This is a genomic window from Streptomyces sp. NPDC040589 (genome assembly GCF_055594445.1).
Genome location: NZ_JBVIWP010000011.1, coordinates 253,579 through 301,803 on the forward strand (window position 1 = coordinate 253,579; position 48,225 = coordinate 301,803).

Sequence of the window (48,225 nt, forward strand, 5' to 3'; positions counted from 1 at the left end):
CGGTTAGCTCTTCCCTTTGGGGGTCTTTCTTGGCACTTTCCCCCCCCCCCCCCCCCCCCCCCCCCCCCCCCCCCCCCCCCACCACCCCCCCCCCCCCCCCCCCTCCCCCCCCCCCCCCCCCCCCCCCCCCCCCCCACGACCGGCCGTCATCCGTAGCAGAGCCCGTTGCAGGACCACGTCCACAGCGTTCCGCATCCGCTGTCGGAGCGCGCGCACGAGTTCTCCACCCAGGTGCAGGAGCTGCCCCAGCACTTGTCGCTGTAGGTGTTGCACTCGCAGTCCGGCAGCGCGGCGGCCTCGACCGGTCCCAGGGTGGCCAGCAGCGCGTTCGACGCGGCCGGCTCGAAGGCGGCACGGGCGTCGGCGTCGATACGGCGCGTCTCCTCGGTGCCCCGGCGGCCCCGCTCGAACTGGAACGTCGACACCTCCGACGCCGCGGCCCGGGCCCGGTCCACCACCCTGGCCTGAGCGGGCGTCAGGCCGGGGTGGGCGGACCGCCACCGGTCGATGTGCTCGACCCACAGCGCGCTGCGCGCCTCGGCGGGCAGCGCCTGGAACACCGCCCGCCGGTGGGTGACCGGCAGGGCGGCCACGTCGTCGTAGCGGGTCGGCAGCCGGCCGGCGTGCCGCCCGACCCATTCCTGGGCCGCCGCGTCCTTGTCCTGAGCGAAGGCCGGGGTCGTGCCCTTCACCAGCACCGCCGCGGCGACCGCGAGGCCTCCGCCCAGGCGCAGGAACTCGGCGCGCCCCAGCCCGCCCCGGCCCGTCGCGCCCTCGGCACGCGCCTGTCCCAGGGCACGCAGCACCTTCACCGAGGAACGCGGCCCCAGCCGCCGCGCCAGCGGCACGGCGAGCGCGGCACCCGTCCAGGCCCGCACCTTGTCAGGCCCGGCACCCTCGCCACCGCGTACGGCCAGCAGCGTGGGCACCCAGGGCGCGTCCGGGCCCAGCGCCAGCTCGCGCCGGTCGCGTACGTCCTGACGCCCGAGCGGCACCACTTCCAGCTTGCCGTCGCACGCCTCGTACACGATCGACGAGATGGTGCGACAGGCACCGCACGAACTGTCGAAGGCCAGCATCCAGCGCACCCCGGAATCACGCATGAAGAACACTCCCGTCCTTGGTGTCGAGGCATGGCGACGCGGTCGCCGTGGTCAGTCGAAGCAGAGCCCGGTGCACGGATAGATGTAGAGACTTCCGCAGCCCACGCTGGTGTGGCGGCAGCCGTTGTCGATGCACTTGCCGTCCCAGCCGCAGTACACGTCGATCCGGTTGCACTCGCAGTTGGGCGGCGGCACCGCGGCCTCGGACGCCGGGCCCAGCACCGCCAGCATCGCCCGTGCCCCGTCCGGGCCGAAGGCCTCGCGGGCCGCCCGGCCGAGCTCCGCGACCTCGGCGGGCGGCTCGCCCTCGAAGGTCGCCGGGTCGGAGGCGACGGCCAGGGCCCGGTCCAGGACCCGCCGCTGCGCCCCGCTCAGCCGCGGGCGGTCGGCGCCGAAGCGCCGCAGATGCTCGGCCCACAGGCCGCTGCGGGCCTTCGGCGGCAGCGCCTCGTGGATCGCGCGCCGGTGGCTCAGCGGATGCGCCACCACGTCGTCGTAGGTGGTGGGCAGCGCGCCGCGGTGGGCGAGCACCCAGCGGCGGGCCGCCTCGTGCTCGTTCTCGGCGAAGGCGGGAGTGCTGCCGCGCATGATCACACCGGCCGCCACCACCAGACCGGCCCCGGCACGCAGGAACTGCGCCCGCCGGAGGGTCCGCCCGGTCACCGGACGGTCGGCGGTGTGGTGGGCGTCCGCCCGGCGCAGGTCACCGAGGGCGCGCAGGACCCGCAGCGTGGAGCGCGGGCCGAGCCGCCGCAGGAGCGGCGGCGTCATCGCCGCTCCGGTCCAGGCCCGTACCCGGTCGGTGCCCGCCCGCAGCAGGGTCGGCGCCCAGGGGGCGTCCGTGCCGTAGGCCCGCTCGCGCCAGTCCCGTACCCGGGTGTCGTCCAGCGGCAGCACCTCGAGCTTGCCGTCGCAGGCGTGGGAGACGGCGCTGGAGATCTTGCGGCAGGTCGCGCACGACCCGTCGAAGGCGAGCACCCAGCGCGGTTCCGGTTTCTCCATGGCAGCATCCCCTTTGTCCGCCCGGCGGTCGACATCGCTGAGGCAGAGTCTGGGCAGCGGGGCGGATCCGGCGCACCGCCTTTCGAGCGCCTTCGAAAGACCCTCGTGGGGGCGGGCGTCAGACGGCCGAGCCGTGGCGCCCTTCGAGCAGGGCGGCCCCGAGCGGGGTGGTGGTGTGCAGGACGGCGTTGCCCAGCCGGTGGGTGCTGAGCAGGCCCGCGTCCCGCAGTACGGAGGCGTGGTAGCTGGCGGTGGCGGCCGAGACGCCGGTGCCGTGGGCCAGCTCCGTGGTCGTGGCGCCGTTCTCCGAGGCGTGGCGGAGGATCTCCGCCCGGGTCCGCCCCAGGAGCGCGACCAGCGACCGCGACGGTGCCCGGGTGTCGCCCACCGCCCGGTCGGCCGGGTTCAGGGCGCCCTGGTGCGTCATGGGATAGACGACGACCGGAGGCAGCGCGGCATCCTTCAGCACGGTCGGATAGCGCCAGCAGAAGTAGGACGGCAGCACCAGCAGTCCGCGCCCGCGCAGATGCACGTCCCGCTCCACGCGCAGCCCGCCCACCGTCAGCACCGGGGGCCGCCAGTGGAGCTCGGGGTGCAGTGCGTCGAGCAGGCTCCCGGCACCGGCACCGGCGCCCGGCGTCCGGGTGCGCAGGGCGCGTTCGGCCTCGAAGCGGGCGCGGACATGGTCCCAGTAGGGCGCGAGTCCGGCCCTGACGTAGGTCCGCAGGGTCCGCCCCAGATGGTGGACCGCCACCCCGTCGCCGTCCGCCAGGGCCCGGCCCCACGGCGGGAGCCTGCGCCCGTCGGCGGAGAGCTCGAGCAGGTCGTGGCGTAATCGCGTGCGGGGCGTGGACAGCAGGGCGTCGATCCCCGGCTCCAGACCTCCCGCGCCGGCGGCGGGCGTGAGGAAGTCCGGCGAGTAGCCGACCGGCGGGGCCAGGCGCAGCAGTTGGCGTTCCGGTGCGCCGAGGGCCGGGCGGACCCGGGCCCGCCAGCGGCCGAAGACCGCCCAGCCGTCCCGGGTCTGGAGCATGTGCATGCTCTGGAGGGCTTCCCACATCGGGTCGGGTGCCTGGGCGAACCTGATGCGGGTGAGGTCGTCGTCGGTGAAGTGAATGCGCAGGGCCATGCGAGCCATCCCCGTGGACACCGCGGGCATCCCCCGTGGTTGCCCCCCGGCGCCTCGCCACCCATGGTCGGCATCCGTCACGCGTGTCGCGGGGGCCTTCACAACATACCCACGCCGGGTACGGCCCCGTACGCTTCGTTCCAGCCACGGAGCCCTGCCCGCACCTCTTCTCGCCTGCCATGATCTCCCCGTGTCCGCGGTCATGCACGGGACAAAGCCGGGATTGCATAAACGTGCAGCGAAACGTATAGTCATGCCCTCTAAGGAGGAGGTTCCATGGCGGTACGTGCGGCAGTGGCCGGAGCGAGTGGATACGCGGGCGGGGAACTGCTGCGTCTGCTGCTGGCCCACCCCGAGGTGGAGATCGGCGCCCTCACCGGCAACTCCAACGCGGGGCAGAAACTCGGTGCGCTCCAGCCGCACCTGCTGCCCCTGGCCGGGCGAGTGCTCCAGGAGACCACCCCCGAGGTCCTCGCGGGTCACGACGTCGTCTTCCTCGCACTGCCGCACGGGCAGTCCGCCGCCGTCGCCGAGCGGCTGGGCCCGGACGTGCTGGTGGTCGACATGGGCGCGGACTTCCGGCTGACGCACGCCGCCGCCTGGGAGAAGTTCTACGGCTCGCCGCACGCCGGAACCTGGCCCTACGGCCTTCCCGAACTGCCGGGTGCCCGCGCCGCGCTGGAGGGGTCCAAGCGCATCGCGGTGCCCGGCTGCTACCCGACCGCCGTCTCCCTGGCCCTCTTCCCGGCGTACGCCGCCTCACTCGCCGGGAACGAGGCCGTGATCGTCGCCGCCTCCGGCACGTCCGGCGCGGGCAAGGCGCCCAAGCCCCACCTGCTGGGCAGCGAGGTCATGGGGTCGATGACCCCGTACGGCGTCGGCGGCGGGCACCGGCACACGCCCGAGATCACCCAGAACCTCAGCGCGGCCGCCGGCGAGCCGGTCACCGTGTCCTTCACGCCCACCCTGGCGCCCATGCCGCGCGGGATCCTCGCCACGTGCAGCGCCTCCGCGAAGGAGGGCGTCACGGCCGAGTCCGTGCGCGCCGCCTACGAGAAGGCCTACGCCGACGAGCCCTTCGTGCACCTGCTCCCCGAGGGGCAGTGGCCCGCCACGGCGTCCGTCTACGGTTCGAACGCCGTTCAGGTGCAGGTCGCGTACGACGCGGCCGCCGGACGGATCATCGTGATCAGCGCCATCGACAATCTCACCAAGGGCACCGCGGGCGGTGCCGTCCAGAGCATGAACATCGCCCTCGGTCTCGACGAGACCACGGGACTGACGACGATCGGAGTTGCGCCGTGAGTGTGACGGCAGCACAGGGATTCACGGCGGCCGGGATCGCCGCCGGGATCAAGGAGAACGGCAACCCCGACCTGGCCCTCGTGGTCAACACCGGCCCCCGCCGCGCCGCAGCCGGCGTCTTCACCGCCAACCGTGTGAAGGCCGCGCCGGTCCTGTGGTCCGAGCAGGTGCTGAAGAGCGGTCAGGTGTCCGCCGTCGTCCTCAACTCCGGTGGCGCCAACGCCTGTACGGGTCCCAAGGGCTTCCAGGACGCGCACGCCACGGCCGAGAAGGTGGCCGAGGTGCTCGGCCGGGGCGCCATCGAGGTCGCCGTCTGCTCGACCGGCCTCATCGGGCTCCTCCTGCCGATGGACAAGCTGCTCCCGGGCGTCGAGACGGCCGCCGCCCAGCTCTCCGAGCACGGCGGTGAGAAGGCCGCGATCGCCATCAAGACCACCGACACGGTCCACAAGACGTCCGTCGTCACCAGGGACGGCTGGACCGTCGGCGGCATGGCCAAGGGCGCGGGCATGCTCGCCCCCGGCCTCGCCACCATGCTCGTCGTCCTCACCACCGACGCGGACCTGGACAACGAGGTCCTGGACAAGGCCCTGCGGGCGGCCACCCGGACGACCTTCGACCGGGTCGACTCCGACGGCTGCATGTCCACCAACGACACCGTGCTGCTGCTCGCCTCCGGCGCCGCCGAAGTCACCCCCGGGTACGAGGAGTTCGCCGAGGCCGTACGGCAGGTCTGCGACGACCTCGGTCAGCAGCTCATCCGGGACGCCGAGGGCGCCAGCAAGGACATCAAGGTCGAGGTGATCAACGCCGCGACCGAGGACGACGCCGTCGAGGTGGGCCGCTCCATCGCCCGCAACAACCTCCTCAAGTGCGCCATCCACGGCGAGGACCCCAACTGGGGCCGCGTGCTCTCCGCGATCGGCACGACGTCCGCCGCCTTCGAGCCGGACCGGCTCAATGTGGCCATCAACGGTGTCTGGGTCTGCAAGAACGGCGGCGTCGGCGAGGACCGCGACAAGGTCGACATGCGCTACCGCGAGGTGCACATCGTCGCCGACCTGGCCGCCGGCTCCGAGACCGCCACCATCTGGACCAACGACCTCACCGCCGACTACGTCCACGAGAACAGCGCCTACTCGTCATGAGCATCACGCGTAAGCACACCGCCCTGCCCAAGGCACAGATCCTCATCGAGGCGCTGCCGTGGCTGGTCCGGCACAACGGCAAGACGGTCGTCATCAAGTTCGGCGGCAACGCCATGATCGACGAGGACCTGAAGGCCGCCTTCGCCCAGGACGTGGTGTTCCTGCACCACGCCGGCCTCAAGCCCGTCGTCGTGCACGGCGGTGGCCCGCAGATCAGCGCCGCCCTGGACAAGCACGGCATCGTCAGCGAGTTCAAGGCAGGGCTGAGGGTCACCACCGAGGACGCCATGGACGTCGTACGGATGGTGCTGGCCGGGCAGGTCCAGCGGGAGCTGGTCGGGCTGCTCAACGAGCACGGCCCGCTGGCCGTCGGCCTCACCGGCGAGGACGCCCACACCATCTCCGCCACCAGGCACCAGCCCGAGATCGACGGCGAGCTCGTCGACATCGGACGGGTCGGCGAGATCACCGCGATCGACACGGGCGCCATCGAGGCCCTGCTCGCCGACGGCCGTATCCCGGTCGTCTCCTCGATCGCCCGCTCCCAGGACGACGGTGATATGGGGCATGTCTACAACGTCAATGCTGATACGGCGGCTGCGGCACTCGCTGCCGCGCTGGGCGCCGAAACCCTCATGGTCCTCACGGACGTCGAGGGACTCTACGAGGACTGGCCGAACAGCGACGAGGTGATCAGCCGCCTCACCGCCTCCGAGCTGGAGCGGCTGCTGCCGGACCTGTCGTCCGGCATGGTGCCGAAGATGGAGGGCTGTCTGAACGCCGTACGGGGCGGCGTGACCACCGCCCGCGTGATCGACGGCCGGGTCCAGCACTCGATCCTGCTGGAGATCTTCACCGACGAGGGAATCGGCACGATGGTCGTGCCCGACGAGCAAGAGGGGGATGCCGTATGACCGCCCATCAGGAGTACGCCGAGCGGTGGCAAGGCGCGCTCATGAACAACTACGGCACCCCGCTGCTGCCCCTGGCACGCGGCGAGGGCACCCGCGTCTGGGACGCCGACGGCACCTCCTACCTCGACTTCGTCGGCGGCATCGCGACCAATGCCCTCGGCCACGCCCACCCGGCGATCGTCGAGGCCGTGAGCCGCCAGATCGGCTCCCTCGGCCACATCTCCAACTTCTTCATGGCCGAGCCCACCGTCGCCCTCGCCGAGCGGCTGCTCCGGCTCTTCGGCCGGGACGGCAAGGTCTTCTTCTGCAACTCCGGCGCCGAGGCCAACGAGGCCGCCTTCAAGATCGGCCGGCTGACCGGGCGGACCCATGTGGTGGCCACCGAGGGCGCCTTCCACGGGCGGACCATGGGCGCCCTGGCGATGACCGGCCAGCCCGGCAAGCGGGAGCCGTTCCTGCCGCTGCCCGGCGACGTCACCCACGTCCCCTTCGGCGACGCGCAGGCCCTGGCCGCCGCGGTGACCGAGGAGACCGCGCTCGTCATCATCGAGCCGATCCAGGGCGAGCTCGGCGTCGTCGTCCCGCCCGCCGGCTACCTCAAGGCCGCCCGCGCCATCACCGCCTCGACCGGGGCCCTCCTCGTCCTCGACGAGGTGCAGACCGGCATCGGCAGGACCGGGCACTGGTTCGAGTACCAGGCCCACGAGGGTGTCCTGCCCGACGTCGTCACCCTCGCCAAGCAGCTCGGCGGCGGGCTGCCGCTCGGCGCGACCGTCGCCTTCGGGCGGGCCGCGGAGCTGCTCCAGCCCGGGCACCACGGCACGACGTTCGGCGGGAACCCCGTCGCCTGCGCGGCCGGGCTCGCCGTCCTCGACACCATCGAGAACGAGGGGTTGCTGGACAACGTCAAGCGGCAGAGCGCGGCGTTGCGGGACGGGATCGAAGGCCTCGGCCACGAGTTGATCGATTTTGTCCGGGGCGCGGGCCTACTCCTGGGTATCGTGCTCACCGAGCCTCTCGCGCCCCAGCTGCGCCAGGCGGCTCAGGAGGCCGGATTCCTGGTGAACGTGCCCGCCCCGGACGTCGTCAGGCTGATGCCGCCGCTGAACCTCGGCGACGACGAGGTGGACGCCTTCCTCGGGGCGCTGCCCGGCATCCTCCAGGCAGTGAGCGGGGACGGACGATCCGGAGAATGAGACGACGATGAGCCAGGCGCAGGAGCACGAGCAGGGGGCGAACGGGTCCGCCGTGCCGCAGACCCGCACCGCACGCCACCGCCGGATCGTGGACATCCTCAACCGGCAGCCGGTGCGGTCGCAGAGCCAGCTGGCGAAGCTGCTCGCCGACGACGGGCTGAGCGTCACGCAGGCGACGCTCAGCCGGGATCTGGACGAGCTGAACGCGGTGAAGATCCGCAACACCGACGGTGACCTGATCTACGCGGTGCCCAGCGAGGGCGGCTTCCGTACGCCCCGGGCGCCGCTGGGCGGGTCGGCGAAGGAGGAGCGGATGCGGCGGCTGTCGCAGGAACTGCTCATCTCCGCGGAGGCTTCGGCGAATCTCGTGGTGTTGCGTACGCCGCCGGGGGCCGCGCAGTTCCTGGCCTCGGCGATCGACCAGGCCGAGCTGCACTACATCCTGGGGACGATCGCCGGTGACGACACATTGCTGCTGATCAGCCGGGAGCCGGACGGGGGACAGGCGCTGGCGGAGCACTTGCTGAGGCTGGCGCAGAACGGGCACTGAGGGTTGTCGTTCGGGTGCGGGTGAGCTGGGGCTGATCGTGCAGTTCCCCGCGCCCCTGGACCGGCCCAGCCGCGGGCATGCGTGCCGCTAGGGGCGGCGCCCGTCCCAACGAGAGCGGCACCCCGCTTTGCCGGGTTGCGCAACGCCCCGTCCCCAGCCCCCACTCACCCCAGCCGCCCCGCCAAACCCCCAGTGCACCGCACCTCGTCACCAGCCGTGATCAACAGCGCTTCCACATCCGGCAGGGACTCCAGCCACGCCAAGCCCTCCCGCGACCCCATCGCGAACGCCGCCGTGGCCCAGCAGTCCGCCCAGGTCAGTCGAGGCCCGACCACGGTCACTGCGACGAGGTCGGTCACGGCCGAATGCCCCGTACGCGGGTCGAGGATGTGCGCGCCCCGCTCCGCCGTACCGGACGTGGCCACGGACAGCTCGTCCACCCCGGCCGCCGAGACGACGGCCGCGAGACCCCCCGGCCGCAACGGGTCCGACACACCCACCCGCCACGGCCGCTGCGCCCCCGGCGCCCCGAGCAACTGCACATCGCCGCCGCCGTTGACGCTCACCCCGCACACCCCCGGCACCGCCGACAACGCCCGGGCCGCCCGCTCGACCGCCCAGCCCTTGACGATGCCGGTCGGGTCGAGGCGGCCCTGGTACGACGTGCTGAACCAGCCGTCGCTCAGCCGCTCCGCCTCGGCCGCCAGCTCCAGGACCTCGGCGACCTCGGGATCGCACTCGGCGACCGTCAGTTCACCGCGTTGCAGCCGGGCGATCTGGCTGTCCTCGCGGTAGGTGCTGAACACCTCGTCGACGCGGTGCAGTCCGGCGACGGCCTCGTCCAGGGCCGCGCGCACGGCGGCCGGTTCCCCGCCGCGGACGTCGAGGGAGAAGACGGTCCCCATCGTCTCTTCCACATGACGTACCGCGGCGGGAGCCTGTGCGGGGTCGGCCACCGTGTCAGCCACCGGCCTGGTCCAGCGCCGACTGGAGGGACTGCTTGTAGCCCGCGCTGGTGTAGGTGGCTCCCGAGACGGCGTCGATCTGCGCGTTGCCGGCCGCCACGGCCGCCTGGTTGAGGCGGGGCACGGAGGAGGAGGTGATCTGGTCGCTGCGTCCGCCCTTGGGGGCCTGGACCGCCTCGGCCTTGGTGATCTTCCCGCCCGCGACGGTGATACGGACCTGGACGGGACCGTACTGCGTCTGCGCGGCCGTGCCCGTGACCGTCTTGGCCTGTGCGCTGCCCGCCCCGGCACCCTGCCCGGAGTCCTGCGCGGCGCCGCCGCCTCCTGCCGGAGCCTTGTCCAGCGCGGACTGGAGTGACTTCTTGTAGCCCGCGCTCGTGTAGGTGGCGCCCGAGACCGCGTCGATCTGCGCGTTCCCGGCCGCGACCGCCGCCTGGTTGAGGCGGGGCACGGAGGAGGAGGTGATCTGGTCGCTGCGTCCGCCCTTGGGCGCCTGGACCGCCTCGGCCTTGGTGATCTTCCCGCCGGCCACGGTGACCCGCACCTGGACCGGGCCGTACTCCGTCTGCGCGACATCGCCGGTGAGGGTCTGGGCGTTGCCCGAGCCCTGCGCGGCGCCGCCAGCGGCCTTGGCCTTGTCCAGGGCCGACTGGAGGGACTTCTTGTAGCCGGCGCTGGTGTACGTCGCCCCGGAGACGGCGTCGATCTCCGCGCTCTGCGCGGCGACCGCCGCCTGGTTGAGGCGGGGCACCGAGCTGGCGGTGATCTGGTCGCTGCGTCCGCCCTTGGGGGCCTGGACCGCCTCGGCCTGAGTGATCTTTCCGCCGCTCATGGTCAGGCGGACCTGCACCGGGCCGTACTGCGTCTGCTGCGCGTCACCGGTGACGGCGCCGTTCACGCCGCCCTGCGGCGCCTGCCCGGCCGCCGCGGGCGGGACCTGGCCGCCGGCCGCCTGGGCACCGCCCGGGTCGGAGGCCGGCTTCATGGACAGCAGCAGCACGATTCCGGAGACGGTGGCTGCGCCGGCGAGCACGGCGCGCCGGAGGGGGTGACTCTTCCTCATCGTTTCTCAAGCTCCTGAAGGGCCGTTGATGTCCCGTCGCTCACATCTCGAACGACTCGTGATGGATACGGCGGGCGGGGACTCCCGCGCCGCGCAGTGCTTCGTAGACCGACTGCGCGAAGCCGGGCGGCCCGCACATGAAGACGTCGTGGTTGTCGACGTCGGGGATCTTCCGCTGGAGGGACTCCGCGGAGATGTCGGGGCGTTCCCCGTCGGGGCTGTTGACCGCGTACATCAGCCGCGCGCCGCGCTCGTCGGCGATCTTGGCCAGCTCGCCCCACAGGGCCAGGTCCTGGGTGCTGTTGGCCCGGTAGAGGAGCGTGATGTCGCCGGACGAGCCCGGCAGCGTCTCGAACAGGGCCCGCATCGGGGTGATGCCGACACCGCCGGCGACCAGCAGCACCTTGCCGCGGCTGCGCCGCTGCGCGGTCATCGCGCCGTAGGGGCCCTCGGCCCACACCTTGGTGCCGGGCTGGAGTTCGCGCAGCCGGGACGTGTGGTCGCCGATCGCCTTGACGGTGATCCGCAGCATGTCCGGGCGGGGCGCCGCCGACAGGGAGTACGGGTGCGAACTGAAGCGCATGCCGGGCGCCTTGAACCGCCAGCGGAAGAACTGCCCGGCCTCCGCGCCCATCCGGTGCAGCTTGCGCCCGCCGATCAGCACGGACACGATGCCCGGGGTCTCCTCGATGACCGCCTCGACCCGCATACGGTGCCGCAGGTTCAGACGGATCGGGGTGATGATCCGGTACCAGAGCACCAGCGCGGTCACCACGCCGTACAGCCCGTACCAGAAGGTCTTGGCGGCCGGCTCGACGGCGAACTCGTTGCCGGTGGTGATCTGGTGCCAGAACGTCATGTACACCGACGCGTAGGTGAGCAGGTGCACGTGGTACCAGGTGTCGTACCCGATCAGTCGGCGGACCCCGCCGATCGAGAGGATCCCGATGACGAACAGCAGACCCGTGCCGATGGCGGCCTTGCCCATGTCCGGCAGCTGGTTGATGGAGTCGGTCGTCTGCTGGACGATGTCGCCGAGCCCCTTGCCCGCCTGGAGGGCGTAGCCCCACATGGTGAGGAAGACATGGGCAAGGACCAGGCAGAGCGTGTAGCGGCCGGTCATGGCGTGCCAGCGGGCGACCCGGTCCGTGCCCACCCGGCGCTCCAGCGCGGGCACCCGGGCCATCTGGAGCACCACCAGCGCCATGAGGTAGCCGGCGAGCAGGCCGGTGATCCGGCCGGCGGCCAGGATCTTGCTCGCGTTGTCCGCGAGGGACGGTGTGTTGTCCCACCACAGCCACAGCACGGCCGCGGCTCCCGCCCACAGGGCGATCAGCAGCGGGACGGCCGGGGAGCGGCGCGGGCGGATGCGGCGCATCGTCTGGCGACGGGCGGCACGGCCGCCTGCGAGCGTGGTGGTCACGGTTCCTCCGTGGGGACTTGACCCTTGGCCCACAGATACGTGCCGGGGCGCGGGAGTGTTCAGCCGTGCACCGAGTCATGTGCGGACGGGAGTGACCGGCGGTAACCCGCATGCGTGCCCGCGCGGCGTTCTCGCCTCAGTAGCGCGTGACGGCGGTGGTCCCGCTCGTCGTCCCGACCGCGATGTGGGGACGCTTCGCCGGGTCGGCCCAGGTGAGGATCCGCCGCATCGCTTCCTTCGGCACGGAGACGCAGCCGGCCGTCGCTCCCCGCCCGTCGGCATGCAGGAAGATGCCCGCGCCACGTCCCCGGACGGGACGCTCGTAGTTGAAGTCGATGACAAGCGCGTGCGCGTACTGGGCCCGGTAGGTGATCAGCTGCTCGGACTCGGCGGCCCGGCAGTCGGCCGCGCGGGGCTCGGTCCAGCGGTTGTAGGAGCGGGAGTCGTTGTCCTGGCACCACCAGGAGTCCCGGTGCACCCGGCGGTAGGTGTACGCCGTCCCGCGTGGTGCCGCCTTGATACCGAAGGCGTACGGCAGTCCGTACAGGCCCGTGGGTGTCGTGTCCGTGCCCTGCGTGCGGGCGGCGCCCTCGACGAGTCCGTTCGCTCCGAAGCGCGCGGGCGCGGAGCCGGTCCTCACCCACCGCCCGCCCCTGAGGTCCCACCAGGTGACCGTGCCCTTGGTGGAGGCCCGCTTCGGGGCGACCGCGGTGATCAGCTGGGTGCCGCCGCCGGTGTCCGCCATCCGCTCCGGCAGGGGCGCCGCCCGGTCGGGCGGCCCGGCGGCGAGCGTGAGGAGGGAGGAGACGGCGAGGGCGACGGCACCGGGGCGCATGTCTCAGACCGTAGAGGGAGGCAGCGGCAACGGCAGCCCGGGTAGTCCGTCCAGGCTGGTCGCGATGTGCTCCTTCTTGGTGAAGTAGGCGTCGAGAGAGGCGTCGTCCTCGCGCGCGAAACGCTTGGCGTGCAGATCGCGGTCCGCCTCGTACTCCATGAAGGGCACCGCGTAGCCGCAGGTGTCGCGGACGAGTTCGGCCGTCACGACGATGATCGCGCGCAGGCCGTGCCGAGCCGGGTCGATGTCCGGGAAGCGGGCGAGGAGTTCCCGGAAGCGCGGGTCGTCGCGGAAGACCGGCTCGCCCCGCCCGTGCACGCGGACGATGTTCGGCGGGCCCTGGAAGGCGCACCACATCAGGGTGATCCGCCCGTTCTCCCGCAGATGGGCGATGGTCTCGGCGTTGGAGCCGGCGAAGTCGAGGTAGGCCACGGTGTGCTCGTCGAGCACCGCGAAGGAGCCCTGGAGGCCCTTGGGGGAGAGGTTGACCGTGCCGTCGGCGGACAGGGGAGCGGTGGCGGTGAAGAAGACCGGCTGCGCCTCGATGAACGAGCGGAGCCGGCCTTCTATGCGCTCATGAGTCTTTCCCATGTCAAGCGATTATGGGCGCAGGTATTTCGACTGTCTAAGGAATTATGAGCGACGGGCTGAGGGATTACGGGATCCGGTCACCTCTGCCGGATCCCGAGCTCGGACGCCTGCCCGTGGCCGCCCCGGCCGGCGCTCACTCGGGGCGGCCACGGTGCCTGTCACCTCACTGGTTGAGCTGGCAGGCGGCGAAGGCCTCGAGGCCTTCGGGCTTCTCGGCGGCGCGGCCGATGGCGGTCTCGATGCGGTTGAGGGCGGCGACGCGCTTGTCCTCCAGCGGGCCGAGGATGGCGTTCTGGACGAAGTTGGGTCCGCCCTGGCCGACCGTGTCGACGAGGCGCTTGTTGGCCTCCTCGATCTGGGTGTCCAGCTGCGCCAGGTTGCGGTCGACCTCCGCCTGGGCCGAGGCCGGGATCGCGGGCAGCTCGCCGGTGACGTCCGGGCAGCTGATCGCGCCGGCCCCGGCGTTCCCCGCCTCGCCCGCACCCGCGCCCGCGTCCTCGCCGGCACCCGCACCGGCCTCGGCGCCCGCATCCGCTTCCGCACCGGCACCTGCCTCGGCACCCGCTTCCGCACCGGCCTCGGCTCCGGCCTCGGCTCCGGCACCCGCACCGGCCTCTTCACCGGCGCCCGCCTCGCCTCCCGCCGCCTCGCCCGCCCCGGCACCGCCGTCGGCGTTGAGCTGGCAGGCGGCGAAGGCCTCGAGGCCCTCGGGCTTCTCGGCGGCGCGGCCGATGGCGGTCTCGATGCGGTTGAGGGCGGCGACGCGCTTGTCCTCCAGCGGGCCGAGGATGGCGTTCTGGACGAAGTTGGGTCCGCCCTGGCCGACCGTGTCGACGAGGCGCTTGTTCGCCTCCTCGATCTGGGTGTTCAGCTGGGCGAGGTTGCTGTCGACCTCCGCCTGCGCCGAGGCGGGCACCGCGGGCAGCTGCCCGGTGACGTCCGGGCACGAGATGGTGCCGGGACCCGCCAGCGTCCGGGCGTTCGTCCCACCGCTCGCGGGCGTCTCCCCGGCGAGGGCGAAGCCGGCGATCACCGTGCCGGACAGTGCCACCGCGGCGGCACCGCCGATGAACGCGACGCGACGCTTGTTGTACTTCGGAAGGGCCCTGGACATGCGGATGCCTCACTAGGGGTCGGGGGACGGGGGTGTCCTCGGTGTGCGAAACGCGGCGCCTGCGTTCGGCGAGAGGTACGGGTAAGCGGTTTCCCGCGTTCAAAGGATCTTCAAATTCTTCTCGGCCTGACCAAAAACCGCTTCTCGCTCCGAGCCCGGGTGCGCTGCCGGATTGACGAATCATGCAGTGCTCTGCATACTCATGCAGGTCAGTGTTCGCAGTATGAGGAGAAGAACCCGTGACCGAGCGCGTCGTACTCGCCTACTCCGGCGGTCTTGACACCTCCGTCGCCATCGGCTGGATCGCCGAGGAGACGGGCGCCGAGGTCATCGCGGTCGCGGTCGACGTCGGCCAGGGCGGCGAGGACCTGGACGTCATCCGCAAGCGCGCGCTCGCCTGCGGGGCCGTCGAGGCCGAGGTGGCGGACGCCAGGGACGAGTTCGCCGAGGAGTACTGCCTCCCGGCGATCAAGGCCAACGCCCTCTACATGGACCGCTACCCCCTGGTCTCCGCCCTGTCCCGGCCGACGATCGTCAAGCACCTCGTGGCCGCCGCCCGGAAGCACGGAGCCACCACCGTCGCCCACGGCTGCACCGGCAAGGGCAACGACCAGGTCCGCTTCGAGGCCGGCATCGTCGCCCTCGCCCCCGACCTGAAGTGCATCGCCCCGGTCCGCGACTACGCGATGACCCGCGACAAGGCCATCGCCTTCTGCGAGGCCAAGGGCCTGCCGATCGCGACCTCCAAGAAGTCGCCGTACTCCATCGACCAGAACGTCTTCGGCCGCGCCATCGAGACCGGCTTCCTCGAGGACATCTGGAACGCGCCGATCGAGGACATCTACGAGTACACGCAGAACCCGGCCCTCGCCCGCGAGCCGGACGAGGTGGTCATCTCCTTCGAGGCGGGCGTCCCGGTCGCCCTCGACGGCAGGCCCGTCACCGTCCTCCAAGCGATCCAGCAGCTCAACGAGCGTGCCGGCGCCCAGGGCATCGGCCGGATCGACATGGTCGAGGACCGGCTCGTCGGCATCAAGTCGCGCGAGGTGTACGAGGCTCCGGGCGCGATCGCCCTGATCACCGCCCACCAGGAGCTGGAGAGCGTCACCGTCGAGCGCGAACTCGCCCGCTACAAGCGCGGCGTCGAGCAGCGCTGGAGCGAGCTGGTCTACGACGGCCAGTGGTTCTCCCCGCTCAAGCGCGCCCTGGACGGCTTCGTCGACGAGGCGAACCAGCACGTCACCGGGGACGTCCGGATGACCCTGCACGGCGGCCGCGCGGTCGTCACCGGCCGGCGTTCGCAGCAGTCGCTGTACGACTTCGACCTCGCGACGTACGACACGGGCGACACCTTCGACCAGTCCGCCGCCAAGGGTTTCATCGACATCTACAGCCTGTCGTCGAAGATCGCGGCGAAGCGCGACCTGGCGTAGGCATTCACGGGACCTGGCCTGGGCGTATAAAGGTCTGCGTCTATAGGTCTGCGTCACATCCACACCCCTCTAGGAGCAACGCAAGTGAGCAGCAACAGCGGTGACGTCCGGCTCTGGGGCGGCCGTTTCGCCGACGGTCCCGCCGAGGCCCTGGCGAAGCTGTCCGCGTCCGTCCACTTCGACTGGCGGCTCGCGCCGTACGACATCGCCGGTTCGCGTGCCCACGCGCGCGTGCTGCACAAGGCAGGGCTGCTCACGGACGACGAGCTGACGAGGATGCTCGAAGGCCTGGACCGCCTCGAAGCGGACGTCGCCGACGGCTCCTTCGTCGGCACCATCGCCGACGAGGACGTGCACACCGCGCTCGAGCGCGGCCTGCTGGAGCGTCTCGGCCCCGACCTCGGCGGCAAGCTGCGCGCGGGCCGCTCCCGCAACGACCAGGTCGCGACCCTCTTCCGGATGTACCTGCGCGACCACGCCCGGGTCGTCGGCGGCCTGATCGCGGAGCTCCAGGACGCCCTGATCGGCCTCGCCGAGGCGCACCCCGACGTGGCGATGCCCGGCCGGACGCACCTCCAGCACGCCCAGCCGGTCCTGTTCGCGCACCACGTCCTGGCCCACGTCCAGTCCCTCTCCCGGGACGCGGAGCGGCTGCGCCAGTGGGACGCGCGCACGGCGGTGTCGCCCTACGGCTCGGGCGCCCTGGCGGGCTCCTCCCTCGGCCTGGACCCGGAGGCGGTGGCGAAGGACCTCGGGTTCGAGCACGGCTCCGCGGGCAACTCCATCGACGGCACGGCCTCCCGCGACTTCGTCGCCGAGTTCGCCTTCATCACGGCGATGATCGGGGTCAACCTCTCCCGGATCGCCGAGGAGGTCATCATCTGGAACACGAAGGAGTTCTCCTTCGTGACCCTGCACGACGCGTTCTCGACGGGCTCGTCGATCATGCCGCAGAAGAAGAACCCGGACATCGCGGAGCTGGCCCGCGGCAAGTCGGGCCGCCTGATCGGCAACCTGACGGGCCTGCTGGCCACGCTCAAGGCCCTTCCCCTGGCGTACAACCGCGACCTCCAGGAGGACAAGGAGCCGGTCTTCGACTCCATCGACCAGCTGGAGGTCCTGCTGCCGGCCTTCACCGGCATGATGGCCACGCTCACGGTCCACCGCGAGCGCATGGAGGAACTGGCCCCCGCCGGGTTCTCCCTCGCCACGGACATCGCCGAGTGGCTGGTCAAGCAGGGCGTCCCGTTCCGCGTCGCCCACGAGGTCGCCGGCGAGTGCGTGAAGGTCGCCGAGGCGGAGAACAAGGAACTGGACGCCCTGACCGACGAGCAGTTCGCCAAGATCTCCTCCCACCTGACCCCCGAGGTCCGCACGGTCCTCAACGTCCCCGGCGCCCTGGCGTCCCGCAACGGCAGGGGCGGCACGGCACCGAGCGCGGTCGCGGTCCAGCTGGCAGAGGTGAAGGCGGACGTGTCGGCCCAGCACGAATGGGCAACAGCACGGCAGTAGGCCTCCCAGGGGCGCGGGGCTGTATCGATTTGCGGCTCCGCCGCGCGGGCGCGACAAGCCACACACATCCCGCACCCGCCGAAACGCCGCACGATCCGAGCTCCGAGGCGAAGGTCATCGCGGGTTACGTTGGGTCGAAGCCGAACCGGAGCCGACCGAACGGAGCCCGCGATGCCCTTCGCCCGCCTGGCCACAGCAACAACCCCCACCTGCCACATCGGCCTCGGCCTCGCCGCCGTAGGGCGCCCCGGTTACATCAACCTCGGCCGGGACGAAGACCTCGGAGAGGACCGCTCCGTCGACGCCCTGCGCAACCGCACGCATGAACTCCTGGACGCCGCCTACGCCCAAGGCGTCCGCTACTTCGACGCGGCCCGCTCCTACGGCCGCTCGGAGGAGTTCCTCGCCGACTGGCTCAAGGCAAGGCCCGCCTTCGACGACATCGTCGTCGGCAGCAAGTGGGGCTACACCTACACCGCCGACTGGTCCACCGACGCCGACCGCCACGAGGTCAAGGACCACGCCCTGCCCACCTACGAACGGCAGCGCGCGGAGAGCGACGACCTGCTCGGCGACCGGCTCGACCTCTACCAGATCCACTCGGTGACCCCGGACAGCCCGGCTCTCACCGACAAGGAACTGCACGCGAAGCTCGCGGAGGCCGCGTCCCAGGGCCTCACCATCGGCTTCTCCACCAGCGGTCCGGCCCAGGCGGACGCGATCCGCGCGGCCCTCGCCGTGACGGTCGACGGCGAACCCCTCTTCCGTACCGTCCAGTCCACGTACAACGCATTGGAGACCTCCGCCGCGCCCGCCCTCGCCGAGGCGCACGACGCCGGGCTCACCGTGATCGTCAAGGAGGGCATGGCCAACGGCCGGCTCGCCGGGCCGCACGCCCCGGCCGTCCTGAAGGAGATCGCAGAGGAAGCGGACCTGGGCTGCGACGCCGTCGCTCTCGCCGCGATCCTGCGACAGCCCTGGGCCGGTGTGGTTCTCTCCGGCGCGGCCACCACCAACCAGCTCGCGTCGAACCTGCACGCCGCGGTCGTCGACCTCGACGACGACCAGCTGACCCGCCTCGCCACGCTGGCCGAGGAACCGCACACGTACTGGGAGCGGCGCGGGCAGCTGCCCTGGCACTGAGCACTGAGCACTGCACTGAGCGCTGAGTTACACCTCTCCGTAAACCGGCAGCCGTGAGCCACGCATGCCCAGCATGAGACACCAGTGTCTCATCTGGGCTATGCTCGTCTCATGGCTGTCGATCCTGACCACGTGCTGCGCACCGCCGCGGCCCTGCTGACCCGTAAATCCACCGCGACCATGGACGAGGTCGCCAAGGCAGCCGGGATCAGCCGCGCCACGCTGCACCGCCACTTCGCCGGACGTGACGTCCTCGTCCGCGCGCTGGAATCGCTGGGCATCGCGGAGTGCGAGGCCGCGCTGGACGCGGCCCGGCTCGACGAGGGCACGGCGAGTGACGCCGTACGCCGGCTGGTCGGGGCCATCGAGCCCGTCGCCGGACTGCTCGCGTTCCTCTACTCCGAGAACCAGTTGTTCGAGGGCGAGGAACTGAACGCGGGCTGGACCTTGATAGACGACCGGATCTCCGCCCTGTTCCGGCGTGGTCAGCTCGGCGGCGAGTTCCGTATCGACCTCACACCGGCCTGGCTCACCGAGGCGCTCTACGGCCTGATGGCCTCCGGCGCCTGGATGGTGCACAGCGGCAAGGGCGCTCCCAAGGACTTCCAGCACATGATCGTCGAGCTGCTGCTCGGCGGCGCACTACGGAGAGAGGAATCATGACCAGCACCTTGCAGGCGGCGGAAGCGACCGAGGCGGTGAAGCGCCCGGGCCGCTGGCTCGCCCTCGGCGTCCTCGTGCTCGCCGTGCTGCTGGTGGCCGTCGACGCGACCGTGCTCGGTCTCGCGACCCCCTACATCAGTGAGGATCTGAAGCCCTCCGGTACACAGCTGCTGTGGATCGGCGACGTCTACTCGTTCGTCATCGCCGGCCTGCTCGTCTCCATGGGCAGCCTCGGCGACCGCATCGGCCGCAAGCGGATCCTGCTGATCGGTGCCACGGCGTTCGGCGCGATATCCGTGTTCAACGCCTATGCCACCACCCCCGAGATGCTGATCGTCGCGCGGGCCCTGCTGGGCGTCGCCGGCGCCACCCTGATGCCGGCCACGCTCGCGCTGATCCGCAACCTCTTCCACGACCCGCGCGAACGCAGTCTCGCCGTCGGCATCTGGGGCGCCACCGCCTCCGCCGGTACGGCCGTCGGCCCGATCGTCGGCGGATTCCTGCTGGAGCACTTCTGGTGGGGCTCGGTCTTCCTGATCAACCTGCCCGTGATGGCGGTCCTGGTCCTCGTCGGGATCAAGCTGCTGCCCGAGTCACGGACCGCGCACGCCGGCCCCTGGGACCTGGTCAGCGTCGTGCTGTCGCTGGTCGGCATGGTCGGTGTCGTGTACGCGATCAAGGAGGCCGCCACCCACGGCTTCGCGTGGGCCACCCTGGCCGCCGGCCTGCTGGGCGCGGCCGCCCTGTACGGGTTCGTACGCCGTCAGCTCACGCTCCCCGCCCCGCTGCTGGACATGCGGCTGTTCCGCCACCGCGGCTTCAGCGGGGCCGTACTGGCGGACCTGCTGACCATTCTCGGCCTGTCCGGGCTGGTGTTCTTCCTCTCCCAGTACCTGCAACTCGTCCAGGGAAGGCGCCCGTTCGAGGCGGGCCTGGCCGAGCTGCCCGCCGCCATCGGCGCCGTGGTGGCCGGACTGGCCGCGGGGCGCGCGGCCCGCCGCTTCTCGGTGCGGGCCGTCGTCTCCGGAGGTCTCGCGGCGATCGGCCTCGCGCTGGCCGCGCTCACGGTGATCGGCCAGTCCACCGGCTACCCCCTGCTCGGGACCGCGCTGCTGGTCGTCGGCGTCGGTGCCGGCTTCTCCTTCACGGTGACCGCCGACGTGATCCTCTCCAGCGTGCCCAAGGAGCAGGCGGGCTCCGCCTCCGCCGTGTCCGAGACGGCGTACGAACTCGGCGCGGCCCTCGGCATCGCCGTACTCGGCTCCATCGTGACCGGTGTCTACCGCGACTTCAGCGGCCCGGCGGGCACACCGGCCGCGGCCCACGAGTCGCTCGGCGGCGCCGTCGAGGCGGCCGCGAGCATGCCCGCACACACCTCGGCGGTGATGCTGGACGCGGCCCGCACGTCCTTCGTCGACGGCCTGGCACTCGCGGCGGGCGTCGGTGCGGCGGTCCTGCTGGCCGCGGCGGTGGCGGCGTGGTTCCTGCTGCGGGGGCAGCGGCTGGAGAGTGGGGCGGAGCACTGAAAAGGCCGCGGGGGCGTGAGGGCGACAAGCCCCTCACGCCCCCGCGGCCCGCAGAACTACGCGGCTTCCTTGGCCTTGCTGGCGTACATGTCCACGTACTCCTGCCCGGACAGCCGCATGACCTCGCTCATCACCGAGTCCGTCACGGCCCGCAGTACATAGCGGTCCCGGTCCATCCCCTCGTACCGGGAGAACTCCATCGCCTCACCGAACCGCACGGTGACCTTCCCCGGCCGGGGGAGACCCGCCCCGCCCGGCTGAAGCCGGTCCGTGCCGATCATCGCGAACGGCACCACCGGCGCGCCCGTCATCAGCGTGAGCCGGGCGATGCCGGTACGCCCCCGGTACAGCCGCCCGTCGGGCGACCGGGTGCCCTCCGGGTAGATGCCGAACATCCGGCCCTCATCCAGCACCCGGCGCCCGGTCATCAGGGCCGCGACCCCGCCCCGGCCGCCGTCGCGGTCGACCGGGATCATGCCGACGCCGATGAAGAACCAGGCCATCAGCCGGCCCTTGAGGCCCTTGCCGGTGACGTACTCGTCCTTGCCGATGAAGACCACCTGCCGGTCGCAGACCAGCGGCAGGATCATCGAGTCGATGAACGTCAGGTGGTTGCCGGCCAGGATGACCGGACCGTCGCCGGGAATGTGCTCCGCACCTTCCACCTGTGGGCGGAACATCAGGCGCATGACCGGACCGAGCACTGCCTTGATGAGCGCGAAGCGGGACAACGGACCCTCCGGTGTCAAGGGAATCTGTATGAGTATGTGCAGGTGGGGACGATACTCGTGGCCCCGAGGGTCGCGCACATCGGGCACGGCGACTTAACCGAGGCCTTACGCACTGTTGACGCGTGTTTACCTGCGGTGGCGCGTCGTCGACGGTGTGTAACCCGGCCGCCATGATGTGACGGACGTCGCCTCGGACGCACCGGACGCGTTCCCAGAACCGCCGCACCGAATCGAACGGGGTGCGACGAATCGTCAGATCACCGCCCCCACCAGCCACTACGACATCCGGCGTCACCCGCGTGTTCCGCCCGGGGTCTCCCACTCGTCATGTACGCGCCCCTACGATCAGCCCGCACTGACGAGTCGACGGCAGGGAGGGCGCTCACATGGGAACGCAGGAGTCGAACGAAGAAACGAGCGGGACCGGACGGCGGGCTCTGCTCGGCGCGGCGGTGCTCACCGCAGGCGGAGCGGTCCTCGGCATGGCCGGCTCGGCGCGGGCGGACGGCTCCCGGCGCGGCGGCGGACACGGCGGTCTGGGGAGCCTGCCCAAGCCGACGATCGTCGGCCACCGCGGGGCCAGCGGCCACCGCCCGGAGCACACCCTGGGCTCGTACCAGCTGGCCCTCGACCTGGGCGCCGACATCGTCGAGGCGGGCGACCTGGTGCCGACGAAGGACGGGCACCTGGTCTGCCGGCACGAGCCGGAGATCGGCGGCACCACCGACGTCGCCGACCACCCCGAGTTCGCCGACCGCAAGAAGACCAAGCTCCTCGACGGCGTCTCCACCACCGGCTGGTTCACCGAGGACTTCACGCTCGCCGAGCTGAAGACGCTCCGCGCGATCGAGCGCATCCCGGCCAACCGCCCGCACAACACCCTCTACAACGGCCGCTGGGAGATCCCCACCTTCGAAGAGGTCCTGAAGTGGCAGGACGACCAGACCCGCAAGCGCGGCAAGCAGGTCTGGATCTACCCCGAGATCAAGCACCCCACCTACTTCCGCAAGCAGGGCCTGCCGCTGGAGGAGCGGGTCGCCAAGGTGCTGCGCAAGTACCGCAAGGACCGGCGGACCTCCCCGGTCATCATCCAGTCCTTCGAGCCGACCAGCATCGAGCGCCTCAACAAGCTCGTCGACAACCCCCTGGTCGTCCTGCTGTCGTCGGCGGACACCCGCCCCTGGGACTTCGTCGAGACCGGCGACCCGCGCACCGTCGCCGACCTGGTCAAGCCGGCCGGCCTCAGGGAGATCGCCTCCTACGCGCAGGGCATCGGCCCGACCCTCGACCTGGTCGTCCCGCGCGACGCCAAGGGCAACCTCACGCAGCCGACGACGCTCGTCGCGGACGCGCACAAGGTGGGGCTGATCCTGCACCCGTGGACGATGCGTAACGAGAACCCCTTCCTGCCCGCGAACTTCCGCAAGGGCACGGACGCGGATGCCTACGGCGACGTCTTCGGCGCGTACAAGGCGTACTTCGCGACCGGCATCGACGGCGTCTTCACCGACCAGCCCGACACGGGCCTGCTGGCTCGCGAGGACTTCGTCAACGGCTGAGCTCACACCACCCGGTCGAGTGGGCTTCGGCCGCCCGGGCAACCCGCCGCCCGGGCGGCCGCGTCGCTCCGCATATGACACCCGACCTGGTCACCGCCCTGGGCCCACTGCTCACCGCCGAGGCCTCCGCTGAGGCATATGCCGCGGGAGCCGAGCCGAGTGACCTGGAGCAGGCGGTCTGGCTCCGACTGCTGGAGCGCCTCGACGCCGATGACCCGCCGCTCGACCCCCAGGGATGGCTCCGCCGTGCCGTCCGCTCGGAGGCCCGCCGCACCCGCCGTACACGCCGCCTCGAAGGGCCGTACGCCGCCGAACCGGTCGACGACGGCGGCCGCGACCCCGAACAGCTCGCCCTCGCCGCGGCCCGTGACCGTGCCCTGCGCGCGGCCGTACGCCGCCTCCCGGGCCGCTGCCCCCGGCTGATGGAGGCCCTGCTCTCCCCGCAGGACCTGACATACCGGGAAATCGCAGGGGAGTTGGGTATGTCACAGGGGAGCCTTGGCCCGGAACGTTCCAGATGCCTGGGATGTCTGCGCAGATTGCTCGCGCCGGAGGTTGCGGCCCACTGAGGACGGGGATAGGAGTGGGGGACGACAGGTGATCAGATGAGCGGGAGGCGTGCGCACATGGGCATGAGCGTGACCATCTCTGCGGCGACCGAGCAGGACGCGGAGCAGATCTTCAGGCTGCAGTACCTGTGCTTCCAGCGGGAAGCGGCGCTGTACGGGAACTACCGCATCGACCCGCTCGTCCAAACCCTCGACTCGGTCCGCGAGGAGGTCACCCGGGACTGCGTCTTCGTGGCCCGGCTCGGCGACGAGGTCGTCGGCTCGGTCCGCGGCTCGGTCACCGAGGACGGTGCCGCCGCGATCGGCAAGCTCTGCGTCCACCCGCGCCTCCAGGGCCACGGCATCGGAGCCCGCCTCCTCCGAGCGGCCGAATCGGCCCTCGCCGGCCAGCACGGCGCCAAGCGCTTCCGCCTCCACACCGGCCACCGCAACGAGGGCAACCTCCGCCTCTACCGCAAGGTGGGCTACGAGACCGTAGGCACGTCCCAGGGCGCGGACGGCATCCTCATGATCGTCCTGGAAAAGCCGGCGGGAACGTACGCGGCGACGGCTTGAGGACTCGCCTTCGGGGGCGCGGGGAACTGCGCGGGCAACCACACACAACCCGCACTCGCCGACGCCCCCAAGCCGCCGTCCCTCTACTGCGTGCGTGACCGCCGCAGCCAGTAAATGGCGGACAACGGCAACAACACCGGGATGAACAGATACCCCATCCCGAAGTCCGACCACACGGTCGCGTCGGGAAACGCCGACGGCTCGACCAACGTCCAGGTTCCCACCGTCAGCACACCCGCCAACTCCGCGACGCAACACACCAGCGCCGCCCGCCGGGCAGTCTCCCCGCCCCGCACCAACGAGTACGTGATGAACCCGTACACCAGCCCCGCCACCGCCGACAGCGAGTAGGCGAGCGGCGCCCGGTCGAACTCCGTCGCGATCTGATACGCCGACCGCGACACCGCCCCGACGACCATCACGCCGTACAGCCACACCAGCAGCGTGCCCGGCCCGCTGATCAGCCGCTGCCGAGTCACCTCAGCCTCCCCAGATGTCATAGAGCCGCACCTCCAGCACCGCCAGCACCACACCGCCGGCGGCGACCGTCACCGAGCCCCACCGCGTGCGCTCGGCCAGCGACATGAACCCCGCCGCCGGGACGCACGCGAACGCCCCCAGCAGATACGCCACGAAGATCGTCGTGCCCTGCTCCGGCTTCTCGCCCTGCGCCAGCAGCACGATCCCCACCACCAGCTGGACCAGCGACAGCAGGGTGACCACGGCCATCCCGATGAAGTGCCAGTCCTTCGTCGGCTGGTCACGGTAGGCCGCCCAGCCGCACCAGGCGGCGAGCAGCAGCGCGGCGACGCCGGTCACCAGCGTCAGAGCAGCAAGCATGCTGCGACCTTATTACGGCCGAAAAGGCCCGATGCTTCCGGCCCTGGCCTGCACCGTAGGGTCGGGGGCATGAAGATCCACGCGCAAGCCCTGCTGTTCGACAACGACGGAACCCTGGTCTCCTCCCTCGCCTCGGTGGACCGCTGCTGGACGCGGTGGGCCGCGGAGTACGGGATCACGGCCGAGGAGTTCGCGCGGGTCGAACTGCACGGCCGGCCGGCCGCCGAGATAGCCGCCGACCTGCTGCCCGCCGAGGTCGTGCCGCAGGCCGTCGCGCGGATCGAGGACCTGGAGGTGGAGGACGTACCCAACGGCGGTGTGCACCTCCTGCCCGGGACGCGCGCGTTCCTCGACGCCCTGCCCGCCGAGCGCTGGGCCGTCGTCACCTCCGCCACCCGGCGGCTGGCCGAGGCGCGGCTCGACGCCGTCGGCATCCTTCCCAAGACGCTCGTCGCCGCCGACGACATCACCCGCGGCAAGCCCGACCCCGAGCCCTACCTGCTCGCCGCCCGCACTCTCGGCGTCGACCCGGCCCACTGCGTCGTCTTCGAGGACGCCCCCGCGGGCCTGACGGCCGGCCGCGCCGCCGGCATGACCACCGTGGCGTTGACCACAACCCACCAGGCCCACGAGCTCGATGCCGACCTGGTCGTCGAGAACCTGGCGGCCCTGTCCGCACTGGTCACCGAGCAGGGGGTGGAAATCTCCCCCCGCGGCTGACGCGGCCCGGCCCCTGTTCACCGCTGTCCAGCATTCGGACAGCGGCGTGACTGTCAGGACCGTACGCGTGTTTTACTGGCGACATGACCACGACGAGCGACCGCATCCCCGCGACCGAGGCGACCATGACGCCCGGTGCTCGTTGTATGTGTCGAATGTGCGCCTTCTAGAGGGCCCCCGCACCACCCCCTGAGCTCGCGCCCCGAAGCGAGACAGCGGCAGGCCCGCACGCCCTGAGCGGCGCGAGACGCCACGCCGCCCCGCGCGCATGTTCTCCCCGGTTCCCCGCCTCAGCGAGAACCCTGTCGCGTCCCTGAACGAATGCATCTGTGCCCGGGCACACCCACGCCCGCGCACTCGACAGTGACGGAAACCCACGTGATCACCACAACGGACCTGACCAAGGTCTACCGTTCACGCGGCCGCGAGGTCACCGCCCTGGACGGCGTCGACCTGCACGTCCGCGAAGGCGAGGTGTACGGCGTCATCGGCCAGTCCGGCGCCGGCAAGTCCTCGCTCATCCGCTGCGTCAACCTGCTGGAACGCCCCACCTCCGGCACCGTGACCGTCGCCGGACAGGACCTCACCGCCCTGGCCGGCCGCGGCCCGCGCGCCGGAAAGGAACTGCGGGAGGCACGCAGCCGGATCGGCATGGTCTTCCAGCACTTCAACCTGCTGTCCTCCCGGACCGTCCAGGACAACGTCGAACTGCCACTGGAGATCCTCGGCAAGTCCGGCAAGGAACGCTCCCGCAAGGCGCTAGAACTGCTCGACCTGGTCGGCCTCGCCGACAAGGCGGGCGCCTACCCCGCGCAGCTCTCGGGCGGCCAGAAGCAGCGCGTCGGCATCGCCCGCGCCCTCGCCGGCGACCCGAAGGTGCTGCTGTCCGACGAGGCCACCAGCGCCCTCGACCCGGAGACCACCCGCTCCATCCTGGCGCTGCTGCGCGACCTGAACCGGCAACTCGGCCTGACCGTCCTGCTCATCACGCACGAGATGGACGTCGTGAAGTCGGTCTGCGACTCCGCCGCGCTCATGGAGAACGGCCGCGTCGTCGAGTCGGGCACGGTCAGCGAACTGCTCGCGACCCCCGGCTCCGAGCTGGCCTCCGCGCTGTTCCCGCTCGGCGGCGAGGCCTCCGGCGACGACCGCACCGTCGTCGACGTCACCTTCCAGGGCGAGAGCGCGACCCAGCCCGTCATCTCGCAGCTCGCCCGCACCTACAACATCGACATATCGATCCTCGGCGCGGCCATCGACACCGTCGGCGGCCTCCAGGTCGGCCGCATGCGCATCGAACTGCCCGGCCGCTACGAGGACAACGTCGTACCGATCGGGTTCCTGCGCGAGCAGGGCCTGCACATCGACGTCCTGGGCCACGAGTCCGAACTGGTGAAGGAGGGTGCCAAGTGACCTGGTCAGAGATGCAGCCGCTGCTGGAACAGGCGTGTTGGGACACGCTCTACATGGTCGGCTGGTCCACGCTCATCGCCGTGGTCGGCGGACTGCCGCTCGGGATCCTGCTGGTCCTGACCGACCGCGGCGGCCTGCTCCAGAACCTCGCAGCCAACAAGGTCATCGGGCAGATCGTGAACATCGCCCGCTCCCTGCCGTTCATCATCCTGATGGTCGCGCTGATGGGCTTCACCCGCTCGATCACCGGGACGACCATCGGCGTCGAGGCCGCCATCGTGCCGCTCGCCGTCGGCGCCATCCCCTTCTTCGCGCGCCTGGTCGAGACGGCCGTCCGCGAAGTGGACCACGGGCTCGTCGAGGCCGTGCAGTCCATGGGCGGCAACACCTGGACCATCGTCCGCAAGGTTCTCGTACCGGAGTCCCTGCCGTCGCTGATCTCCAGCACCACCACCACGATCGTCGCCCTCATCGGCTACTCGGCCATGGCGGGCACGGTCGGCGCAGGCGGCCTCGGCGACATCGCCATCCGCTACGGCTACCAGCGCTTCGAGACGCAGCTGATGTGGATCACCGTCGCGATCCTCGCCGTCGTCATCTCGGTCATCCAGTTCGCCGGCGACTACGCGGCCCGCTCCCTGCACCGCCGCGGAGCCCACTCCGGCCCCGCCCCGAAGCTGCGGCTGCTGAAGGCCGCCTCCTGATACTCCCCGTTCACCCACGACGGGGTCGCACCACCTTCAAGGCCATAAGGAAAGGCACTTTTCGTGCGTAACACCGCCAAGATCACCACCGCCGTCCTCGCCGCCGGAGCCCTCACCCTCGGGCTCAGCGCCTGCGGCGCGGGCGACTCCGGCTCCGACGGACCCCTGATCGTCGCCGCCAGCCCCACCCCGCACGCCGAGATCCTCACCTACGTCAAGGACAACCTGGCGAAGAAGGAGGGCCTCGACCTGGAGGTCAAGGAGTTCACCGACTACGTCACGCCGAACACGGCGACGCAGGACGGCTCCGTGGGCGCCAACTACTTCCAGAACCAGCCGTACCTCGACGACTTCAACAAGAAGAACGGCACCGACATCGTGCCCGTCGTCACGGTCCACCTGGAGCCGCTCGGCCTCTACTCCCACAAGGTCAAGAAGGCCGACGCCCTGAAGAGCGGTGCGACGGTCGCCATCCCCAACGACACCGTCAACGAGGCCCGCGCCCTCAAGCTCCTCGCCGCGAACGGGCTCATCACCCTCAAGGCGGGCATCGGCAACGAGGCGACCCCCTCGGACATCACCAAGAACCCGAAGAACCTCAAGTTCAAGGAGCTGGAGGCGGCTCAGACCCCGCGCTCCCTCGACGATGTGGACGCCGCCGTCGTCAACGGCAACTACGCCCTCGAGTCCGACCTCAAGCCGGCGAAGGACGCCCTCGTCCTGGAGTCCCCGAAGGACAACCCGTACGGCAACTTCCTCGCCGTGAAGAAGGGCGAGGAGAAGGACCCGCGGGTGAAGAAGCTGGCGAAGCTTCTCACCTCGCCCGAGGTGAAGAAGTTCATTCAGGACAAGTACGACGGCGCCGTGCTCGCCTCCTTCTGAGACCACGCCGGGCACCCGCTCAGCACGGGGTCCTCCCTCACCCGGTGGGGAGGACCCCGTGGTGCGGAGCAGTGCATTCATGCTGCATGCTGGGCAGTTCAGCAGGCCCTGAAGGTTCACCGAAGGTTACGGAGCGGCGCATGACGAGCACCTTTCCCAACGTCTCCATCAGCACGGAGCGGTTGGTGCTGCGTCCCCTTGACGAAGACGACGTCGCCGCCCTGGCCGCGATGATGAACGACGAGCAGGTGGCGGCCTGGACCTCCGTCCCGCAGCCCTTCACGGAGGACGGCGCCCGCACCTGGATCACCGAGCACGCCCCCGCCGAGCGCACCGAGGGCCGCGGCCTCGACTTCGCGGTCACCGAGTTCCTCACCCAGCGCCTGGTCGGCGTCATCCAGCTCGGCAAGACCAACTGGCGCGTACGCTCCACCGAACTGTCGTACATCATCGCCCCCTGGGCCCGAGGCGAGGGCTATGCCTCCGAGGCCGCCCTCGTCACCGCCCGGTGGCTCTTCTCGGACCAGAAGTTCGAACGCATCGAACTGCGCACGGCGGCCGACAACACCGCCTCCCAGCAGGTCGCCCAGAAGATCGGCTGTATCAGCGAGGGCGTGCTGCGCAACGCCTGTATAGCCCGCAGCCGTGCAGAGGACGGCACCTGGACGGACGTACGCACCGACTTCATCGTCTGGAGCCTGCTCCCCGAGGACCTGGAGGGCGTCGGCGGCCGGCTGCCCGGCGGCTTCACGTCCTTCGGCGACTGGAACTGACCGGAACGGCCACCGTGCGCGAGCGCACCGCCGTCCCCTCCACCGGCTCCACCGGGTACTCTCACCAAGCCCGACCACGGGCCGCCCGCGACACGACACGCAGACGACCTGCGACATCCTCTGGAGACTGACGACGATGGCCGACCGGGTCACGGTGATCGGCTGGGACGGTTCGCCGCTGACCGACGCGGCACGCGCCGCCCTGGGTGCCGCCACGCTCGTGGCGGGTGCCGCCCACCACCTGGCGCTCCCCGAGGTACCCGCCGGCGCCGAGCGCATCCGCCTCGGCAGCGTCGCCCTCGCCGCCCGCCGCATCGCCGGCCACCGCGGCACGGCCGTCGTGCTGGCCGACGGCGACCCCGGCTACTTCGGCGTCGTGAAGACCCTGCGCGCCCCCGAGTTCGGCCTCGAGGTCGAGGTCGTCCCCGCCGTCTCCTCCGTCGCCGCCGCCTTCGCCCGAGCCGGCATGCCCTGGGACGACGCACAGGTGGTCGTCGCACACCGCCGGACCCTGCGCCGCGCGGTGAACGTATGCCGAGCCCACACCAAGGTGGCCGTCCTCACCTCACCCGGCGCCGGCCCGGCCGAACTCGGCCTGCTCCTCGAAGGAGTCCACCGCTCCTTCGTCATCTGCGAGGAACTCGGCACCGAACGCGAGCGCGTCACGATCGTCACCTCCGACAGGGCCGCCGACCACGCCTGGCGCGACCCCAACGTCGTCATCGTCCTCGGCGGCCCGGCCGGACCCGGCACGGCGGGGGAGGCCGGCGGCTGGATCGCCGGCCGCGACCCGTCCGCCGGGCCCCGCGGCTGGTCCCTGCCCGCCGAGGCGTACGGCGCCCACCTCGGCGAGGGCGAGACCCAGCCGCTGCGCGCCTCCCAACTCGCCCGCCTCGGACCGCGCGTCGGCGACCTCGTGTGGGACATCGGCTGCGGCAGCGGCGCCTTCGCCGTCGAGGCCGCTCGCGCCGGCGCCGCCGTCATCGCCGTCGACAGCGACCGGGCCGCCTGCGCCCGCACCGACGCCACCGCCCGCCGCCTCGGCGTCCAGCTCCAGATCGTGCACGGCACCGCCCCGCACATCCTGGAGAACCTCCCCGAACCGGACGTCGTCCGCGTCGGCGCCGGGGGAGCGGCCGTCGTCTCGGCGGTCGCCGACCGCCGCCCGCAGCGCATCGTCACGCACGCCGGCACCCGCGACGCCGCCGAACTCATCGGCCGCGACCTGACGGAGCACGGCTACGGCGTCGAGTGCGCCCTGCTGCAGTCCGTCGAACTCGACACCCGGGCCTGGACGGAGAAGGAACGGAGCGTCGCGTTCCTGCTCAGCGGCGTGCTGCCGAGGCGCAGCGCCTGATCCCGCCGCCGTCCCCGTGATCGGGTTGTCGTACCGCGCGCGGTAGGCTGGCCGATCGTTGCACCGCACGCGGGCGCCCGGCACTTCGTCGGTCAATGTCCGGAAAACCCGCCCGTTTTGGGGTGTGTGTGGTACGGCAGAACCGGAGGACGCGCAACGTGGCGCAGTCCACAGCGGAACCGTCGCGGATCAAGCTGCCGCGAGGGTGGCACGGCCGCGACAATGCCAGTGAATGGCTTTGTCGCCTTTTTGGGGCGGGCCGCTCGTGCCGCTGGGGACGCACGCTCGTTCTTCACAGCGGGGCGGTCGGTGCGCCGTCCCGGGCGAGCTGGTCGTAGGAGCACTAACCGATGGGCGAGGGGTACGCATGACCGACACCGGCCAGGTCCCGGGCGAGGGACTGCCGGAGAACGCAGGCATGGTGGAGCAGCCGGGCGCCCCCGCGCACGGTTCGTACACCTACCTCTCCGAACCCGAGACCACCGCCGAGGACGACGACCTGCTGCTGTTGCCGGGCGCCCAGGGCGCCTGGGGCAACGAGGTCGCCCCGCCCACGCCGGAGCCGGTCGCCGAGACCGTGCACGAGCCGGGCCCGCACGAGATCTCCGGCCGCGACAGCGGCTCGGTCGACCTCGGCGGCGTCCGGCTGCCCGACCCTCCGCCGATCCCGCCCATCACTCCGCGCCGCCCGCTGCACCTCGGCCCGCCGCTGCCCGACAGCTCCGCCAGCCCGGTCCGCTCCCTCGCCGACCGCGGCCCGGCGGACGCGCCGCTGCGACAGCCCGCGCCGTCGTCGGCGGGACCCGAGTACCTCGACGCCCCGCGCGCCCCGGAGATGCCCTCGTCCCCGGCGGCGCCCTGGGACGCGCAGGTCACCCACCAGGCCCCGGTGAGCGCCGGGGCGGCCCCTGCGGAAACGGTTGTTCCGGAACCGCAGCCGGTGCCCGCGGCCGTCGCGACCAGTGTGACGGCCGAGGCGGAGCAGAACCTCGCTCCCGAGCAGCCCGAGCAGCCCGAGCAGCCCGTGCAGGTGGCTGAGGCCGTTTCCGCGCCTGAACCGGTTCCGGGGGAGGCGCCGGTCGCGGACGTTTCTGCTCAGGGCGGTGAGCCGGGGCTTGCCGCTGGTTCTCCCGAGGCTTCCGAGCCGGTTGCCTTCGCCGACTCCGCCGACTCCGCCGATCAGGTTCCGGCGGCTGTCGGGGAGCAGGACGTCGTCTCCGCTCCTGTTGCTGAGGCCGTACCGGTCGCTGAGGCCGCCCCGGCCCCGGAAGCGGTCCCGTTCCCGGAGGCTGCGACTGCGCCCGAGGCTCCCGCCGATGCGCCCGAGGCAGTCGCTCCCGAGGCGGTTGTGCAGGAGCCGGCCGAGGCCGTCGGCCCCGAGCCTGCCGCACCCGGCCCGGACGCGACCGCCCCCGAGGCCGTCGCGCAGGAGCCGGATGCCCTCGGCGGCGAGGTCCCCGCGCCGGTCGCCGAGCCGATCACCCCGCAGGCCGCCACCGCTCCTGCCCCCGAGACGACGGCTCCACAGCCCGCCACTCCCACCCCTGAAGCGCCGGTTCCGGTGCCCCCCGTCCCGGCCGCCGACGCACCGGAGACACCAGCCGCACCGGTTCAGCCCGCCCCGGCCCAGGTCACCGAGACACCCGTGCCCGACGCGCCCGCCGAAGCGCCCGCACCGCCCCAGGCCCCCGAGGTAACGGAGCCCGCCCCCGTGGCCGAGGAAGTCGCTCCCGAGCCCGCCCCCGCGGCCGAGGCACCTGAGCCCGCCCCCGTGGCCGAGGAAGTCGCTCCCGAGCCCGCCCCCGCGGCCGAGGCACCTGAGCCCGCCCCCGCGGCCGAGGAAGTCGCTCCCGAGCCCGCCCCCGCGGCCGAGGCACCCGAGCCCGCCCCCGCGGCCGAGGAAGTCGCTCCCGACCCCGCCCCCGAGCCGGTGGCCCCTACGCACGAGACCATGGACGTCCCCGCGGCACCCGCCGAGGACGTCACCGTCGTACTCCCCGAGCCGATCGCGGACGAGCAGACGGACGAGCAGAGCATGCAGCCGGTCCAGGGCCCGCAGCAGTCACAGCCCGCCGCCCCCCAGCCGGCACAGCCCGAGGAGCCGGAGCCGCCGGCCCCCGTCGCCGCCGTCCCCGCGCCCCGTGACGGCGACGCCGAACTCGTCCAGAACGCCGACGACCTGGACACCCGGGCCGCCGACCAGGAAGACTTGGCCGACCAGGCACGTCACGACGAAGAAAGCACGGCCGCAGTGGCAGAGGCACGACAGTCCACCGGCCCCGCCGCCCCCGCGTACGACGCCGCCGAGCGCGAGGCCGTACTGAAGGTCATGCGTGAACGCCGCGACATCCGCAACGGCTTCCGCAGCGACCCGATCCCGCACGAGGTGCTGCTCCGTGTCCTGGAGGCCGCCCACCACGCGCCCTCCGTCGGCCACTCGCAGCCCTGGGACTTCGTCGTCATCCGCTCCGCCGACACCCGGCGCGCGATGCACGAACTGGCCACGCGCCAGCGCGACGCCTACGCGAAGTCCCTCCCCAAGGGCCGGGCGAAGCAGTTCAAGGAACTGAAGATCGAGGCCATCCTCGACACCCCGGTGAACATCGTCGTCACCGCCGACCCGACCCGCGGCGGCCGTCACACCCTCGGCCGTCATACCCAGCCCCAGATGGCGCCGTACTCGGCGGCCCTGGCCGTGGAGAACCTCTGGCTCGCCGCCCGCGCCGAAGGCCTCGGCGTCGGCTGGGTCAGCTTCTTCGACGAGCGTGAGATGGTCCGCGCCCTCGGCCTGCCCGAGCACCTCGAAGTCATCGCCTACCTGTGCGTCGGTTACGTCGACGAGTTCCCGGACGAGCCCGAGCTGTTGCAGGCGGGCTGGTCCAAGCGCCGCCCGCTGTCCTGGGTCGTGCACGAGGAGACGTACGGCCGCCGCGCACTGCCCGGAGAGGAACCGCACGACCTGCTCGCCGAGACCGTCGCGCAGATCCGCCCGCTGGACGCCAAGGCGCTCGGCGAGGCGTGGGAGCGCCAGAAGCGCATGACCAAGCCGGCCGGTGCGCTGGGCATGCTGGAGATCATCTCCGCGCAGCTGTCCGGCCTGTCCCGCCAGTGCCCGCCGCCCATCCCGGAGCCCGCGGCCGTCGCGATCTTCGCCGGTGACCACGGCGTGCACGCGCAGGGGGTGACCCCCTGGCCGCAGGAGGTCACGGCCCAGATGGTGGCCAACTTCCTCGGTGGCGGCGCCGTCTGCAACGCCTTCGCCACCCAGGTGGGCGCCGAGGTGTGCATCGTCGACGTGGGCGTCGCCGCCGACCTCCCGGCCACCCCGGGACTGCTGCCCCGCAAGGTCCGGGCCGGTACGTCCGACCTGACCACCGGGCCAGCGATGACCCGCGAGGAGGCCAAGCAGGCCATCGAGGTCGGCATCGAGACCGCCCGCGACCTGGTCGCCGCCGGCAACAAGGCCCTGCTCACCGGCGAGATGGGCATCGCGAACACGACCGCGTCCGCCGCCCTGATCTCCGTCTTCACGGGTGCGGACCCGGCCGAGGTCACGGGCCGGGGCACCGGCATCAACGACGAGACCCTCGCCCGCAAGACGGAGGTCGTCCGCCGCGCGCTGGAACTCCACCAGCCGGACCCGGCCGACCCGATCGGCGTGCTCGCCGCGATCGGCGGCTTCGAACACGCCGCCATCGTCGGCCTCCTCCTCGGCGGCGCCTCTCTGCGTACGCCGGTGATCCTGGACGGCGTCAGCGCCGGCGCCGCCGCCCTGGTGGCCCGCGCCATCGCCCCCGAGGTCCTGGCCGCCTGCATCGCCGGTCACCGCAGCGCCGAGCCCGGCCATGTCGCGGCCCTCAACAAGCTGGGCCTGCGCCCCCTGGTCGACCTCGACCTGCGCCTGGGCGAGGGCACGGGCGCCCTGCTGGCCCTGCCGCTGGTGCAGAGCACGGCCCGGGCGATGCACGAGGTGGCGACGTTCGATTCGGCGGGAGTCACCGAGAAGTAGGTGCCGAGGGCCGGCTCCGGTGCCCAGCCACTGGACCACCGGAGCCGTCCCGACTCCTGCCCATTAAAATCCGCACGTCAGGGCTACCGTACCGCCGTCAACAGGAGCCGCACCCCCATGGCCGAACACCCCGCCTACCCCGTAGGCCTCCGCCTCACCGGCCGCCGCGTGGTCGTTCTCGGCGGCGGCCAGGTCGCCCAGCGCCGCCTCCCGGCGCTGATCGCGGCAGGTGCGGACGTCTTCCTCGTGTCCCCCAGCGCCACCCCCTCCGTCGAAGCCATGGCGGACGCCGGCGAGATCACCTGGCAGCGGCGCCGCTACGAGGAAGGCGACCTCGAGAACGCCTGGTACGCCCTCATCGCCACCGGGGACACGGAGGCGAACACCCGTGCCTCCGCCGAAGCCGAGAGCCGCCGCGTCTGGTGCGTCCGGTCCGACGACGCCGACGAGGCGACGGCCTGGACTCCGGCCACCGGCCACAGCGAGGGCGTCACGGTCGCCGTCCTGACCACGGACGCCAAGGGCCGCGACCCCCGCCACACCGCCGCCGTCCGCGACGCGGTCGTGGAGGGCCTGCGCGACGGCACACTCGTCGCCCCGCACCACCGCATCCGTACACCCGGAGTCGCCCTGGTCGGCGGCGGCCCCGGCGACCCCGACCTGATCACGGTCCGCGGCCGCCGCCTGCTCGCCGAGGCGGACGTCGTCATCGCGGACCGCCTGGGCCCGCGCGACCTCCTCGCCGAACTCCCGCCCCACGTCGAGGTGATCGACGCGGCGAAGATCCCCTACGGTCGCTTCATGGCCCAGGAGGCCATCAACAGCGCGCTGATCGAGCACGCGAAGCAGGGCAAGTCGGTCGTCCGCCTGAAGGGCGGCGACCCCTACGTCTTCGGCCGCGGCATGGAGGAGCTCCAGGCCCTCGCCGAGGTCGGCATCCCGTGCACGGTCGTCCCCGGGATCTCCAGCTCCATCTCGGTCCCGAGCGCGGCCGGCATCCCGGTCACCCACCGCGGCGTCGCCCATGAGTTCACCGTGGTCAGCGGCCATGTCGCGCCCGACGACGAGCGCTCCCTGGTCGACTGGCCGTCCCTGGCCAGGCTGACCGGCACGCTGGTGATCCTCATGGGCGTCGACAAGATCGGAAAGATCGCCGAGACGCTCGTCGCGCACGGAAAGCCGGCCGACACCCCCGTCGCCCTCGTCCAGGAGGGCACGACGGCCGCTCAGCGCCGGGTCGACGCCACCCTCGCGACAGTCGCGGAGAGGGTACGGACCGAGGACGTGAAGCCCCCGGCGGTGATCGTCATCGGCGAGGTCGTGAAGGTCGGCCCCACGGCCGCAGCGCCCCGCGAGTAACCCCGGGTAACACAAACCGTACCGAGCCGTTGGCACCGTACCCAGGACAAGGCAGTATCACCCTGTGGCCGATCTCATCACCGTCGAGGATCCCGACGACCCGCGCCTCTCCGACTACACCGGCCTGACCGACGTGGAACTGCGCCGCAAGCGCGAACCCGCCGAGGGCCTGTTCATCGCCGAGGGCGAGAAGGTCATCAGAAGGGCCAAGGAAGCGGGCTACGAGATGCGGTCCATGCTGCTCTCGGCCAAGTGGGTCGACGTCATGCGTGACGTCATCGACGAGCTCCCGGCCCCGGTCTACGCGGTCAGCCCGGAGCTGGCCGAGCAGGTCACCGGCTACCACGTGCACCGGGGCGCGCTCGCCTCCATGCAGCGCAAGCCCCTGCCCACGGCGGCCGACCTCCTGAGGACCGCCCGCCGCGTCGTCATCATGGAGTCGGTCAACGACCACACCAACATCGGCGCGATCTTCCGCTCGGCCGCCGCCCTCGGCATGGACGCGGTCCTGCTCTCCCCGGACTGCGCCGACCCCCTCTACCGCCGCAGCGTGAAGGTCTCCATGGGCGCGGTCTTCTCCGTCCCCTACGCCCGTCTGGACACCTGGCCCAAGGGCCTGGAGTCGGTCCGCGAGGCCGGCTTCACCCTGCTCGCGCTCACCCCGGACGAGAAGGCCCGGCCCCTCGACGAGGCCGCTCCGCACACCATGGACCGCGTGGCCCTGATGCTCGGCGCCGAGGGCGACGGCCTGTCCACCCAGGCCCTGGTCGCCGCCGACGAGTGGGTCCGCATCCCCATGTCCCACGGCGTCGACTCCCTCAACGTGGGCGCGGCGGCAGCCGTGGCCTTCTACGCCGTGGCCACCGGTCGTCCTCAGGTCTAGGGGCCGGCAAGGCCCCCGACCGCGGCGCCCCCGTCCGGCCCGTCAGCCGCGCGTCGTACCGTCCGGCCGCGCGGGTACGTCGTCCAGCGGCTGCGACCGGTGGACCTGCTGTTCCCGTACGCCGCCTCCGTCACCGCCGAGTCCCCGCGCCGGGCCCTGACAGCCCTGCACCAGAGCGATGCCGATCGCCACCAGCAGCGTGACCACGACGAACACGAAGAGCCGCTGTCGCAGCAACCGCGGATTGGCGGGCCGCAGCCCGGTCCCCGTCCTGGACGGACGCCCGGTACCGCTGTGCGGGGCGGGGCGGCTGCCGCTGCCCGACCGGGTCCCATTGCGCCCGGTGGGCGTCGGCCGCGCCCCCGAACGCGCCGGTGCGCCGCGGCCGCGCGCCGGAGTCCTGCCGCGGTTCGCGCCACCCGCCGACCGGTTCCCGTTCCCGCTTCCCGCAGGCCGCGCTCCGCCCCGGGCACCTGCTCCGCCCTGGGAAGCCGTACCGTCCGCGGACGGAACCCCGTCCCGGGACGGGGAGGAGCCCCGCGGTGGGGGAGTGCCCCGGCCCCGCTGCGCGCCGGCCGCCCCCGCACCCTGCGGTCCCTGCGGACGCCGGGCCCGGTCGGGGTAGGTGTCGACCGGCCGCTCGGCTTCTGCGCCGCGCGGCGCGGGCGGCCGTACCCCGGCGAGGTCCTGCGCCTCCCGCGCCGCGATCTCCTTGAGCCGCAGCGACAGTTGGAGCGTGCTGGGCCGCTCCTCTGGATCCTTCGCCAGGCACGCCCGGACGAGCGGGGCCAGCGCGTCGGGCACGCCGTGCAGCTGCGCCTCCTCGTGCACGACGCGGTACAGCATCACCTCGGAACTGCCGTGCCCGAACGGTGAGTCGCCCATCGAGGAGTACGCGAGCGTGGCCCCCAGTGAGAACACGTCCGTGGCCGGGGTGACGGCCGCCCCGCGCACCTGCTCCGGTGCGAGGAAGCCCGGCGAGCCGACCGCGGTGCCGACGTGGGTGAGCGTCGAGGCACCGGTGGCCCAGGCGATGCCGAAGTCGATGATCCGCGGCCCCTTCGGGGACAGCAGGATGTTGGACGGCTTCAGGTCCCGGTGCACGACCCCGGCCTCGTGCACGGCGACCAGGCCCTCCGAGAGGGCGGCCCCGACGGCCGCGACATCGGCGGCGCCGAGCGGTCCCTCGGCGGCGATCTTGTCGTGCAGGGACGGTCCGGGTACGTACTGGGTGGCGAACCAGGGCCGGTCCGCTTCGAGGTCCGCGGCCACGAGCCGGGCCGTGCAGCCGCCGCGGATCCGCCGCGCCGCCGAGACCTCGCGCGCGAAGCGTGAGCGGAACTCCTGATCCTCCGCCAGGTCGGGGCGGATGACCTTGAGCGCGACCCGTTGCCCCTTCTTGTCGGAGCCCAGGTAGACCACGCCCATCCCGCCCGCGCCGAGCCGTCTGTGAAGCCTGAACGAGCCGACGACGCGCGGGTCCTCGCGCCTCAGGCGCATCATCGCCATGTTCATCCCCGCTGCCCGGTCCTGTGACGAGCCACAGCTTACGTTTCCACGGCCGTCCACGCGCAGAGGCCGCGCCCTCTCGGGCCGATGGATTGTCAGTGGTGGGTGGGAGACTTGAAGTGTGGTCAGGGGGCGTGCGGACAGGCCGTGTTCGCGCGAGGGGTGACCCCAACCGCCTGCCACGGAAGGGGGATTGGACCCGTGAAGGGTGACCGCGTGGAGATAGTCGTGGACGCCGGTGACACGACGCGCACGTATGAGGTGGTGGCGAGCAGGGCGGGCCGCAGGGTGGAGACGGCGGTACGCCGAGGTGTCGTAGAAGTGAGCGAAGTCACCCGTAGTGGGGCAGTCGTCCGTACAGCCCGCTTCATGGCGAACCGGGTGCTGGCGCTGGTGGAACAGCCCGTTCCGCGGGAGGAAAGCTCGGACAAAGCGGGGTGAGCCGGGCACCCCTTCGGGGAAGACCCTGAGACCTGGCTCTCCGTCTCCACCCAGGGGAGTACATCGCGGGGAGCGGCTCATCCTCCGGGAGGCCCGGCAATCGGTACGAGGGCATGACGCCCGGGGAGGGCCGGACGCCTAGATTTGAGGTCAAGCGGCGGGTGTAGCACTCGTCCCCCGAGGTCAGACGCCCGCCGCTGCCAAACGACAACTGAACGGTCAGGAGAGGGACCATGGCCCACACGGCACCGCGGACGCTCGTCCGCACGCGGGAGCGCATCGCGCTCCGGCCCCGCCGCACGGGCCGCCGCCACCCCCTGGTGGCGACGCTGATGGCCCTTCCCCTGGCGGTCCTGCTCCTCCTCGTCTTCGACGGGTGGGAGACAGTGGCCACACAGGCGTCGTCCGTGGGAGAGATGCTGGGGCGCTGAGCGGCGACCCCAGGCCCGGAAGAGCGGTCCGGGCGGGGACATCCACCCATGAAACCCCGTGGGGACGGGGGTGCGGCGGACGGCAAAAAATGCCGGCGCAGCTGGGGAGCTGCGCCGGCATTGCTTTTGCCGGCCGCCTCACATGCCCCCGCTGCGGGCAATCGTGCCGCAAAGGGCGGCACGGGTGGGCGCAGCGGCACCCCGCACCGCCGGGCTGCGGACCCACCCGGCCCCGGCACCAAGGCCGAGCGCCCTCAGCCGACAGCCCCCTACGGCCCGGCCCCCACCTGCCCGTACCCTCACCCCGTGACCCCCGCCCCGCTCCTGGCCGACCTGACCGCCAAGGCCCGAGCAACCGCCCACGCCCGCTCGTCGTCCTGCCTCTGCGGAGCCGCCACTCTCGCGGACCGCCCCGACGGGATCGTCGTCCGGCACGCGGACATCGTCGCGAAGGCCCACCCCCCGGAATCCGACCCCACCGAACTGACCAGCCGGCTCACGGTCGCCACCCGCAACCCCGAGATCCTCCTGCCACCTCTCGCCCCGACCCCGGCCGACCTGCACGGCCGACTCGTGACGTTCTGGCCGTACGGAACTCCCGTGGACCCTGACGACCCCGACGCCGCGCCCTGGGAAGCCGCCGCCACACTCCTCGCCCGGCTCCACCGCACCCCCGCCCACGACACCCTCCCCGCCATGCGCGGCCCCGCCAAGGCGGCACGGGCCATCGACAAGCTCCGTAACGCCGACCCGCATCCCGCGGCCGCCCCCGTCCTGCGGGCCTGGGACACCCTCCCCGCCTGGGCCCGTGCCAAGGCCCCGATGCCGCACACCCGCACCCTCTGCCACGGCGACCTCCACCTCGGCCAGCTCATACGCCACCCCGCCCCGGAAGGCCCCTGGCTGCTGATAGACGTCGACGACCTCGGTGTCGGCGTCCCGGCCTGGGATCTCGCCCGCCCAGCCGCCTGGTACGCCTGCGGACTGCTCCTGCCCGAGGAATGGACCCGGTTCCTCACCGCCTACCGGGAGGCCGGCGGCCCGGCCGTACCCGCCGACGGCGACCCCTGGCCTGCTCTCGACGTCCCCGCTCGCGCCCTCACCGTGCAGACCGCGGCCCGGGCCGTCGCCAAGGCGGCCGCGGCAGGCCGTGACCTGGACGAGGTCGAGCAGTCCGTCGTGGACGCCTGTGACCGAATGGCTGCCCTCCCGCCGCAGTTGGCGCAGGAGCACGCGAAGTAGGGTGCAACCGACCACAGCGGGACAGAGTCTGTCCTGGCGAGACACGAAGCAGGACCGACCAGCGAGGAGTTGAACCACCATGCAGTGTCCGAAGTGCCGTGCGCCCATGCACACGTACAACCGCAACGGTGTCCAGATCGAGCAGTGCAGCGGTTGCCGCGGGATCTTTCTCGACTACGGCGAGCTGGAGTCGCTGACCCGGCTGGAGTCCCAGTGGTCCCAGGGCGCGCCGCCGCCCCCGCCCGCCCCGCAGGCCTACCCCGCACCTCCGGCCCCCGCCTGGGGCGCCCCGCACGGTGGCCACGGTCATCACGGTGGCCACGGCCACCACGGTCACCACCGCAACAAGGGCTTCGGGCACATGCTGTTCTCGTCGTGACGCGACACGACAAGAGCCCCCGGCCGCGAACGGCCGGGGGCTCCGGTGTGGTGTGGACGATACTGGGATTGAACCAGTGACCTCTTCCGTGTCAGGGAAGCGCTCTCCCGCTGAGCTAATCGTCCTCGGGACCATGACCACTCGGTGCAGCGGATCATGGGCACTGCGTGCGCGATACTGGGATTGAACCAGTGACCTCTTCCGTGTCAGGGAAGCGCTCTCCCGCTGAGCTAATCGCGCGGGTTCGGATCTTCGAGCAGATCCAGTGGACGATACTGGGATTGAACCAGTGACCTCTTCCGTGTCAGGGAAGCGCTCTCCCGCTGAGCTAATCGTCCTTGGAGGTGGAGACGGGATTTGAACCCGTGTAGACGGCTTTGCAGGCCGTTGCCTCGCCTCTCGGCCACTCCACCAGGAGTGCAGGGGGCCGGGAAGTCCCCTGTTCCTGCGAGCGGACGACCAGGTTCGAACTGGCGACCTCAACCTTGGCAAGGTTGCGCTCTACCAACTGAGCTACGTCCGCTTGTCGTTTCCGGTTCGCTCTCGCGGCCCGGCGACGTGTTGAACTCTAGCGGATTCCGGGGCCAGCACAAAAACGCGTTTGTGCAGCGTGCTGCGCTTCCCCTGCTCAGGGATGTCGCGGAGCCTCGGAAGGGACATCCTCCGGCCACCCCCAGGACACCGCCATAGACTCGACTGTGTGTCCGAGCTCCCTCCCCTGGCCCGCTTCGGCGACCGCGTCGCCACCGGGCTCCTCGACGTCACCGACGATCCCGAAGCCCTGGAATCCAGCGGCTTCTGGGCCGTCTGCGCCGACTTCGAGGGCCGTCTGACCTGCGCCCGCTTCAGGGACGTGCGGGAGCAGCCCGTGCCCGCCCCCGTGCCCGGCGCATGGCGCGCTCCGGCGGCGGACGACTGGACGTCCTCCCTCGACCACGCCGCGTACACGGCAGCCGTACGGCGGATCCGCGAGCACATCGCGGCCGGCGAGGTCTACCAGGCGAATCTGTGCCGGGTGCTGTCCGCGCCCGTCGCCCCCGGCGCCGACGTGGACGCCCTCACCGCGCTGCTGGCCCGCGGCAACCCGGCGCCGTACGCAGGAACGATCCGCTTGCCCGGGCGCGGTGTGGAGATCGCCACCGCGTCACCCGAACTGTTCCTGCGGCGCGACGGGCGGGTCGTCGAGTCCGGGCCCATCAAGGGCACCGGCCGCACCGAGGCGGACCTGCTGGAGAAGGACTACGCCGAGAACGTGATGATCGTGGACCTGGTCCGCAACGACATCGGGCGGGTCTGCGCCACGGGCAGTGTGACGGTGCCCGATCTGTGTGCCGTCGAGAAGCATCCGGGGCTGGTCCATCTCGTCTCGACGGTCCGCGGCGAGCTGGGGGAGGGGTCCGGCTGGGCCGAACTGCTCGGCGCCGCCTTTCCGCCCGGTTCGGTCACCGGCGCGCCCAAGTCGAGCGCCCTGCGGATCATCGACGCGCTGGAGACGGCGCCCAGAGGGCCGTACTGCGGGGGGATCGGCTGGGTCGACGCCGACCGGCGGGTCGGGGAGCTGGCCGTCGGCATCCGTACCTTCTGGATCGACCGGGCCGCCGGCGTGCTGCGCTTCGGCACCGGCGCCGGCATCACGTGGGGATCGGACCCCGAGGGGGAGTGGCGGGAGACCGAGCTGAAGGCTTCCCGGCTGCTCGCGATAGCGTCGGGAGGGTATGAGGTGAGTGGAGAGGATTTGACGTGAAGATCTGGCTCGACGGCGGGCTGCAGGACAGCGAGTCCGCCCGCGTCTCCGTCTTCGATCACGGGCTGACCGTGGGCGACGGCATCTTCGAGACGGTGAAGGCCGTGGACGGCAGGCCGTTCGCGTTCACCCGGCACCTCGACCGGCTGACCCGGTCGGCGCGCGGCCTCGGTCTGCCCGACCCGGACCACGACGAGGTGCGCCGCGCCTGTGCCGCCGTCCTCGAGGCCAACCCCGCGCCGCTCGGCCGCCTCCGGATCACCTACACCGGCGGCCACGGCCCGCTCGGTTCCGACCGCGGCGACCGCGGCCCGACCCTCGTCGTCGCCCTCGGCGCGACGAACCGCCGCCCCGACTCCACCGCCGTGATCACGGTCCCCTGGACCCGCAACGAGCGCGGCGCGCTCACCGGCCTGAAGACCACCTCGTACGCCGAGAACGTCGTGGCCCTGGCCCGTGCCCGCGAACGGGACGCCTCCGAGGCGTTGTTCGGCAACACCGTGGGCCGGCTCTGCGAGGGCACCGGGTCCAACGTCTTCGTCGTCCTCGACGGCGAGATCCACACGCCGCCGCTCGCCTCGGGCTGCCTCGCGGGCATCACGCGCGCGTTGGCGATCGCATGGACCGGTGCCCGGGAGACCGATCTGCCGCTGGACGTGCTGGAGCGGGCCGACGAGGTCTTCCTGACGTCCACACTGCGGGACGTGCAGGCCGTGCACCGCGTCGACGACCGTGAGCTGCCGGGCGCGCCGGGCCCGGTGACCGCCAAGGCCATGCGGATCTTCGACGAGCGCTCCGGGCACGACCTCGATCCCTGACAGCCCCCGCTTATTCGGCTGAACGGGGGCCTGGTTGCGGGTAGAACACCCCTGATGACCACGACCCTGCGGCCGACCGAGCCGCTTCAGCAGAACGCCGACGGGACGCGTTCACGCCGCTTCCAGGTGTGCGTGAACAGCCGTCCCGTAGGAGCGATACACCTCGGCACGCATCCTGTGTTCGGCGACGCGGTGGCCCGGATCATGAAGATGCGCATCGAGGAACCGGACCGCAGACGCGGCCGGGGCACGGTGGCCGCGCTCGCCGCCGAGGAGGTGGCGCGCGGCTGGGGGTGCCGGCGCATCGAGGCGACGGTGCCCGCCGACGCCGAGGCGGCGCTCCGGCTCGCCACGGCGCTCGGCTACGTCGTGCGCAACCGCGGCATGGAGAAGCCGCTCGGCGACACCCCGCCGGAACTGCCCGAGGGCAGCCGGGCCCGGCCCATGACCGAGGCGGAGTTCGGCCCCTGGCTGGAGAAGGGCAAAAAGGACTACGCGCAGAGCTGGATCGAGCGGGGCGTGCCGGAGGCCGAGGCCCGGGCCAAGTCGGAGCGGGACCACGCCACCCTGCTGCCCGACGGCCTCGCCACCCCCGGCATGCTCATCAGCGTGGTGGAACACGAGGGGATACCGGTGGGCACGCTGTGGCTCGCGGTGCGCCAGGACAACGCCTTCGTCTTCGATGTCGAGACCGAGGCCGCCCACCGGGGGAAGGGACACGGCCGCACCCTCATGCTGCTGGCCGAGGCCCAGACGATCGCCGAGGGCAGGCGGGCCATCGGACTCAACGTCTTCGCCGGCAACACCCCGGCCGAACGGCTCTACGCGTCCCTCGGCTACGAGACCCGGCGGTACGCCATGTACAAGCCGCTGTTGTAGAGGTCCGGCGGGGCGGGGTCAGCCCTGCTCCTGCCCGGTCAGCAGCCGGTCCGCGATCTCCTCGATCCTCTCGCGCAGCCCCTCCTGGCTCTTGCCGCCGTCGAGCCGCTCGCCGTCGATGACGTAGGTCGGGGTGCCGGTCACGCCGATCGCCTTGCCCTCGGCCTGGTCGGCGTCCACGATCAGGATGTGCCGGCCGTCGATCAGCGCGGTGTCGAACTCCTCGGCGTCCAGGCCCAGTTCGCCGGCCACCTCGACCAGGAAGGGTTCCCCCTTACGGGCCAGCTCCTCCACCCGTCCCAGCAGGGCCTCGGCGTACGGCCATCCCCGGCCCTGCTCCCACGCCTCCTCCGCGGCCTGGGCGGCGGCGAAAGCGTGCTTGTTCTTCTCCAGGGGGAAGTGCCGCAGCCGCAGCTCCAGACGATCCCCGTAGCGGGCGCGCAGCGATCGGAGGTCGTCCAGCGCGGTGCGGCAGTCCGGGCACTGGAGGTCGCACCAGACCTCGAGGACGGGGGCGGTGGACGGGGCAGGGGTGGAGTTGCTCATGCCGACAGTCTTCCAGCCTGTACACCTGCACCGGCACCTGCGGAGGAGGCGACCCGGAGATCTCCCTGATGTAGGGGCGAGCCATGGCCCGCCGGGGTGCGGCGGGTGCAGGATGGAAGGGACGAAGTGCCCCTGCCCGACCGCGCCACGCCTGGAGGACCGGATGATTGCCGAGACCGTCTGCTCCGCCGTGTCCGCGGCAGGCCTGGGCATTGCGGCCATCACGGCGTACCGCAAGCGTTTCCTCGCCGCGGCCCGCATCGCGGCGTACTCGCTCGTGCCGATCGGCCTGGTCATGACGGGAGTCGTCGAATGGCTGGCCGACACCGCGTTCAGCCCGACCGCCTGGGCGGGCTTCGGGGTGCTGGGCCTCGCGTGGGCGCTGTTCGCGACCACCCGCGTCGTGGAACGCCGTCGCGGCGGCACCCGCAAGGAGCGCAGAGCGGCCCGCGCGGCGGACTGGCCCGAGGCGGTGGCCCCGGCGGCCTCGGCGCCCTCCCTGGGACAGGGCGGACAGGGCCCCCGCCCGGCCTCCCGGCCCGCGGCGGCGTCCCAGGGGCAGGACGAGTTCAGCGACATCGAGGCCATCCTCAAGAAGCACGGCATATGACGGCCGGCCGCGCGCCGGACTGAATCGTCACAGTGGGGCCGAGGACGCGCGGAAGTGATCACAACCTGAACCGGACCTCACGCAATCGGCGCACCCTCGGACGGAACGAGGGCGCTGATCGCGCCTGGCGGGGCGGCTGCGTCATCATCGCCGCGAGATGCTGGACACGACGAGACAGAGCGACCCCGCGCCGCCGCAGGACGAGCCACGTGGTTGTCTCTTCGCCCTTTCCCAGCCACCGCTGATGATCTTCCTTGCGGTGATCGGGTGTCTGCTGCTCATGGCCTCGTTGCACGATCTGCTGATGCTGTGAGCCCTACCCGCGGTACCCGGCGCCACCCGCCGGGGCCGCGTCGGCATCAGCCCGCCGCCTCCCTGCGGCGCGCCCGGTACGCGGCCACGTGCAGGCGGTTACCGCAGGTGCGGCTGTCGCAGTACCGCCGGGAGCGGTTGCGGGAGAGATCGACGAAGGCGCGGCGGCAGTCGGGCGCCTCGCACCGCCGCAGCCGCTCCTGCTCCCCGGCGACCACGAAGAACGCCAGTGCCATCCCGCAGTCGGCCGCCAGGTGGTCGGCGACGGAGGCACCGGGTGCGAAGTAGTGCACATGCCAGTCGTAGCCGTCGTGGTCCGTGAGCCGGGGAGTGGTTCCGGCGGCCGCGACCAGCTCGTTGATCAGTCCGGCGGCGGCCCGGGCGTCGGGGGCGGCGAAGACGGCGGCGAACCGCCCGCGGATCTTCCGCACCGCGGAGAGGTCGAACTCCGAGAGCACGCCGACGTCGCTGATCTCGTGGTTGCCCACGAAGTCCGTGAGCGTCGCCACGTCCGGCAGCCCGTCCGCTGCCGTGTCGTCCTCCGGTGCGGTGTTCACCAGATCGACCACGGTGTCGAGGGCACACCGGGTGTCGTGGGTGATCAGCACGATTCGCTCCCTGGCCTGGGGGTCGGGCAGGCGCCCGCCGATGCTGGCCGATGGTAATGGCTCCGCATCCACCGGACCGCGCTCATGCCCGCACATGGCTTCGATTAGAACGCTGCCGGGCCCGGCATGGTTCCCGCCTACCGACAGTGACGACGAGCGTTCCCGTCACCTCCCGGATCCTCTCGTCGGCGCGCACGCACCGGCGCCGACTCCGCGTGATCCGCGGTGCCGGCGCCGGTGTATCCCGTATGCGGTTGTCCGAGCCCGAGCCGTCTCCCCGAGTCGACGGCGTCGGGCGGCCTTGTGAGGGCCTCGCCCTAGCTTTCCGCCAGGATGTGCGAGAGCTCCTGATCGAGGTCGAAGTGCCGGTGCTCCGTGCCGGGCGGCACGGCGGCGTCGGTCCGCTTCAGGAAGGACTCCAGGGCCCGTGCCGGGGCCTCGAGCAGGGCCTCGCCCTCCGGTGAGCTCAGGGCGATGCACACGACGCCCTGGCCGTGACTGCGCGACGGCCAGACGCGGACGTCGCCGGTGCCGGTAGGGCGATGAAGTCCCTCGGCGAGGAGGTCGCGGGCGAACACCCACTCGACGGTCTCCTCGGCTCCGGTGTGGAAGGTGGCGTGCACGGCGTAGGGGTCGGCCGTGTCGTACCGCAGGCCTGCGGGGACAGGCAGGGAGGACTCGCTCGACACAACGAGGCGCAGGTGCAGCTCGCAGCTGACCGTGGTGTTCATAAGCGCCAGGGCCTTTCGCTCAGTGTGCGCTCGGGGATTCGCACGTCGGCGAAATCGACATGCCACCTACGGTGCCGTTGTAAACCCCTCTGAGTGTTTTGCGTGCCTTTACGTAACTCTTCCGGCCGAGAGATCGTTCGCGTCGTGCGTCCATTCCGGTGACTGGTTTCGCTCGGGTAGTGTTTGGCCGTATGAATACGGGGAGTAACGAGCCGGGCGAGGTGGCCGTGGCATCGGACGAGACGGGGACGGACGAGGTGCGCAGCGAGCATGAGCAGGGGCTCGGCTCGCGGGCGCCGGAATTCATCAAAGCGCGCCGGGCGCTGCACGTGAGCTGGCAGGTCGGGGTTTTCGTCATCGGGCTCGCGGTCGTCGTGGCCGGCATCATCATGCTGCCTCTGCCCGGGCCGGGCTGGGTCGTGATTTTCGGCGGCATGGCGATCTGGGCGACCGAGTTCGTGTGGGCCCAGCTGGTGCTCCGCTGGACCAAGCGGAAGGTCACCGAGGCGGCGCAGCGTGCCCTGGACCCCAGGGTGCGGCGGCGGAACATCATCCTGACGACCATCGGGCTGGTGATCGTGGTCGTACTGGTCGGTATCTACGTGTGGAAGTTCGGCATAGTCATGCCGTGGAAGATCAAGGACCAGTGAGTCGCGCCGGGGTGCCGGTGTCGGTCTCGCGCTGGTCACAGGCACCCCCTGACATGGGGTAATGTTCTTCCTGCGTCCGGGCGATTAGCTCAGTGGGAGAGCGCTTCGTTCACACCGAAGAGGTCACTGGTTCGAACCCAGTATCGCCCACCCGGATCAACGGCCCACCTGCGATTGAGCGGGTGGGCCGTTGTCGTTGTGTGTGGCCGTGCGCCTGCGGCGGCCCGTGGCCCTTCGGTGGGGGGTGCGCGTAGCGCCTGACGCCGGGTGGTGGGTCGGGGGGGGGGGGGGGGGGGGGGGGGGGGGGGGGGGGGGGGGGGGGGGGGGGGGGGGGGGGGGGGGGGGGGGGGGGGGGG

Annotated in this window: 48 protein-coding genes and 6 tRNA genes; 33 read left to right on the forward strand and 21 right to left on the reverse strand. The window is 71.8% G+C overall.

Annotation, left to right across the window (positions count from 1 at the left end):
• Nucleotides 1-146 precede the first annotated feature (146 nt).
• From ACZ58V_RS36025 to ACZ58V_RS36035, 3 genes are all read right to left on the reverse strand, one after another.
• Nucleotides 147-1,103, reverse strand: a complete 957-nt coding sequence (locus tag ACZ58V_RS36025) for a bacteriocin fulvocin C-related protein (RefSeq protein WP_471295369.1) — start codon at nt 1,101-1,103, stop codon at nt 147-149.
• A gap of 51 nt (nt 1,104-1,154) precedes the next feature.
• Nucleotides 1,155-2,105, reverse strand: a complete 951-nt coding sequence (locus ACZ58V_RS36030; protein ID WP_471295372.1) for a bacteriocin fulvocin C-related protein — start codon at nt 2,103-2,105, stop codon at nt 1,155-1,157.
• A 118-nt stretch (nt 2,106-2,223) separates the two neighbouring features.
• Nucleotides 2,224-3,234 (reverse strand): winged helix-turn-helix domain-containing protein, encoded by a 1,011-nt coding sequence (locus ACZ58V_RS36035; RefSeq protein ID WP_471295374.1) that lies wholly within the window; start codon nt 3,232-3,234, stop codon nt 2,224-2,226.
• A 276-nt stretch (nt 3,235-3,510) separates the two neighbouring features.
• Between ACZ58V_RS36035 and argC the strand changes: the two genes are divergently transcribed.
• From argC to ACZ58V_RS36060, 5 genes are read left to right on the forward strand one after another with little or no spacing between them, the layout of a single operon-like run.
• Nucleotides 3,511-4,539 carry an N-acetyl-gamma-glutamyl-phosphate reductase gene (gene argC / locus ACZ58V_RS36040; protein WP_471295377.1) on the forward strand — a complete coding sequence of 343 codons (1,029 nt, stop codon included), beginning with the start codon at nt 3,511-3,513 and terminating at the stop codon, nt 4,537-4,539.
• Nucleotides 4,536-5,687, forward strand: coding sequence for a bifunctional glutamate N-acetyltransferase/amino-acid acetyltransferase ArgJ (gene argJ, locus ACZ58V_RS36045; protein ID WP_471295379.1), 1,152 nt, complete (start codon nt 4,536-4,538; stop codon nt 5,685-5,687). Before argC ends, argJ begins: the two co-directional genes overlap by 4 nt.
• Entirely contained in the window at nt 5,684-6,601 is a 918-nt protein-coding gene (gene argB / locus ACZ58V_RS36050) for an acetylglutamate kinase (protein WP_471295382.1), read from the forward strand. Before argJ ends, argB begins: the two co-directional genes overlap by 4 nt.
• Nucleotides 6,598-7,797, forward strand: a complete 1,200-nt coding sequence (locus tag ACZ58V_RS36055; protein WP_471295383.1) for an acetylornithine transaminase — start codon at nt 6,598-6,600, stop codon at nt 7,795-7,797. The genes argB and ACZ58V_RS36055 overlap by 4 nt, the downstream gene beginning before the upstream one ends.
• A 7-nt stretch (nt 7,798-7,804) precedes the next feature.
• Nucleotides 7,805-8,347: an arginine repressor gene (locus ACZ58V_RS36060; protein ID WP_468199449.1), complete on the forward strand. Its 543-nt coding sequence runs from the start codon at nt 7,805-7,807 to the stop codon at nt 8,345-8,347.
• 164 nt (nt 8,348-8,511) lie between these two features.
• Here ACZ58V_RS36060 and ACZ58V_RS36065 read toward each other — a convergent pair whose 3' ends face one another.
• From ACZ58V_RS36065 to ACZ58V_RS36090, 6 genes are all read right to left on the reverse strand, one after another.
• On the reverse strand, nt 8,512-9,315 hold the full coding sequence (locus ACZ58V_RS36065; protein ID WP_468199451.1) for an FAD:protein FMN transferase: 804 nt from the start codon (nt 9,313-9,315) through the stop codon (nt 8,512-8,514).
• On the reverse strand, nt 9,308-10,375 hold the full coding sequence (locus ACZ58V_RS36070) for an FMN-binding protein (RefSeq protein ID WP_468199453.1): 1,068 nt from the start codon (nt 10,373-10,375) through the stop codon (nt 9,308-9,310). Before ACZ58V_RS36070 ends, ACZ58V_RS36065 begins: the two co-directional genes overlap by 8 nt.
• Before the next feature lie 40 nt (nt 10,376-10,415).
• Complete coding sequence (locus ACZ58V_RS36075) at nt 10,416-11,798, reverse strand: ferredoxin reductase family protein (protein WP_468199455.1); 1,383 nt, start codon at nt 11,796-11,798, stop codon at nt 10,416-10,418.
• A 136-nt stretch (nt 11,799-11,934) separates the two neighbouring features.
• Nucleotides 11,935-12,633: a L,D-transpeptidase family protein gene (locus ACZ58V_RS36080; protein ID WP_471295387.1), complete on the reverse strand. Its 699-nt coding sequence runs from the start codon at nt 12,631-12,633 to the stop codon at nt 11,935-11,937.
• A 3-nt stretch (nt 12,634-12,636) separates the two neighbouring features.
• Complete coding sequence (locus tag ACZ58V_RS36085) at nt 12,637-13,224, reverse strand: pyridoxamine 5'-phosphate oxidase family protein (protein WP_468199459.1); 588 nt, start codon at nt 13,222-13,224, stop codon at nt 12,637-12,639.
• Between the two features lie 163 nt (nt 13,225-13,387).
• A complete protein-coding gene (locus ACZ58V_RS36090; protein ID WP_471295390.1) occupies nt 13,388-14,338 on the reverse strand; it encodes a hypothetical protein in 951 nt (316 codons plus the stop codon).
• Between the two features lie 239 nt (nt 14,339-14,577).
• Here ACZ58V_RS36090 and ACZ58V_RS36095 point away from each other — a divergent pair, with 239 nt between their 5' ends.
• From ACZ58V_RS36095 to ACZ58V_RS36115, 5 genes are all read left to right on the forward strand, one after another.
• The gene (locus tag ACZ58V_RS36095; RefSeq protein ID WP_471295392.1) at nt 14,578-15,771 is read left to right on the forward strand and encodes an argininosuccinate synthase; all 1,194 of its coding nucleotides are present in this window, start codon (nt 14,578-14,580) and stop codon (nt 15,769-15,771) included.
• Nucleotides 15,772-15,855: 84 nt separating this feature from the next.
• The gene (gene argH, locus ACZ58V_RS36100) at nt 15,856-17,283 is read left to right on the forward strand and encodes an argininosuccinate lyase (protein ID WP_468199467.1); all 1,428 of its coding nucleotides are present in this window, start codon (nt 15,856-15,858) and stop codon (nt 17,281-17,283) included.
• A gap of 171 nt (nt 17,284-17,454) precedes the next feature.
• A complete protein-coding gene (locus tag ACZ58V_RS36105) occupies nt 17,455-18,426 on the forward strand; it encodes an aldo/keto reductase (RefSeq protein WP_468199469.1) in 972 nt (323 codons plus the stop codon).
• Between the two features lie 111 nt (nt 18,427-18,537).
• A complete protein-coding gene (locus tag ACZ58V_RS36110) occupies nt 18,538-19,089 on the forward strand; it encodes a TetR/AcrR family transcriptional regulator (RefSeq protein ID WP_468199470.1) in 552 nt (183 codons plus the stop codon).
• Nucleotides 19,086-20,615, forward strand: coding sequence for an MFS transporter (locus ACZ58V_RS36115; RefSeq protein WP_471295395.1), 1,530 nt, complete (start codon nt 19,086-19,088; stop codon nt 20,613-20,615). The genes ACZ58V_RS36110 and ACZ58V_RS36115 overlap by 4 nt, the downstream gene beginning before the upstream one ends.
• A gap of 56 nt (nt 20,616-20,671) precedes the next feature.
• Here the strand turns inward: ACZ58V_RS36115 and ACZ58V_RS36120 are convergent, their stop codons facing one another.
• A complete protein-coding gene (locus ACZ58V_RS36120; RefSeq protein WP_468199475.1) occupies nt 20,672-21,346 on the reverse strand; it encodes a lysophospholipid acyltransferase family protein in 675 nt (224 codons plus the stop codon).
• A 386-nt stretch (nt 21,347-21,732) separates the two neighbouring features.
• On the opposite strand from ACZ58V_RS36120, the gene ACZ58V_RS36125 reads away from it, so the two are divergent.
• From ACZ58V_RS36125 to ACZ58V_RS36135, 3 genes are all read left to right on the forward strand, one after another.
• Nucleotides 21,733-22,905 carry a glycerophosphodiester phosphodiesterase gene (locus tag ACZ58V_RS36125; protein WP_468199478.1) on the forward strand — a complete coding sequence of 391 codons (1,173 nt, stop codon included), beginning with the start codon at nt 21,733-21,735 and terminating at the stop codon, nt 22,903-22,905.
• Nucleotides 22,906-22,979: 74 nt separating this feature from the next.
• Nucleotides 22,980-23,474, forward strand: coding sequence for an RNA polymerase sigma factor (locus ACZ58V_RS36130; protein ID WP_471295397.1), 495 nt, complete (start codon nt 22,980-22,982; stop codon nt 23,472-23,474).
• A 57-nt stretch (nt 23,475-23,531) separates the two neighbouring features.
• On the forward strand, nt 23,532-24,029 hold the full coding sequence (locus ACZ58V_RS36135; RefSeq protein WP_468199520.1) for a GNAT family N-acetyltransferase: 498 nt from the start codon (nt 23,532-23,534) through the stop codon (nt 24,027-24,029).
• Nucleotides 24,030-24,112: 83 nt separating this feature from the next.
• Here the strand turns inward: ACZ58V_RS36135 and ACZ58V_RS36140 are convergent, their stop codons facing one another.
• Both ACZ58V_RS36140 and ACZ58V_RS36145 read right to left on the reverse strand, forming a co-directional pair.
• On the reverse strand, nt 24,113-24,529 hold the full coding sequence (locus tag ACZ58V_RS36140; RefSeq protein WP_468199482.1) for a hypothetical protein: 417 nt from the start codon (nt 24,527-24,529) through the stop codon (nt 24,113-24,115).
• Nucleotides 24,510-24,869: a hypothetical protein gene (locus tag ACZ58V_RS36145; RefSeq protein WP_184597297.1), complete on the reverse strand. Its 360-nt coding sequence runs from the start codon at nt 24,867-24,869 to the stop codon at nt 24,510-24,512. Before ACZ58V_RS36145 ends, ACZ58V_RS36140 begins: the two co-directional genes overlap by 20 nt.
• A 69-nt stretch (nt 24,870-24,938) precedes the next feature.
• On the opposite strand from ACZ58V_RS36145, the gene ACZ58V_RS36150 reads away from it, so the two are divergent.
• From ACZ58V_RS36150 to ACZ58V_RS36190, 9 genes are all read left to right on the forward strand, one after another.
• Entirely contained in the window at nt 24,939-25,589 is a 651-nt protein-coding gene (locus ACZ58V_RS36150) for an HAD family hydrolase (RefSeq protein WP_468199484.1), read from the forward strand.
• Between the two features lie 378 nt (nt 25,590-25,967).
• Complete coding sequence (locus ACZ58V_RS36155) at nt 25,968-27,002, forward strand: methionine ABC transporter ATP-binding protein (RefSeq protein ID WP_468199487.1); 1,035 nt, start codon at nt 25,968-25,970, stop codon at nt 27,000-27,002.
• On the forward strand, nt 26,999-27,706 hold the full coding sequence (locus ACZ58V_RS36160) for a methionine ABC transporter permease (RefSeq protein ID WP_184597294.1): 708 nt from the start codon (nt 26,999-27,001) through the stop codon (nt 27,704-27,706). The genes ACZ58V_RS36155 and ACZ58V_RS36160 overlap by 4 nt, the downstream gene beginning before the upstream one ends.
• Nucleotides 27,707-27,769: 63 nt before the next feature.
• Nucleotides 27,770-28,588, forward strand: a complete 819-nt coding sequence (locus tag ACZ58V_RS36165) for a MetQ/NlpA family ABC transporter substrate-binding protein (RefSeq protein WP_468199490.1) — start codon at nt 27,770-27,772, stop codon at nt 28,586-28,588.
• Nucleotides 28,589-28,728: 140 nt separating this feature from the next.
• Nucleotides 28,729-29,361: a GNAT family N-acetyltransferase gene (locus tag ACZ58V_RS36170; RefSeq protein ID WP_468199492.1), complete on the forward strand. Its 633-nt coding sequence runs from the start codon at nt 28,729-28,731 to the stop codon at nt 29,359-29,361.
• A 136-nt stretch (nt 29,362-29,497) separates the two neighbouring features.
• Nucleotides 29,498-30,718, forward strand: coding sequence for a precorrin-6y C5,15-methyltransferase (decarboxylating) subunit CbiE (gene cbiE, locus ACZ58V_RS36175; protein ID WP_471295401.1), 1,221 nt, complete (start codon nt 29,498-29,500; stop codon nt 30,716-30,718).
• 367 nt (nt 30,719-31,085) lie between these two features.
• A complete protein-coding gene (gene cobT, locus ACZ58V_RS36180) occupies nt 31,086-34,727 on the forward strand; it encodes a nicotinate-nucleotide--dimethylbenzimidazole phosphoribosyltransferase (protein WP_471295403.1) in 3,642 nt (1,213 codons plus the stop codon).
• 117 nt (nt 34,728-34,844) lie between these two features.
• Nucleotides 34,845-36,086 (forward strand): uroporphyrinogen-III C-methyltransferase, encoded by a 1,242-nt coding sequence (cobA, locus tag ACZ58V_RS36185; RefSeq protein ID WP_471295404.1) that lies wholly within the window; start codon nt 34,845-34,847, stop codon nt 36,084-36,086.
• 64 nt (nt 36,087-36,150) lie between these two features.
• On the forward strand, nt 36,151-36,969 hold the full coding sequence (locus ACZ58V_RS36190; protein ID WP_189726492.1) for a TrmH family RNA methyltransferase: 819 nt from the start codon (nt 36,151-36,153) through the stop codon (nt 36,967-36,969).
• Nucleotides 36,970-37,011: 42 nt separating this feature from the next.
• On the opposite strand, the gene ACZ58V_RS36195 is transcribed toward ACZ58V_RS36190, so the two are convergent.
• Nucleotides 37,012-38,484, reverse strand: coding sequence for a serine/threonine-protein kinase (locus tag ACZ58V_RS36195; RefSeq protein WP_468199502.1), 1,473 nt, complete (start codon nt 38,482-38,484; stop codon nt 37,012-37,014).
• Between the two features lie 195 nt (nt 38,485-38,679).
• On the opposite strand from ACZ58V_RS36195, the gene ACZ58V_RS36200 reads away from it, so the two are divergent.
• The 4 genes from ACZ58V_RS36200 to ACZ58V_RS36215 all read left to right on the forward strand — a co-directional run bounded on the left by ACZ58V_RS36200 (nt 38,680) and on the right by ACZ58V_RS36215 (nt 40,971).
• A complete protein-coding gene (locus ACZ58V_RS36200) occupies nt 38,680-38,919 on the forward strand; it encodes a hypothetical protein (protein ID WP_229873124.1) in 240 nt (79 codons plus the stop codon).
• Between the two features lie 233 nt (nt 38,920-39,152).
• Nucleotides 39,153-39,350 carry a hypothetical protein gene (locus tag ACZ58V_RS36205; protein ID WP_189726490.1) on the forward strand — a complete coding sequence of 66 codons (198 nt, stop codon included), beginning with the start codon at nt 39,153-39,155 and terminating at the stop codon, nt 39,348-39,350.
• Nucleotides 39,351-39,656: 306 nt separating this feature from the next.
• On the forward strand, nt 39,657-40,592 hold the full coding sequence (locus ACZ58V_RS36210; RefSeq protein WP_471295408.1) for a phosphotransferase family protein: 936 nt from the start codon (nt 39,657-39,659) through the stop codon (nt 40,590-40,592).
• A 79-nt stretch (nt 40,593-40,671) separates the two neighbouring features.
• Entirely contained in the window at nt 40,672-40,971 is a 300-nt protein-coding gene (locus ACZ58V_RS36215; protein WP_193480248.1) for a TFIIB-type zinc ribbon-containing protein, read from the forward strand.
• Nucleotides 40,972-41,024: 53 nt separating this feature from the next.
• Here the strand turns inward: ACZ58V_RS36215 and ACZ58V_RS36220 are convergent.
• The 5 genes from ACZ58V_RS36220 to ACZ58V_RS36240 all read right to left on the reverse strand — a co-directional run bounded on the left by ACZ58V_RS36220 (nt 41,025) and on the right by ACZ58V_RS36240 (nt 41,494).
• A tRNA-Val gene (locus tag ACZ58V_RS36220) sits at nt 41,025-41,096 on the reverse strand.
• Between the two features lie 43 nt (nt 41,097-41,139).
• Nucleotides 41,140-41,211: transfer RNA gene (locus ACZ58V_RS36225), tRNA-Val, on the reverse strand.
• 26 nt (nt 41,212-41,237) lie between these two features.
• Nucleotides 41,238-41,309 (reverse strand) — tRNA-Val (locus ACZ58V_RS36230).
• A gap of 1 nt (nt 41,310) precedes the next feature.
• Nucleotides 41,311-41,384, reverse strand: a tRNA-Cys gene (locus ACZ58V_RS36235).
• A 37-nt stretch (nt 41,385-41,421) separates the two neighbouring features.
• Nucleotides 41,422-41,494: transfer RNA gene (locus tag ACZ58V_RS36240), tRNA-Gly, on the reverse strand.
• A gap of 177 nt (nt 41,495-41,671) precedes the next feature.
• Between ACZ58V_RS36240 and ACZ58V_RS36245 the strand changes: the two genes are divergently transcribed.
• The 3 genes from ACZ58V_RS36245 to ACZ58V_RS36255 are packed head-to-tail and all read left to right on the forward strand — an operon-like array spanning nt 41,672 to nt 44,412.
• On the forward strand, nt 41,672-42,715 hold the full coding sequence (locus ACZ58V_RS36245; RefSeq protein ID WP_468199507.1) for a chorismate-binding protein: 1,044 nt from the start codon (nt 41,672-41,674) through the stop codon (nt 42,713-42,715).
• Nucleotides 42,712-43,533 carry an aminotransferase class IV gene (locus ACZ58V_RS36250; protein ID WP_468199509.1) on the forward strand — a complete coding sequence of 274 codons (822 nt, stop codon included), beginning with the start codon at nt 42,712-42,714 and terminating at the stop codon, nt 43,531-43,533. The genes ACZ58V_RS36245 and ACZ58V_RS36250 overlap by 4 nt, the downstream gene beginning before the upstream one ends.
• Before the next feature lie 54 nt (nt 43,534-43,587).
• On the forward strand, nt 43,588-44,412 hold the full coding sequence (locus ACZ58V_RS36255; RefSeq protein ID WP_468199511.1) for a GNAT family N-acetyltransferase: 825 nt from the start codon (nt 43,588-43,590) through the stop codon (nt 44,410-44,412).
• 18 nt (nt 44,413-44,430) lie between these two features.
• Here the strand turns inward: ACZ58V_RS36255 and ACZ58V_RS36260 are convergent, their stop codons facing one another.
• Nucleotides 44,431-44,958, reverse strand: coding sequence for a DsbA family protein (locus ACZ58V_RS36260; protein WP_468199513.1), 528 nt, complete (start codon nt 44,956-44,958; stop codon nt 44,431-44,433).
• Nucleotides 44,959-45,121: 163 nt separating this feature from the next.
• Between ACZ58V_RS36260 and ACZ58V_RS36265 the strand changes: the two genes are divergently transcribed.
• Entirely contained in the window at nt 45,122-45,568 is a 447-nt protein-coding gene (locus ACZ58V_RS36265) for a hypothetical protein (protein WP_471295411.1), read from the forward strand.
• Between the two features lie 157 nt (nt 45,569-45,725).
• A complete protein-coding gene (locus ACZ58V_RS36270; RefSeq protein ID WP_382837751.1) occupies nt 45,726-45,881 on the forward strand; it encodes a hypothetical protein in 156 nt (51 codons plus the stop codon).
• Between the two features lie 46 nt (nt 45,882-45,927).
• Here ACZ58V_RS36270 and ACZ58V_RS36275 read toward each other — a convergent pair whose 3' ends face one another.
• A complete protein-coding gene (locus ACZ58V_RS36275) occupies nt 45,928-46,488 on the reverse strand; it encodes a CGNR zinc finger domain-containing protein (RefSeq protein WP_382837748.1) in 561 nt (186 codons plus the stop codon).
• Between the two features lie 317 nt (nt 46,489-46,805).
• A complete protein-coding gene (locus tag ACZ58V_RS36280) occupies nt 46,806-47,219 on the reverse strand; it encodes an SsgA family sporulation/cell division regulator (protein ID WP_004002642.1) in 414 nt (137 codons plus the stop codon).
• A 191-nt stretch (nt 47,220-47,410) separates the two neighbouring features.
• Between ACZ58V_RS36280 and ACZ58V_RS36285 the strand changes: the two genes are divergently transcribed.
• Together ACZ58V_RS36285 and ACZ58V_RS36290 are read left to right on the forward strand one after the other, a co-directional pair.
• Nucleotides 47,411-47,869, forward strand: a complete 459-nt coding sequence (locus tag ACZ58V_RS36285; protein WP_471295414.1) for a TIGR02611 family protein — start codon at nt 47,411-47,413, stop codon at nt 47,867-47,869.
• 78 nt (nt 47,870-47,947) lie between these two features.
• Nucleotides 47,948-48,019: transfer RNA gene (locus ACZ58V_RS36290), tRNA-Val, on the forward strand.
• The last annotated feature ends 206 nt before the right edge of the window (nt 48,020-48,225 follow it).

Coding starts and splice junctions, on each gene's coding strand:
- ACZ58V_RS36025 (WP_471295369.1), bottom strand. CDS start 1,103: ATGCGTGATTCCGGGGTGCGCTGGATGCTGGCCTTCGACAGTTCGTGC.
- ACZ58V_RS36030 (WP_471295372.1), bottom strand. CDS start 2,105: ATGGAGAAACCGGAACCGCGCTGGGTGCTCGCCTTCGACGGGTCGTGC.
- ACZ58V_RS36035 (WP_471295374.1), bottom strand. CDS start 3,234: ATGGCCCTGCGCATTCACTTCACCGACGACGACCTCACCCGCATCAGG.
- argC (WP_471295377.1), top strand. CDS start 3,511: ATGGCGGTACGTGCGGCAGTGGCCGGAGCGAGTGGATACGCGGGCGGG.
- argB (WP_471295382.1), top strand. CDS start 5,684: ATGAGCATCACGCGTAAGCACACCGCCCTGCCCAAGGCACAGATCCTC.
- ACZ58V_RS36055 (WP_471295383.1), top strand. CDS start 6,598: ATGACCGCCCATCAGGAGTACGCCGAGCGGTGGCAAGGCGCGCTCATG.
- ACZ58V_RS36060 (WP_468199449.1), top strand. CDS start 7,805: ATGAGCCAGGCGCAGGAGCACGAGCAGGGGGCGAACGGGTCCGCCGTG.
- ACZ58V_RS36070 (WP_468199453.1), bottom strand. CDS start 10,375: ATGAGGAAGAGTCACCCCCTCCGGCGCGCCGTGCTCGCCGGCGCAGCC.
- ACZ58V_RS36080 (WP_471295387.1), bottom strand. CDS start 12,633: ATGCGCCCCGGTGCCGTCGCCCTCGCCGTCTCCTCCCTCCTCACGCTC.
- ACZ58V_RS36085 (WP_468199459.1), bottom strand. CDS start 13,224: ATGGGAAAGACTCATGAGCGCATAGAAGGCCGGCTCCGCTCGTTCATC.
- ACZ58V_RS36090 (WP_471295390.1), bottom strand. CDS start 14,338: ATGTCCAGGGCCCTTCCGAAGTACAACAAGCGTCGCGTCGCGTTCATC.
- ACZ58V_RS36105 (WP_468199469.1), top strand. CDS start 17,455: ATGCCCTTCGCCCGCCTGGCCACAGCAACAACCCCCACCTGCCACATC.
- ACZ58V_RS36110 (WP_468199470.1), top strand. CDS start 18,538: ATGGCTGTCGATCCTGACCACGTGCTGCGCACCGCCGCGGCCCTGCTG.
- ACZ58V_RS36115 (WP_471295395.1), top strand. CDS start 19,086: ATGACCAGCACCTTGCAGGCGGCGGAAGCGACCGAGGCGGTGAAGCGC.
- ACZ58V_RS36125 (WP_468199478.1), top strand. CDS start 21,733: ATGGGAACGCAGGAGTCGAACGAAGAAACGAGCGGGACCGGACGGCGG.
- ACZ58V_RS36130 (WP_471295397.1), top strand. CDS start 22,980: ATGACACCCGACCTGGTCACCGCCCTGGGCCCACTGCTCACCGCCGAG.
- ACZ58V_RS36135 (WP_468199520.1), top strand. CDS start 23,532: ATGGGCATGAGCGTGACCATCTCTGCGGCGACCGAGCAGGACGCGGAG.
- ACZ58V_RS36140 (WP_468199482.1), bottom strand. CDS start 24,529: ATGACATCTGGGGAGGCTGAGGTGACTCGGCAGCGGCTGATCAGCGGG.
- ACZ58V_RS36145 (WP_184597297.1), bottom strand. CDS start 24,869: ATGCTTGCTGCTCTGACGCTGGTGACCGGCGTCGCCGCGCTGCTGCTC.
- ACZ58V_RS36150 (WP_468199484.1), top strand. CDS start 24,939: ATGAAGATCCACGCGCAAGCCCTGCTGTTCGACAACGACGGAACCCTG.
- ACZ58V_RS36170 (WP_468199492.1), top strand. CDS start 28,729: ATGACGAGCACCTTTCCCAACGTCTCCATCAGCACGGAGCGGTTGGTG.
- cbiE (WP_471295401.1), top strand. CDS start 29,498: ATGGCCGACCGGGTCACGGTGATCGGCTGGGACGGTTCGCCGCTGACC.
- cobT (WP_471295403.1), top strand. CDS start 31,086: ATGACCGACACCGGCCAGGTCCCGGGCGAGGGACTGCCGGAGAACGCA.
- cobA (WP_471295404.1), top strand. CDS start 34,845: ATGGCCGAACACCCCGCCTACCCCGTAGGCCTCCGCCTCACCGGCCGC.
- ACZ58V_RS36195 (WP_468199502.1), bottom strand. CDS start 38,484: ATGAACATGGCGATGATGCGCCTGAGGCGCGAGGACCCGCGCGTCGTC.
- ACZ58V_RS36205 (WP_189726490.1), top strand. CDS start 39,153: ATGGCCCACACGGCACCGCGGACGCTCGTCCGCACGCGGGAGCGCATC.
- ACZ58V_RS36215 (WP_193480248.1), top strand. CDS start 40,672: ATGCAGTGTCCGAAGTGCCGTGCGCCCATGCACACGTACAACCGCAAC.
- ACZ58V_RS36255 (WP_468199511.1), top strand. CDS start 43,588: ATGACCACGACCCTGCGGCCGACCGAGCCGCTTCAGCAGAACGCCGAC.
- ACZ58V_RS36260 (WP_468199513.1), bottom strand. CDS start 44,958: ATGAGCAACTCCACCCCTGCCCCGTCCACCGCCCCCGTCCTCGAGGTC.
- ACZ58V_RS36265 (WP_471295411.1), top strand. CDS start 45,122: ATGATTGCCGAGACCGTCTGCTCCGCCGTGTCCGCGGCAGGCCTGGGC.
- ACZ58V_RS36270 (WP_382837751.1), top strand. CDS start 45,726: ATGCTGGACACGACGAGACAGAGCGACCCCGCGCCGCCGCAGGACGAG.
- ACZ58V_RS36280 (WP_004002642.1), bottom strand. CDS start 47,219: ATGAACACCACGGTCAGCTGCGAGCTGCACCTGCGCCTCGTTGTGTCG.
- ACZ58V_RS36285 (WP_471295414.1), top strand. CDS start 47,411: ATGAATACGGGGAGTAACGAGCCGGGCGAGGTGGCCGTGGCATCGGAC.